Annotated in this window: 43 protein-coding genes, 1 tRNA gene, 1 pseudogene and 1 riboswitch (1 of these 46 running past the window's edge); of the genes and pseudogenes, 24 read left to right on the forward strand and 21 right to left on the reverse strand. The window is 71.8% G+C overall.

The annotated features are described in order from the left end of the window. Nucleotides 1–114 precede the first annotated feature (114 nt). From ACGFWI_RS22375 to ACGFWI_RS22385, 3 genes are all read right to left on the reverse strand, one after another. Nucleotides 115–1,062: a YihY/virulence factor BrkB family protein gene (locus ACGFWI_RS22375; protein ID WP_393907742.1), complete on the reverse strand. Its 948-nt coding sequence runs from the start codon at nucleotides 1,060–1,062 to the stop codon at nucleotides 115–117. Nucleotides 1,063–1,149: 87 nt separating this feature from the next. Continuing rightward, nucleotides 1,150–2,529 carry a cryptochrome/photolyase family protein gene (locus ACGFWI_RS22380; RefSeq protein ID WP_393907743.1) on the reverse strand — a complete coding sequence of 460 codons (1,380 nt, stop codon included), beginning with the start codon at nucleotides 2,527–2,529 and terminating at the stop codon, nucleotides 1,150–1,152. Between the two features lie 58 nt (nucleotides 2,530–2,587). Further along, entirely contained in the window at nucleotides 2,588–3,694 is a 1,107-nt protein-coding gene (locus ACGFWI_RS22385; protein WP_393907744.1) for a DUF1266 domain-containing protein, read from the reverse strand. Nucleotides 3,695–3,795: 101 nt separating this feature from the next. Between ACGFWI_RS22385 and ACGFWI_RS22390 the strand changes: the two genes are divergently transcribed. Then, on the forward strand, nucleotides 3,796–4,710 hold the full coding sequence (locus ACGFWI_RS22390; RefSeq protein WP_393907745.1) for a class I SAM-dependent methyltransferase: 915 nt from the start codon (nucleotides 3,796–3,798) through the stop codon (nucleotides 4,708–4,710). 155 nt (nucleotides 4,711–4,865) lie between these two features. On the opposite strand, the gene ACGFWI_RS22395 is transcribed toward ACGFWI_RS22390, so the two are convergent. The 4 genes from ACGFWI_RS22395 to ACGFWI_RS22410 form a co-directional block, all read right to left on the reverse strand. Continuing rightward, entirely contained in the window at nucleotides 4,866–5,657 is a 792-nt protein-coding gene (locus tag ACGFWI_RS22395) for a VOC family protein (protein WP_393907746.1), read from the reverse strand. 203 nt (nucleotides 5,658–5,860) lie between these two features. Then, nucleotides 5,861–6,694: an aldo/keto reductase gene (locus ACGFWI_RS22400; protein WP_393907747.1), complete on the reverse strand. Its 834-nt coding sequence runs from the start codon at nucleotides 6,692–6,694 to the stop codon at nucleotides 5,861–5,863. Between the two features lie 291 nt (nucleotides 6,695–6,985). Further along, nucleotides 6,986–8,812, reverse strand: a complete 1,827-nt coding sequence (locus ACGFWI_RS22405) for an AMP-dependent synthetase/ligase (protein WP_393907748.1) — start codon at nucleotides 8,810–8,812, stop codon at nucleotides 6,986–6,988. Nucleotides 8,813–9,100: 288 nt separating this feature from the next. Beyond that, entirely contained in the window at nucleotides 9,101–9,964 is an 864-nt protein-coding gene (locus ACGFWI_RS22410) for a LysR family transcriptional regulator (RefSeq protein ID WP_393907749.1), read from the reverse strand. Nucleotides 9,965–10,171: 207 nt separating this feature from the next. On the opposite strand from ACGFWI_RS22410, the gene ACGFWI_RS22415 reads away from it, so the two are divergent. After that, the gene (locus tag ACGFWI_RS22415; RefSeq protein WP_393907750.1) at nucleotides 10,172–11,224 is read left to right on the forward strand and encodes a bile acid:sodium symporter family protein; all 1,053 of its coding nucleotides are present in this window, start codon (nucleotides 10,172–10,174) and stop codon (nucleotides 11,222–11,224) included. 54 nt (nucleotides 11,225–11,278) lie between these two features. On the opposite strand, the gene ACGFWI_RS22420 is transcribed toward ACGFWI_RS22415, so the two are convergent. Next, nucleotides 11,279–13,255: an exo-alpha-sialidase gene (locus ACGFWI_RS22420; protein WP_393907751.1), complete on the reverse strand. Its 1,977-nt coding sequence runs from the start codon at nucleotides 13,253–13,255 to the stop codon at nucleotides 11,279–11,281. A 247-nt stretch (nucleotides 13,256–13,502) separates the two neighbouring features. Continuing rightward, on the reverse strand, nucleotides 13,503–14,444 hold the full coding sequence (locus tag ACGFWI_RS22425) for a zinc-binding alcohol dehydrogenase family protein (RefSeq protein WP_393907752.1): 942 nt from the start codon (nucleotides 14,442–14,444) through the stop codon (nucleotides 13,503–13,505). Between the two features lie 215 nt (nucleotides 14,445–14,659). Between ACGFWI_RS22425 and ACGFWI_RS22430 the strand changes: the two genes are divergently transcribed. Continuing rightward, nucleotides 14,660–15,103: a MarR family winged helix-turn-helix transcriptional regulator gene (locus tag ACGFWI_RS22430; protein ID WP_393907753.1), complete on the forward strand. Its 444-nt coding sequence runs from the start codon at nucleotides 14,660–14,662 to the stop codon at nucleotides 15,101–15,103. Between the two features lie 69 nt (nucleotides 15,104–15,172). Here ACGFWI_RS22430 and fdhD read toward each other — a convergent pair whose 3' ends face one another. After that, complete coding sequence (fdhD, locus tag ACGFWI_RS22435; protein WP_393907754.1) at nucleotides 15,173–16,033, reverse strand: formate dehydrogenase accessory sulfurtransferase FdhD; 861 nt, start codon at nucleotides 16,031–16,033, stop codon at nucleotides 15,173–15,175. Between the two features lie 229 nt (nucleotides 16,034–16,262). Next, nucleotides 16,263–17,585, reverse strand: coding sequence for an FAD-dependent monooxygenase (locus tag ACGFWI_RS22440; RefSeq protein WP_393907755.1), 1,323 nt, complete (start codon nucleotides 17,583–17,585; stop codon nucleotides 16,263–16,265). A gap of 424 nt (nucleotides 17,586–18,009) precedes the next feature. On the opposite strand from ACGFWI_RS22440, the gene ACGFWI_RS22445 reads away from it, so the two are divergent. The 18 genes and pseudogenes from ACGFWI_RS22445 to ACGFWI_RS22530 all read left to right on the forward strand — a co-directional run bounded on the left by ACGFWI_RS22445 (nucleotide 18,010) and on the right by ACGFWI_RS22530 (nucleotide 41,364). Next, nucleotides 18,010–19,191, forward strand: a complete 1,182-nt coding sequence (locus ACGFWI_RS22445; RefSeq protein ID WP_393907756.1) for an ROK family protein — start codon at nucleotides 18,010–18,012, stop codon at nucleotides 19,189–19,191. A 289-nt stretch (nucleotides 19,192–19,480) separates the two neighbouring features. Further along, nucleotides 19,481–21,058, forward strand: a complete 1,578-nt coding sequence (locus ACGFWI_RS22450; RefSeq protein WP_393907757.1) for a sugar ABC transporter ATP-binding protein — start codon at nucleotides 19,481–19,483, stop codon at nucleotides 21,056–21,058. Nucleotides 21,059–21,261: 203 nt separating this feature from the next. Beyond that, nucleotides 21,262–22,287: an ABC transporter permease gene (locus tag ACGFWI_RS22455; protein WP_393907758.1), complete on the forward strand. Its 1,026-nt coding sequence runs from the start codon at nucleotides 21,262–21,264 to the stop codon at nucleotides 22,285–22,287. Continuing rightward, on the forward strand, nucleotides 22,284–23,447 hold the full coding sequence (locus tag ACGFWI_RS22460) for a substrate-binding domain-containing protein (protein WP_393907759.1): 1,164 nt from the start codon (nucleotides 22,284–22,286) through the stop codon (nucleotides 23,445–23,447). The genes ACGFWI_RS22455 and ACGFWI_RS22460 overlap by 4 nt, the downstream gene beginning before the upstream one ends. A gap of 155 nt (nucleotides 23,448–23,602) precedes the next feature. Beyond that, nucleotides 23,603–24,718, forward strand: a complete 1,116-nt coding sequence (locus ACGFWI_RS22465; RefSeq protein ID WP_393907880.1) for a Gfo/Idh/MocA family protein — start codon at nucleotides 23,603–23,605, stop codon at nucleotides 24,716–24,718. A gap of 12 nt (nucleotides 24,719–24,730) precedes the next feature. Then, nucleotides 24,731–25,726, forward strand: a pseudogene (locus tag ACGFWI_RS22470) (sugar phosphate isomerase/epimerase family protein); the annotation flags it as partial. 164 nt (nucleotides 25,727–25,890) lie between these two features. Beyond that, complete coding sequence (locus tag ACGFWI_RS22475; protein ID WP_393907760.1) at nucleotides 25,891–28,359, forward strand: PQQ-dependent sugar dehydrogenase; 2,469 nt, start codon at nucleotides 25,891–25,893, stop codon at nucleotides 28,357–28,359. A gap of 85 nt (nucleotides 28,360–28,444) precedes the next feature. Next, a complete protein-coding gene (locus tag ACGFWI_RS22480; protein WP_393907761.1) occupies nucleotides 28,445–29,821 on the forward strand; it encodes a ThuA domain-containing protein in 1,377 nt (458 codons plus the stop codon). Further along, on the forward strand, nucleotides 29,821–30,996 hold the full coding sequence (locus ACGFWI_RS22485; RefSeq protein ID WP_393907762.1) for an inositol-3-phosphate synthase: 1,176 nt from the start codon (nucleotides 29,821–29,823) through the stop codon (nucleotides 30,994–30,996). The genes ACGFWI_RS22480 and ACGFWI_RS22485 overlap by 1 nt, the downstream gene beginning before the upstream one ends. 155 nt (nucleotides 30,997–31,151) lie before the next feature. Then, nucleotides 31,152–32,363: an SCO3242 family prenyltransferase gene (locus ACGFWI_RS22490; RefSeq protein WP_393907763.1), complete on the forward strand. Its 1,212-nt coding sequence runs from the start codon at nucleotides 31,152–31,154 to the stop codon at nucleotides 32,361–32,363. Next, nucleotides 32,360–33,421: a sugar phosphate isomerase/epimerase family protein gene (locus tag ACGFWI_RS22495; RefSeq protein WP_393907764.1), complete on the forward strand. Its 1,062-nt coding sequence runs from the start codon at nucleotides 32,360–32,362 to the stop codon at nucleotides 33,419–33,421. The genes ACGFWI_RS22490 and ACGFWI_RS22495 overlap by 4 nt, the downstream gene beginning before the upstream one ends. Further along, a complete protein-coding gene (locus ACGFWI_RS22500; RefSeq protein WP_393907765.1) occupies nucleotides 33,415–34,110 on the forward strand; it encodes an EboA domain-containing protein in 696 nt (231 codons plus the stop codon). The genes ACGFWI_RS22495 and ACGFWI_RS22500 overlap by 7 nt, the downstream gene beginning before the upstream one ends. 147 nt (nucleotides 34,111–34,257) lie before the next feature. Beyond that, nucleotides 34,258–35,109 (forward strand): TatD family hydrolase, encoded by an 852-nt coding sequence (locus ACGFWI_RS22505; RefSeq protein WP_393907766.1) that lies wholly within the window; start codon nucleotides 34,258–34,260, stop codon nucleotides 35,107–35,109. Between the two features lie 12 nt (nucleotides 35,110–35,121). Beyond that, nucleotides 35,122–36,333: a metabolite traffic protein EboE gene (gene eboE / locus ACGFWI_RS22510; RefSeq protein WP_393907767.1), complete on the forward strand. Its 1,212-nt coding sequence runs from the start codon at nucleotides 35,122–35,124 to the stop codon at nucleotides 36,331–36,333. After that, nucleotides 36,330–37,739: an alkaline phosphatase family protein gene (locus ACGFWI_RS22515; protein ID WP_393907768.1), complete on the forward strand. Its 1,410-nt coding sequence runs from the start codon at nucleotides 36,330–36,332 to the stop codon at nucleotides 37,737–37,739. The genes eboE and ACGFWI_RS22515 overlap by 4 nt, the downstream gene beginning before the upstream one ends. 59 nt (nucleotides 37,740–37,798) lie before the next feature. Then, entirely contained in the window at nucleotides 37,799–38,848 is a 1,050-nt protein-coding gene (locus ACGFWI_RS22520) for a sugar phosphate isomerase/epimerase family protein (RefSeq protein WP_393907769.1), read from the forward strand. A 212-nt stretch (nucleotides 38,849–39,060) separates the two neighbouring features. Continuing rightward, on the forward strand, nucleotides 39,061–39,429 hold the full coding sequence (locus ACGFWI_RS22525; protein ID WP_393907770.1) for a chorismate mutase: 369 nt from the start codon (nucleotides 39,061–39,063) through the stop codon (nucleotides 39,427–39,429). Between the two features lie 339 nt (nucleotides 39,430–39,768). Further along, nucleotides 39,769–41,364, forward strand: coding sequence for an aldehyde dehydrogenase family protein (locus ACGFWI_RS22530; RefSeq protein WP_393907771.1), 1,596 nt, complete (start codon nucleotides 39,769–39,771; stop codon nucleotides 41,362–41,364). Nucleotides 41,365–41,463: 99 nt separating this feature from the next. On the opposite strand, the gene ACGFWI_RS22535 is transcribed toward ACGFWI_RS22530, so the two are convergent. Continuing rightward, entirely contained in the window at nucleotides 41,464–41,628 is a 165-nt protein-coding gene (locus tag ACGFWI_RS22535) for a hypothetical protein (protein ID WP_393907772.1), read from the reverse strand. Nucleotides 41,629–41,825: 197 nt separating this feature from the next. On the opposite strand from ACGFWI_RS22535, the gene ACGFWI_RS22540 reads away from it, so the two are divergent. Beyond that, nucleotides 41,826–41,910, forward strand: a tRNA-Leu gene (locus ACGFWI_RS22540). Nucleotides 41,911–42,056: 146 nt separating this feature from the next. On the opposite strand, the gene ACGFWI_RS22545 is transcribed toward ACGFWI_RS22540, so the two are convergent. The 5 genes from ACGFWI_RS22545 to ACGFWI_RS22565 form a co-directional block, all read right to left on the reverse strand. Beyond that, nucleotides 42,057–43,988 carry a collagenase gene (locus ACGFWI_RS22545; RefSeq protein WP_393907773.1) on the reverse strand — a complete coding sequence of 644 codons (1,932 nt, stop codon included), beginning with the start codon at nucleotides 43,986–43,988 and terminating at the stop codon, nucleotides 42,057–42,059. A 139-nt stretch (nucleotides 43,989–44,127) separates the two neighbouring features. Then, nucleotides 44,128–45,162: a LysR family transcriptional regulator gene (locus ACGFWI_RS22550; protein ID WP_393907774.1), complete on the reverse strand. Its 1,035-nt coding sequence runs from the start codon at nucleotides 45,160–45,162 to the stop codon at nucleotides 44,128–44,130. 595 nt (nucleotides 45,163–45,757) lie between these two features. Then, nucleotides 45,758–45,927, forward strand: a riboswitch (TPP riboswitch). Between the two features lie 30 nt (nucleotides 45,928–45,957). Further along, entirely contained in the window at nucleotides 45,958–47,520 is a 1,563-nt protein-coding gene (locus ACGFWI_RS22555) for a GMC family oxidoreductase (RefSeq protein ID WP_393907775.1), read from the reverse strand. A 15-nt stretch (nucleotides 47,521–47,535) separates the two neighbouring features. Continuing rightward, on the reverse strand, nucleotides 47,536–49,107 hold the full coding sequence (locus tag ACGFWI_RS22560) for an APC family permease (protein WP_393907776.1): 1,572 nt from the start codon (nucleotides 49,105–49,107) through the stop codon (nucleotides 47,536–47,538). Then, nucleotides 49,104–50,573, reverse strand: coding sequence for an aldehyde dehydrogenase family protein (locus ACGFWI_RS22565; RefSeq protein ID WP_393907777.1), 1,470 nt, complete (start codon nucleotides 50,571–50,573; stop codon nucleotides 49,104–49,106). Before ACGFWI_RS22565 ends, ACGFWI_RS22560 begins: the two co-directional genes overlap by 4 nt. 232 nt (nucleotides 50,574–50,805) lie before the next feature. Here ACGFWI_RS22565 and ACGFWI_RS22570 point away from each other — a divergent pair, with 232 nt between their 5' ends. Beyond that, on the forward strand, nucleotides 50,806–51,306 hold the full coding sequence (locus ACGFWI_RS22570; protein WP_393907778.1) for a DUF6314 family protein: 501 nt from the start codon (nucleotides 50,806–50,808) through the stop codon (nucleotides 51,304–51,306). A 109-nt stretch (nucleotides 51,307–51,415) separates the two neighbouring features. Here ACGFWI_RS22570 and ACGFWI_RS22575 read toward each other — a convergent pair whose 3' ends face one another. Then, nucleotides 51,416–52,957: a hypothetical protein gene (locus ACGFWI_RS22575; protein WP_393907779.1), complete on the reverse strand. Its 1,542-nt coding sequence runs from the start codon at nucleotides 52,955–52,957 to the stop codon at nucleotides 51,416–51,418. Between the two features lie 194 nt (nucleotides 52,958–53,151). On the opposite strand from ACGFWI_RS22575, the gene ACGFWI_RS22580 reads away from it, so the two are divergent. Beyond that, nucleotides 53,152–54,489, forward strand: a complete 1,338-nt coding sequence (locus tag ACGFWI_RS22580) for a PucR family transcriptional regulator (RefSeq protein WP_393907780.1) — start codon at nucleotides 53,152–53,154, stop codon at nucleotides 54,487–54,489. 64 nt (nucleotides 54,490–54,553) lie between these two features. On the opposite strand, the gene ACGFWI_RS22585 is transcribed toward ACGFWI_RS22580, so the two are convergent. From ACGFWI_RS22585 to ACGFWI_RS22595, 3 genes are all read right to left on the reverse strand, one after another. Beyond that, a complete protein-coding gene (locus ACGFWI_RS22585; protein ID WP_393907781.1) occupies nucleotides 54,554–55,423 on the reverse strand; it encodes a class I SAM-dependent methyltransferase in 870 nt (289 codons plus the stop codon). Between the two features lie 64 nt (nucleotides 55,424–55,487). Continuing rightward, the gene (locus ACGFWI_RS22590) at nucleotides 55,488–56,135 is read right to left on the reverse strand and encodes a TetR/AcrR family transcriptional regulator (protein ID WP_393907782.1); all 648 of its coding nucleotides are present in this window, start codon (nucleotides 56,133–56,135) and stop codon (nucleotides 55,488–55,490) included. A gap of 328 nt (nucleotides 56,136–56,463) precedes the next feature. Then, nucleotides 56,464–57,671, reverse strand: the 3' portion of a protein-coding gene (locus tag ACGFWI_RS22595) for an OmpL47-type beta-barrel domain-containing protein (protein ID WP_393907881.1). 718 nt of this gene lie beyond the right edge of the window; only the last 1,208 of its 1,926 coding nucleotides appear in the window; its start codon lies beyond the right edge, outside the window — the gene reads right to left on this strand; the stop codon is at nucleotides 56,464–56,466.

Below are 57,671 nucleotides of genomic sequence, written 5' to 3' on the forward strand. Positions count from 1 at the left end.
CCAGCCCCGGGGGGCCGGGGCCCCGTGCCCGGGGCCCACGTTTGTGGCGGGGGGCGGCCCCCCCCGGGGGCCCGGCCCCGGGGGGGGGGGGGCCCCCCCCCCCCCACGCCGGTCTCAGCTCCCGGACCGCGGCCGCACCACCACCCGCCCCGCGCGTGCCAGCTCGACGTTGAACTGGGCGCCGGACAGCAGCGACAGGTGGGAGAACCACAGCCAGATCAGAAACACCACCGGCCCCGCGACCGATCCGTAGAGCCGGTTGAAGGTGCCGACGTACGAGGTGTAGAGCGCGAAGCCGGCGGACGAGACCAGCCAGAGGAGCACGGCGACGACCCCGCCGGGGGCGGCTCTGCGCATGCCACGGGAACTGGGCGGTCCGGAGCGGAAGAGCACCATTGCCAGCACCGTGGCCAGGAGCAGCAGCAGCGGCCACTTCAGCAGATTCCAGGTCGCCTCGCCCGCCTCGCCGAGCCCGACGGCCCGGCCCAGCGCGGTCGCGATCGGCCCGCTCACCAGCAGCGCCACCGCACTGCTGATCAGCAGGGCCATCAGCAGCAGCGCCGTCATGAGAATCCGCGGTGCCTTGCGCCACGGCGGGCGGTCGTCCTTGGTGCGGTTCATGGCGTGCAGCGCACGGCGGAAGACCGCCAGATAGCTGCAGGACGACCACAGCGCGCTGATCAGGGCGCCGCCCAGCACCACCCAGGCGGCGGTGCGCTGATGCGCCATGCTCACCAGCGCGCGGTGGACGGTCGGGCCCGACTGGGCCGGGGCGATCGAACTGATCTGGTTGATGAGCTGCTCGGTGGCCGCCGGATCGGCGAGACCGATCAGCGACACCGTGACGATGAGCGACGGCAGCAGCGCCAGCACCGAGTAGTACGTCAGGCTCGCGGCCCAGTCCGTCACATCGTCGTGCCACACCGACAGCGGTGTATGGCGCAGTGCGGTACGGCACTGGGCCCAGGTCGGCAGCGCGGCCGGCTGCCGCGGCCCCGCCGCCCCGAGTGCACGGTCCAGCAGCGTCCGGTCCAGCCCGCGGCGCATACCACTCCCGCCCATGTCGTATCCGTCCTCTCCGTCGATCCGTCCTGCATCATCTCCCGGCACGGGGACCGCCCACGACACGGCGACCGTCCACGGACCCGCCTACTCCAGCCCGCGTGCCCGCCTGAACCGCACCAGCCCGTCCGCCAGGTCCACCACGGGATCCGGATAGTCGTACGCCGTGCGCTCCGGCCCGGTCAGCTTCCACGGCTGGTGCACCGCGGCACCGGGGAGACCCGCCAGTTCCGGCACCCAGCGCCGTACGTACTCGCCCTGCGGGTCGAACCGCTTGGCCTGCACGAGCGGATTGAGCACCCGGTTGGGGCGGGTGTCGGTGCCGGTCCCGGCCATCCACTGCCAGTTGAGCTGGTTGTTCGCCATATCGCCGTCCACCAGGAGATCCAGGAAGTGCCGTGCGCCCACCCGCCAGTCCACATACAGCGTCTTGGTCAGAAAGCTCGCCACCAGCATCCGGGCCCGGTTGTGCAGCCACCCCTCGTGCAGCAGCTGCCGCATCCCCGCATCGACCACCGGATAGCCGGTGCGGCCCGCCTTCCACGCCGTCACCTCGGCGTCGCCGTGCCGCCAGCGGTCGCCCCGGGTGCGGTAGTCGGCGTGCGCCGCTTCGGGACGGGCCGCCAGTACCTGATGGTGGAAGTCCCGCCAGGCCAGCTGCCGTACGAACGCCGCGGCGCCGGCGTCCGGCCGGCCCGCCGCCTTGTGCACCAGCTCCACCGGCGAAAGGCACCCGAAGTGCAGATACGGCGAGAGCCGCGAGGTGGCATCGCCCGGCAGATCGTCCTGCCGGTCCTGGTAGTCGGCCATGCCCGAGCGCTGCCAGGCCCCGAACCGGCGGCGCCCCGCCCGCTCGCCGCCCTCCGGCAGCGCGGGCGACGGCGTCCCGTCCGGGCACAGATCCGCCGCCGACGGTACGTCCTCGGAGCTCACCCCGGCCGGGACCCGTACGGACCGCGGGGCGGGCAGCACCGACCGCAGCCCCGCGGCCTGCCACCGACGGAGGTACGGCGTGAACACCTCGAAGTGGTCCTTTCCCGGGCCGGCGGGCAGTACCGCGCCGGGCGGCAGCGCCGTGATGACCGCGTCATGCACCACCAGCGCACGCCCCGCCGCCGCCAGTTCCGCGCCCAACCGCCGCTCCCTGCGCAGCGCATAGCAGCTCACCCCGGCCGCGAGATGCACCTCCCCGGCTCCGGTCTCCGCCGCCACCCGGCAGGTCTCGGCGACGACATCCCCCGTACGGATGACCAGCCGACCCCCGCCACCGCGCAGCCCGGCATCGAGATCGGCCAGCGCATCGGCCAGGAACGCCGCCCGATTGGGCACCATGAACCCGGCGTCAACGACCCCCGCATCGACGACGAACAGCGGTACCACCTGCGCCGCTGAGCGCAGCGCGGCATGCAGCACCGGCTGATCGTGCAGCCGAAGGTCGGAGCTGAACAGGCAAACCGCGACATCCATGCCCTACGTCTACACCGAACCCGCGCCCCGCGAGCCGCCCGCCGGGGGCGTACACGGCTCAGGCGAAGGGCAGGCCGCGCCATGGTGAGGAAGGGGCCTGGGTGAGGACACGGTGGAGGTGCACGGCCTCCGCGTACTGCGGTCCGAACCAGCCGTTGTCGAACGCCAGCATCCGGCCCAGCGCATAGCCCGCGGCGAACTCCTCCCACGAGCCGTACACCTCCCTGGCCTTCGCACCGGCCTGCGTCACTGCCTGCTCGGCCTGCTGCGGTGCGCACAGCCGGGCGCCCAGGCCCCAGCGGACGAGATTGACGGCATGCGCATGGTCCAGCGCGGCGAGGGACACGACCTGGCCGTCCGCCGGCAGCAGCCCGTCCGTGCGGAACCGCTCCTCGTACTTGGTCACGAGCTCGGGGACGGCGGGCGCGTCCGCGGCGTCCTGGGCGCCCGTGGTCTCCTGGCCCGCTGTGCTCTCGGCGGCCTCGGCGGCCTCGGCGCCGCGGGCGCCGGCCCGTGCCCGCAGTGCCGCCTCCGTCTCCGCCGGTACGAACTGCCCGCCGAGCAGCTGGTCCAGGCGCTGCTGCCAACTGGCGGGGTCGGTCACCGACCACTGCTCGCGCAGCGTCTGCGCGTCCGCGGCATGGTCGAGGAAGGCCGTACCGAGTTCGTTCCACGGCACGCTGTGGTGCACCGCGATCGGCGCACCGCACGCCAGCCCCTGGGCCACGGGGCCGTGCAGCGGACCGCCGAAGTGCGTGACGAGCAGCCCGCCGGGGCGCGGCCCGACCTGGGCGCGCCGCTGCATCCAGCCTGCGCGGTGTGCCGGGGAGGCGGGCAGATATGCGGCGCACGGCGTCCCGGGGTTGACCGCGAGCCGCCACTTGTCGTTCGGCCAGTCCTGCGCCAGCTCCTCCATCGAGACCCGGTCGAAGAACTGCTGCGGCTGCCACGGCGGCAGCATGCCGCGGGTCAGGACGGGAATGCACTTACCACCCGTCGCCGGGTCGTCGTAGACGGGCAGCGGGTCCTGGCCCTGCTGCGGTGCCGCCAGATACAGATCCTCACCGGCGATCGCCGCGATCTGACCGTCCCAGTCACCACGCGCCGTCGCTTCGCACAGCCGCCGCTCGGTATCCGTCGGCGGCATCCATCCCGGAGTAGCCACGGGCCAGACCCTACGGTTACGCCGTCCTCCGCCGGAATCCGGGGTTGCCCGAACGGCAAGGAGGATTGCACCGGTACGACCCGTAACGGAGGCTCGATGTCATGAGCAACGACGAACGGCCCGGACCCGGGCACGGCCACGGTCCCCATGACGGTGCGCACATCGACTGGGGGGTACTCGGCCCGCACCTCGAACGGGGCGCCGAGCTGCACCTGCCGCTCTACGAGCGGGCCGCGGCCTGGCTGCGTGAGCTGCTCACCGAAGACGCCGCGGCCGGCGACGAGGGGGTGTTCCGGGTGCTCGACATCGGCAGCGGACCGGGCGTCGTCAGCTGTCTGCTGGCTCGCGCCTTCCCGGCCGCCGAAGTGGTCGCGGTGGATGCGAGCGAGGCACTGCTGGAGCGGGCGCGCGACCGGGCCGGGTCCCTGGGCCTCGGCGACCGGCTCCGCACCCATCGCGCCGAACTCCCGGACGGGCTCGACGCCCTCGGTGGCGCCGACCTCATCTGGTCCGGCAAGGCGCTGCACCACGTCGGGGACCAGCGGGCCGCGGTCGCCGCCCTCGCCGGTCATCTGCGGCCCGGCGGACTGCTCGCCGTCGCCGAGGGCGGCCTCGCGCCGCGCTTCCTGCCGCGCGACATCGGCATCGGGCGCCCGGGGCTGCAGTCCCGGCTCGATGCGGCCGGCGAGGACTGGTTCACCGAGATGCGGACGGCGCTGCCCGACGCCGCCGACGAGATCGAGGACTGGCCCGCCTTCCTCGCCGACGCCGGCCTGCGCACCCCGTGCACCCGCAGCTTCCTGCTGGATCTGCCGGCCCCGCTGTCCGCCGATGCGCGCGCCTACGTCCAGGAGACCCTGGCCCACGGTCTCGACATGTACGGCGACCACCTCGACGACGGCGACCTCACCACCCTCGCCCGCCTCACCGACCCCGATGACGCGGTCGGCATCACCCGCCGTCCCGACGCCTTCCTGCTGTCCGCGCAGACGGTCCATACGGCCCGCGCCCAGTAGGGCGTGCCTTTGGATTTCGCATCATCCCGGAGCCGGACAGCGCACCCGGCCGGTGGACCTGGCCCACGGCGCGGTGGGACCGCCGCCCATGCGATGCGTCGGGCGGCGGCCTCTGTGACGCCATGTCAGATCCGGCCGGCCCGGATCAGCCCGGATCAGCCCTGGTCCATCGGCTTCGGGTTGATCACGGCGAAGGTCGCGCCCTGCGGATCGGTCACCACGGCCATCCGGCCGGCGACCATGTCGAAGGGCCGCTGAAGCGCCGCACCGCCGGCCGCGGTGATCTTGTCGACCGTGGCGTCGGTGTCCGCCACGGCGAGGTACACCAGCCAGTGCGAGGGAGTGTCGGCCGGCATCTGTTCGGACATCGGCTGCATGCCGCCCACCGGCCGGTCGTTCACCGCGAGGGCGTAGTAGTTGTCGGCGCCTTCCATGGGGGCGCTCTCGATACCGAGGGCCGCCTTGTAGAACGCGGCGGCGGCGGACGGCTCGGTGGTGTTGAGCTCGTTCCAGATCAGTGCGCCGGGCTCGTTGACGATGCCGGAGCCGGGGAAGTCGCCGGGCTGCCAGATACCGAACACCGCGCCGGTGGGGTCGGCCGCGATGCACATCCGGCCGAGCGTCATCACGTCCATGACGGGCATCAGGAGCGTGCCGCCGGCCTGGCTCACCGCTTGGGAGGTGGCGTCCGCGTCGGCGGCCGACAGATAGGTGGTCCACACGGTCGGCGGCGCGGGCTGGCCGCCCATCGGGACCGCGGCCATGATTCCGGCCACCGGCTTGCCGTTCAGCATGCAGACGGCGTAGCCCCCGTTCTCCGGGGGCCCGATCTCTCCGGTCCACCCGAAGACGTCGGAGTAGAAGTCGATGGCGGCTTGCTGGTCAGGAGCCGCGAGATCGATCCAGCAGGGCGTCCCGGACTGGTAGGGAGAGGTGACTTCAGGCATCGTGGCCTCCTCGATGGGGGCACCTCCCATGCCTGGCATGGGGGAGGAGCAGGGCGGAGCGAAGGGATAGTGGCCCCTTCGGCACACCGCCGGAGCCGCCCCACACTCACCCTCCACACTTCCTGCCGTCCGCCGGGCCCGCCACTCGGATACGCCGCGGGCGCCGCCCGGACGAGCCGGGCGGCGCCGATACGGAGCGTCGGTCAGCCCATGTCGAAGGTGGCCGGGTCCGGGCCGAGGCGGTTGCCGGTGTCCAGGCGGGCGAGGGTGGCGAGGTCCTCGTCGTCCAGCTCGAAGTCGAAGACGTCGATGTTCTCGGCGATGCGCGAGGGGGTCACGGACTTCGGGATGACGACATTGCCGAGCTGGAGGTGCCAGCGCAGCACCACCTGGGCGGGGGTCTTGCCGTGCTTGGCGGCGAGCTCGGCGATCGTCGCGTTCTCCAGGAGGCCCTTGCCCTGGCCGAGCGGCGACCAGGCCTCGGTCGCGATGTGGTGCCGGGCGTGGAAGGCGCGGGACTCGGCCTGCTGGAGCTGGGGGTGCAGCTCGATCTGGTTGACGGCCGGGACGACGGACGTCTCGCCGAGCAGCCGCTCCAGGTGCTCGGGAAGGAAGTTCGAGACGCCGATGGCCTTGGCGCGGCCCTCCGCGTAGATCTTCTCGAAGGCCTTGTACGTCTCGACGTAGCGGTCCTTCGACGGCAGCGGCCAGTGGATCAGGTAGAGATCCACGTACTCCAGGCCGAGCTTGGCGAGGGAGGTGTCGAAGGCGCGCAGTGTGGAGTCGTGGCCCTGGTCGGTATTCCAGAGCTTGGTCGTGACGAACAGCTCGTCACGGGGGATTCCGGAAGCGGCGAGCGCCTTGCCCGTGCCCTCTTCGTTGCCGTAGATCGCCGCGGTGTCGATGCTGCGGTAACCGGCATCGAGGGCATGGCCCACGGCGGCGGACGCCTGGTCGTCCTCGACCTGCCAGACGCCGAAGCCGAGCTGCGGCATCGCGACGCCGTTGTTGAGCGTGATGGAGGGAACCTTGCTCACGGGGGAATCGATCCTTACGTCGGCTTTCTCGTTCATGGGTGTCAACGATCATCCGCCGGTGCGCATTCCCGCGGAGGCCGACACGATGCGGAGAAAACGGAGCGCTGTGGTGTGCGCGCCATGGGCGGGGCCGGGCCCTCGCGCTCCGCGGCGGGTGCGGGGCGGGCCGCGGCGGTGAGTGCCGGTGCGGTGGACATCCGACCCAGGGGCGATCCCGGTCCGCCGCACGGGCGAGCGCGGGGCGCCGGCGGCGTCGGGCGGGGGCGGCCGCACCGGCGACCGCCCCGTCCGTCACGTCTGGTACAGCGCGTCCACCTCGGCCCCGTAAGCCGTCTCGATCGCCTTGCGCTTGAGCTTCAGCGACGGCGTCAGCAGTCCGTGTTCCTCGCTGAACTGGTTGGCCAGTATCCGGAACGTACGGATCGACTCGGCCTGCGAGACCAGCGTGTTGGCGGCGACCACGGCGCGCCGGATCTCGGTCTCCAGATCCGGGTCGCGCACCAGGTCGGTCGCCGGCATCTCCGGCTTCTCCCGCATGGTCAGCCAGTGCGCGACCGCCTCCGGGTCCAGGGTCACCAGCGCCGCGATGAACGGCCGGTCGTTGCCGACGACGATGCACTGGGCGACCAGTGGATGCGCCCGCACCCGCTCCTCCAGGCCCACCGGCGACACGGTCTTGCCGCCGGAGGTGACCAGGATCTCCTTCTTGCGCCCGGTGATCGTCAGATAGCCGTCCTCGTCCAGGGCGCCCAGGTCGCCGGTGGAGAACCAGCCGTCGTGCAGCACGGCATCGGTCGCCTTGGGGTCGTTGTGGTAGCCGTGGAAGATCTGCCCGCCGTACAGCCAGATCTCGCCGTCCTCCGCGATGTGCACGGTGGTGCCGGGTACGGGGGTGCCGACGGAGCCGAAGCGGGTGCGCTCGGGCGGGTTGGCGGTGGCGGCCGCGGTGCTCTCCGTCAGGCCGTAGCCCTCGAAGATCCGTACGCCGGCGCCGGCGAAGAACAGCCCGAGGCGGCGCTCCATCGCCGAGCCGCCCGACATCGCGTGCCGCACCCGGCCGCCCATCGCCGTCCTGACCTTGCTGTAGACCAGCTTGTCGAAGAGCTGGTGCTGCATCCGCAGCGAGGCGCTGGGGCCGGACCCGGTGCCGAAGGCCTTGTTCTCCTGCGCCTCGGCATAGCGGACCGCGATCTCGACGGCCTTGTCGAACGGTGCGACCTTGCCGTCCGCCTCCGCCCGCCGCCGGGCCGCGGCGAAGACCTTCTCGAAGATGTACGGCACCGCGAGGATGAAGGTCGGCTGGAGGGACTGCAGATCGGGCAGCAGGGCACGGGCCGCCAGCTCGGGCTGGTGGCCCAGCTTGACCCGGCCGCGGATCGCGGCGACCTGCACCATCCGGCCGAAGACGTGCGCCAGCGGCAGAAAGAGCAGGGTGGACGCCTCGTCGCCCGGCTTGGAGTGGAAGACCTTCTCGTAGCGGAGCACCATGTTGTCGGACTCGGCCATGAAGTTGGCGTGGGTGATCACACAGCCCTTGGGGCGTCCGGTGGTGCCGGAGGTGTAGATGATCGTCGCCGTGGCGTCCGGGGTGACGGCCATGCGGTGGCGGTGCACCACGTCGTCGTCGATATGCGCACCGGCCGCGGTGAGTTCGGCCACCGGGTCGCCGTCCAGCTGCCACAGCTTGCGCAGATGGGGCAGCCGGTCGATGACCGAGCCGATGGTCATCGCATGGTCCTCGTGCTCGACCAGACAGGCCGTGACGCCCGCGTCGTGCAGCATCCAGAAGACCTGCTCGGCCGAGGACGTCGGATACAGCGGTACGGTCTGGACGCCGATCGACCACAGCGCGAAGTCGAACAGGGTCCACTCGTAACGCGTACGGGACATGATGCCGATCCGGTCGCCGAACCGGACGCCCTGCGCGAGCAGGCCCTTGGCCAGAGCGATGACCTCGTCCCGGAATTCTCCGGCGGTGACGTTCTGCCAGTTTCCCTCGTCGTCCTTACGCGCCAGGGTGACGCGTTCGGGATCGTCTTCGGCATGTTCGTAGACGACATCCGCCAGCCCGCCGACCCGGGGCGCGGTCGCCAGTGGTGGGACGGTGAACTCGCGCAATGACCCAGCTCCTCGTGGTGTTGCTCACAAGGCCGCGACCGTACCCCAACGTGACGGCATCCGGCAGAGCCGTACCACGTCGTGAATCCGGCGGCATGGGATCTGGCCAACCGTCGAAATCGGGCTACTTCGGAGAAGCCTGGACAGGATCAAGCTAGTTCAACGCCGGACGATCACGACGCCGGGACCATATCTGCACCAAATCTCTGCACCTGGCACCGGATCAGTCGGCCGACTCGGGCGCGGAGCCCGTGACCAGGGCTTGTCCGGCGGATCGGGCCGGGCGGCCTAGGGAAGCTGCAGCCGGTCGCCGCCCGCCAGAATCGCGTCGGCCAGCGCCTCCGCCGGGCCCCGTGTCGCGCGATTGCGCTGCCCGTACAGAAGAACGAACTCCACTTCGCCGAGTTCCGGCAGCCCGGCGCGTGGCGGAATCCGGACCAGACCTGGCGGGATCATGCCCCTCGTATGTGCCATAACGCCCAGACCTGCCCGAGTTGCGGCGATCAATCCGTTCAGGCTTCCGCTGGTGCAGGCGATCCGCCATTCCCGGCCCGCGCGCTCCAGTGCCTCCAGTGCCCGGGCGCGGGTCAGCGCGGGCGGCGGGTAGACGACGAGCGGGACCGGGCGCTGCGGATCGAGGCGCAGCCGTTCGGCCCCCACCCACACCAGCCGGTCGCGCCACACCAGCCGTCCGCCGGCCTCCTCCGGCCGCCGCTTGGCGAGGACGAGGTCGAGCCGCCCGGCCGCCAGCAGCTCGTGCAGGGTCCCCGACAGCTCGACGGTCAGCTCCAGATCGACCTCGGGGTGGTCGCGCCGGAACCCTTCGAGGACCTCCGGCATCCGGGTCAGCACAAAGTCCTCCGAGGCGCCGAAGCGGAGCCTGCCGCGCAGCCGGGTCCCCGCGAAGAAGCTCGCGGCCCGCTCGTTCGCCTCCAGGATCGTGCGGGCGAAGCCGAGCATCGCCTCGCCGTCCTCGGTCAGCTCCACGGCATGGGTGTCCCGGGTGAACAGCCGGCGCCCGGCGGCCTCCTCCAGCTTCCGTACGTGCTGGCTCACGGTCGACTGCCGCAGCCCGAGCCGGTGCGCGGCCTGGGTGAAGCTCAGCGTCTGCGCCACGGCGAGAAAGGTGCGCAACTGCGCGGGTTCGAACACGGGCCCTCCGCCTCTGTCGTCCGCCTCTGCCGTCCGCCGCGGTGGCTTCTCGCGAAGGGTGCCCTCCCCGTGCGCGTGAGCCATCGCAAAGCATAATAACAGTGACCACGGTAAGAGGGTTTCCCGATCGCCGCAGGTCACGGCACCCTGGAGGGGCCGTGGCCGGACCACCGTGTCCGCGAGCCGCCGAACGACCGAAGAGAGACCATGCGCCGCCCTTTGCCGAAGCTCCCCTCCTGGCTGCCCGTGGACGGATACATCCTGGCGCTGATGGGCACGGTCGCCCTGGCCGCCCTGCTGCCCGCCAGCGGACCGGCCGCCACCGTCGCCGAGGGCACCTCCACCGGCGCCGTCACACTGCTCTTCTTCCTGTACGGCGCCCGGCTCTCCACCCGCGAGGCGATGGCCGGACTGCGCCACTGGCGGCTCCATCTCACCGTCCTGGCCGCTACCTTCGTGCTCTTCCCGGTGCTCGGACTGGCCGCGCGCGGACTGGTCCCCCACGTCCTGCCGCCCGCCCTCTACACCGGGCTGCTGTTCCTGTGCCTGGTGCCGTCGACGGTCCAGTCCTCGATCGCCTTCACCTCCCTCGCCCGCGGCAATGTCGCGGCGGCGATCTGTGCGGGGTCGTTCTCCAGCCTCGTCGGCATTGTCGTCACGCCGCTGCTGGCGGGTCTCGTCCTGCACGGGGACGCCGGGGGATTCTCGGCCGGCTCGCTACTGTCGGTCGTCTGCCGGCTGCTGCTCCCGTTCGTGGCCGGGCAGTTGCTGCGGCGGTGGATCAGCGGCTTTCTCACCCGCCACAAGAAGGTCCTCGGTTATGTGGACCGCGGCTCGATACTGCTCGTCGTCTACACCGCCTTCAGCGCCGGCATGGTCGAGGGCATCTGGCACCAGGTCTCCACCCTGCGGCTGCTCTGTCTGCTGGGCGTGGAGGCCGTGCTGCTCGCGGTGATGCTGACCGCCACCGCGTACGGCTCGAAGCGGCTCGGCTTCCCCCGCGAGGACCGGATCGCGATCACCTTTGCCGGCTCCAAGAAGAGCCTGGCGGCGGGTCTGCCGATGGCCAGCGTGCTCTTCGGCGCGCAGGCCGGGCTCGCGGTGCTGCCGCTGATGCTGTTCCACCAGATGCAGTTGATGGTGTGCGCGGTCCTGGCGAAGCGGTTCGCGGCACACGCGGCGGCGACGGACACCGCCGCGGGGAGCGTGGCCGAGACGGGGAGTGCGGCCGAGGTGGTCGTGAGCGGAGCGCGGGGCTGAGGCCTGCCCGGGGCGGTGGCGGCCGGGCAGGCCTGGGCATCGCGCCCGGTTTGCTCAGTTCCGCGCGCCTGCGCGCACCCGGTCCAGCGGCAGCCCCAGGACCAGCGGACCGTTCACCGGGGCGTTGTCACCGCGTACGCCGGACAGTTCGGCGTCGGTCAGGGCCCGCCGGTAGACGCGTACCTCGTCCAGCGCGCCGGTGAACTGGACGCGGCTGTCGGGCTTCTGGCCGAGGTGGACGCCGAAGACCGAGCCGCGGCTGACCGACCCCGGGACATCGGGGACGACGGTGGTCTCCCCGCCGTCCACGGTCAGCAGCAGCCGGCCGCCCGTGCGGCGCAGCGCCAGATGGTGCCAGCTGCCGTCGTTGTACCCGCCGTCGGTCACGGCCTGGGCGGTGGTGGGCGGGGTGGGGCCGTTGACGGCGGTGAGGCGGGCGACGATCCGGTGGTGGCCGGGGTCGCCTTCCACCGCGACCTGCGGGGCCCTGGAGCCCACTCCGCCCATCCACAGCAGCGGCTGTTCGCCGGTGGTGGCGTCATAGCGGAACCACAGGCTGCAGGTGAAGTCGTGGGTGCCCAGCGGGAGGGAGCCGCGGTAGGGGAGGCGTACCGCATCGTCCGTGCCGTCGAAGGACAGCGCCTGGCCGAAGCGGCCGCCGGTGGTCCGGGCGCCGCCCAGGACGAGGGCCGGGCGGGCGCCCGGGGCGGTGTCGCGAGTCGTGGGGTCCGGGCCCCGGCGCGGGCCGAGCCAGTCCTCGGTGAAGCGGGCGAAGCGGATCTCGTCCCGGGCGTCGACCGCGCCGCCCTCGTACATCAGGCCGGTGACGTCGGCGGAGACGGCGACCAGGTCGGAGTAGCCGGACCAGTCGGCGGTGACCCGGGCGCCCCGGTCGACACCCTCCCAGGTGCGGCCCTCGTCCCAGGAGGAGCGGATGGTCATGGTCCGGCGCCGGTCGGGGTCGGCGGGCGCCGCGAACAGGGTGCGGCTGCGGCCGGCCTGCGGGTGCGGCAGGCGCAGCGCCGAGCCCTGCACCATCGGGGCGTAGAGATCGGGGAGGGCGCGGAACGGCGCGGTGAAGGAGTTGCCGCCGTCACGGCTGACCGCCGCGGTGCGATGGCCCAGATCGGTGCCGTCCTGTTCCCGCCCGTTGACGTAGACGGAGCCGTCGGAGCGTTCCAGGAGGGTCATTTCCGAGGGCTTTTGACGGAACGTGCCGTCCTCGGCGAGGGGCCAGGTGTCCAGCGCGCCGACCTTCCAGGTGGCGCCGCCGTCGTCGCTGTGGACCAGCGCGGCGTGGTTGGCGGTGACCCGGTTGCCCGCGTAGCTCTCGGAGTTGATGCCGAACACCAGCCGTCCCGCGTGCCGTCCGCGGGTGAGCTGGATGCCGTGTACGGGCCCGGTGGCGTACCAGGAATTCCACTGCGGGGGGCGGATGCCGGCGGTCAGGTCCCGGGGCGCGGACCAGGTCGCGCCGTCGTCGTCGCTGTACTGGAGGTGCGGCGTGCGATCGCAGGGGATGTCGCAGCTGAGGCCGTCGGCGCGCCCCTTGTTGTAGGTCTCGGCCAGGACGATCCGGCCGGTGCGGCGGTCCACGATGGGCGCCGGGTTGCCGTGCGTGTCGCCGTTGCCGTGGTTGATGACCTGCAGCGGGCCCCAGGTCCGGCCGCCGTCGGTGGAACGCTTGAGGACGAGGTCGATATCGCCCGCGTCACCGCAGTCGTGCCGCCGGCCCTCGGCGAACGCGAGGAGGGTGCCGCGCACGGACTTCACGACGGCCGGTATACGGAAGCAGTAGTAGCCCTGTTCCTGGGACGCTTTGAAGAGGATCTGCTGGTCGAAGCCGCCGGCCGGGGACGGCGCAGCCGCAGCGGCACGGGTGCCGCCCGACGCTCCGTCAGGCGCGGCGTGTGCGGGGGCGGTCGGCAGCAGGGCGAGGGCTGTGGCGGTCAGCGCGGCGAGCAGGGCCGGGGCGCGGCGGCGCCGGGGTCTGCTGCGGGGGCTGGGGTGTGCGCGGAGAACTGACGTCATGGTCCGGCCTGCCCTTCGAGGCATCGGCGTCGGGTCATCAGGACATCCCACGTCCTATGTGCATCGCGACGGAAGCTACTGCCGCGTGCGGACCGCGACAAGGAGCGTGCGCCGGTTCTCCGTGCCGCAGCCGTAATTCACTCTCCCGGCCCGCAGATGCTGCGCCGGGTGCGCCCGGTGCGGTGCGAGGGCCGGGAGCGCCGGGTGGGCCGGGTGCTCCGCAAGTGCTGCCTGCGGCCGTCGCGCTTCAGGGCCGTAGTACGACCTTTCCGAGGTTGGCCCTGGCCTCGATGATCTCGTGTGCCTTTGCGGCCTGGTCCAGGGGTAGTTCGGCATGGACCGCGGCCCGCAGCCGGCCGGATCCGGCCAGCTCCCACAGCTGTGCCCGGTGCCGTTCGTACAGCTCCCGGTGAACCGTGGAGAAGTGGCGCATCGTCAGCCCGGTGATGGTCTTGGCGCCCGCCAGCAGCTCGTACGCCGGGACCGTCCCGCCACCGGAGTTGAAGAAGATCAGCCGGCCACCCGGAGCCAGCGCGGCCAGCGCGCGCGGCAGCAGCTCGCCGCCGACACCGTCCAGGACGATATCGGCCGGCTCGCCCCAGGACTCCTGGTCGTAGGTCACCACCTCATCGGCCCCCAGCCCGTACAGGAACTCCGCCTTGGCGGCCGAGCTGACGGCGGCCACCACCCGCGGCACGCCCTGGAGCTTGGCCAGTTGGACGGCGAGATGACCGGTGCCACTCGCCGCGCCGGTGATCAGTACGGACTCGGCGCCCTGCGGTGCCGCGGTGCTGAGCGCGGCGAGTGCGACATGCCCGCTGCGCACCAGCGCCACCGCCTCCACGGCGCCGGCGCCGTCCGGTATCCGGCTCGCCAGGAAGGCGGGCGCCAGGGCGAGTTCGGTGTAGGAGCCGGTGAGGGTGAGCGAGGTGACGCGGTCACCGGGGGTGAAGCCGGTGACGTCCGGGCCGAGCGCGACGACCGTACCGGCGATCTCGCCGCCGGGCATGGCGGGCAGCGGATCGCCGCCGCCCTTGCCGTCCCCGCGCACCCGTCGTACGGACGGCAACGTGACCCCGATCGCCTCCGTACGCACCAGCAGTTCACCGGGGCCGGGCACCGGTGCCTCGGCCTCCTCGACACGCAGGGCCTCGGGGCCGCCGTAGGTATGGAATCGGACGCGGCGCATGGGCGGATACCTCCAGGATCGGTGACGGGCAGTCGGCAGTCGGCAGTCGGCGCACGGTGGCCGGCGGGCGGCGGGCGGCGGGGCAGCCGTGCGGTCGCCGGAGCGGCGCACACCGACCGGCTTTCATTGGTGCCCCCAACGATATCCATAAGTCATTGGACCCGCCAATGATTTTTCGTTGGGCGCTCCAATGGATTTCTCGGTACGGTGGCCCCATGGCCGACACCCCCTACGCCCCCAGCCGTATCCGCGCGCTCCCCAGCTGGCTGCTGGGCCGCGCCGCCGCCCGTGGCCACCGCCTGGTCGCCGACGCCCTGGCCGCCGAAGGGATGCGGATGATGCACCACGCCGTGCTGTCGGCGGTCGCGGAACTCGGCCCGGTCTCGCAGGCCGAACTCGGCCGGACGCTGCGGATCGACCCCAAGGACATGGTCGCGATCGTCAACGATCTGCAGAAGGACGGGCTGGTGACCCGCTCCCCCGACCCCCAGGACCGGCGGAAGAACGCCGTCGGGATCTCCGACGACGGCCGGCGGCGGCTGGGCCGCACCCAGCAGCTCGGCGACGAGGCCAACGCGGAGCTGACCGCGGACCTGACCCCGGCCGAACGCGAGCAGCTGATCGCGCTGCTGACCCGGATCGCGCTGCCGGGGGAGTGAACCACGGGCCGGCCGGCACCGGCGGCCGCCCCGCCGACCGGCCCGGCTCCCGTGCGGCGGCGTGCGGCCTCAGTCCGTATCCGTGGCGGCCGCTGCGGGCAGGGCGAGGCGGTGCTCACCCGCGTACACGTTCATGGAGGAGCCGCGCAGAAACCCGATCAGGGTCAGCCCCGTCTCGGCGGCCAGATCGACGGCGAGCGAGGAGGGCGCCGAGACCGCGGCCAGCACGGGAATGCCCGCCATCACGGCCTTCTGTGCCAGCTCGAACGACGCCCGGCCGGAGACCATCAGCACACACGACGACAGCGGCAGCCGCCCCTGCTGCAGCGCCCGCCCGACGATCTTGTCGACGGCGTTGTGCCGCCCCACGTCCTCCCGGATGTCGAGCAGTTCACCGTCCGCCGTGAACAGCGCCGCGGCATGCAGGCCCCCGGTCCGCTCGAACACGCGCTGGGCGGCCCGCAGCCGGTCTGGGAGGGCGGCGAGCGTCGCCGGTTCGATACGGAACGGGGTGGCGGGGGCGGGATCCAGGGGCCAGTGGGTGGTGGTGCGGACCGCGTCCAGGCTGGCCTTGCCGCACAGTCCGCATGACGACGTCGTATAGACGTTGCGCTCCAGGGTGATGTCCGGGACCGGGACCCCGTCCGCGAGCCGGACGTCCACGACGTTGTAGGTGTTCTCGCCGTCCGCCGTCGCCCCCGCGCAGTAGACGATGTTCGCCAGCTCCTCGGCGCTCGCCAGGACGCCCTCGCTGACGAGGAAGCCGGCGGCGAGCGCGAAGTCGTCACCCGGGGTGCGCATCGTGATCGCCAGGGGCTTGCCGCCGAGCCGTATCTCCAGCGGCTCCTCGGCGACGAGGGTGTCCGGGCGGGTGCTCACGGCACCGTCGCGGATGCGGATGACGCGGCGTCGCTCGGTGACCCGTCCCATGTCTGATCAGTCCCGTCCCCACCGGGCCGGCTCGGTTCCGGCGGTGTCTGTGTGGCGGCCGAAGCGGCCCTTGCTGCAGAGGTTGCCGCCGTGGTCACCGGGCGGTCCTGCGGCGAGGTGACCTCGGCGTTCCCATTCTCCTGCACCACCGGGTGCGCGGGTGCAGCCGGTGCCGCACCGCGCGCCGGGTGAGCCTCGGCGCCGTGGGGCGCGCCGTGTCCGGGGGGTGTCAGCTCCTCAGCTCACGGCCGCCGAACGCACCCGAGCCGTCGGCCGCGGCCCAGGCGGCCTCCAGCCCGGCCTGGTCCAGCGTCCGCCAGTCGGGGGTGTCCTGCACCAGGGTCCGGCCCAGGCGGCGTCCGAGCTCGACCATCGTCCGGCCGGTCGCGCCGCGCTCGATGCCGTACGCCGTCAGCGCGCCGGGTCGCTCCGGTGCGGCGCGCAGCGCGGTTTCCAGGGCGGCGGCGTCCTGGAGGGCCTTGACCGCGCCGGCGCCGGTGTGCGGGCGGGCGACGGTGGCCGCATCGCCGGCGAGCAGCAGCCGGCCGGCGGTGTAGCGCGCTGCGGTGAAGTCGTACATCGGCTGGATGAACACTTCTTGACGCGGCGTCAGGCGCATCAGTGCGCCCCAGTAGGGCGGCAGCAACGCGTCGGTGACGTGGGTGAGATGGGCGTGCAGGGCGTCGGTGAGGGTGCCGGGCGGCAGGCTGGTGGGGGTGTCGAGTCCCAGGTCGAGGCCGGCGGGCGGGGCGGTGTACAGGACCCAGTTCGCACGGTGGCCCCCGCGGCCGTCCGGGATGCGGTAGATGATGACGTGGCCGCCGGGGAAGACGCCGTAGATGCAGTCCTCTTCCGCCCAGGGGTCGGCCGGCAGGCCGGGGAAGCTGAGCGCCGTCAGCCGGTCGGCCGGGACCGCGCCGCGCCAGGCGAGATAGCCGGCGTAGTCGGGCCGCACGTCGGGAAACGCGGTGTCGCGGACCACCGAGCGATAGCCGTCCGCGCCGATGACCAGGTCGAAGCGCTCCGTACGGCGGCCGCCGCCGGCGTGCTGCCGTTCGCCGCTGTCCCCGTGCCCTGCCCGGCCCGCACCGTCCTCGCCTGCTGCGCCGCCGTCGAGGTGGAGGGTGGCGCCGTCCGTCCCGTCGCTGACCGCGTCCACCCGTACGCCCGACCGGAACACGGTGTCCCGCGGCAGTCGCCGCCGTAACTCCTGCCAGAGCGGTCCCCAGCAGTACGAACGGAACGGGAAGGGCAGCACACCGATCTGGCGGCCGAGCGGAGCGGCGCCGTCGCGTACGTACCAGCGACGGGTGGTCAGCTGCACCCATGGCACGGCGCTGTCCAGATACCCGGCGGCCGCGAGCTCGGCGTACCGGGCGTTGTGCACCGCGAGGCCGACACCGCGGTCCGCGAGGCGGCCGGTGGTGCGTTCGTAGACGGTGACCCGGCCGGCGCCGGCCCGGTGTGCGGCCAAGGCCGTGGCGCAGCCGGCGATACTGCCGCCCACGACGGCGACATCGGCCCCGGTGATCCGGATGTGATCCGTGCTCATACGCGGTACCCCCTGCGTTGTCCGGCGCCGATGGTCGGTCGGCTGCCTGGTGGGACCTGGTTGGACCTGGTTGGACCTGGTGGGACCTGGTGGGACCTGGTTCGACCGGGCACATCTTCGCAGGATGTGCCCCTCCTGGGGTCCCGGTCCGGGCGGCGGGCCATGTGGCGTGGTCGGCAGGACGCCGGCCTGCGGTGGAGGCGCGGGGCACCCCGAGGCTCCTGCCTCGCCCTCGCTCCCGGCAGCCCGCGCCACGCTTTGTCCTCACTCAGGAGAAAGTCGGCAGGGATTCTGTCCGTAGTTCTTCCCCGTGCGGACAAGCGCTGCTACGTTCCCCTCGAAAGCCCGGTGGTGACGCCGTACGGGGTCACCGCAACACCGGTCGGTCGATGCCGAGTACGGCTGGAGGGGCGGCGTGAGGCGCATGACGGCCAGGCCCGCGAACGCGCATCAGGCGCGACTCCTGCGCCTGTTGCGCGACGACGGGCCCAACTCCCGTGCCCAGCTGGGCGATCAGGTCGAACTCTCCCGCTCCAAGCTCGCGGTGGAGGTCGACCGGCTGCTGGAGACCGGGCTCGTGGTCGCCGACGGACTCGCCGCCTCGCGCGGCGGACGCCGCTCCCACAACATCCGGCTCGCCCCCGCGCTGCGCTTTCTCGGCGTGGACATCGGCGCCACCTCCGTCGATGTGGCGGTCACCAACGCCGAGCTGGAGGTGCTCGGCCATCTGACCCAGCCCATGGACGTCCGCGAGGGACCGGTCGCGGTCTTCGAGCAAGTCCTGGCACTGGCCGCGAAGTTGAAGGCGAGCGGGGTCGCGGAGGGGTTCGACGGCGCCGGTATCGGCGTCCCCGGGCCGGTCCGTTTCCCCGAAGGCGTACCGGTCGCACCACCGATCATGCCCGGCTGGGACGGCTTTCCGGTGCGCGAGGCGCTCAGCCAGGAACTGGGCTGCCCCGTCATGGTCGACAACGATGTGAATCTGATGGCGATGGGGGAGCAGCACGCGGGCGTCGCCCGCACCTCGCAGGACTTCCTCTTCATCAAGATCGGTACCGGTATCGGCTGCGGCATCGTCGTCGGCGGTGAGGTCTACCGCGGTACGACGGGCAGCGCCGGCGACATCGGCCATATCCAGGTCGAGCCGGACGGCCGGGCGTGCGCCTGCGGCAACCACGGTTGTCTGGAGGCCTACTTCGGCGGTGCCGCGCTCGCCCGGGACGCGGCGGACGCGGCCCGGGACGGCACCTCACCCGAACTCGCCGTCCGGTTGGCGGCGGGCGCTCCGCTGACCGCCGCCGACGTGGCCGGCGCGGCGGCCTCCGGCGATGCCGCCGCACTGGAGCTGATCCGGACCGGCGGTACCCGTACCGGCCAGGTCATCGCCGGCCTGGTCAGCTTCTTCAACCCCGGGCTGGTGGTGATCGGCGGCGGGGTGACCGGCCTCGGCCACACCCTGCTCGCCGCGATCCGCACCCAGGTCTACCGCCAGTCGCTTCCGCTGGCGACCGGCAATCTCCCCATTGTTCTCGGGGAGTTGGGCCAGGTGGCCGGGGTGACCGGCGCGGCCCGCCTGATCAGCGACCATCTGTTCTCGCCCGCCTGATCCGTCCGCTCGATCCGCCCGCCTGTTCCGTCCGTCCGACCCGCCGAATGAACTGCGCGCCTGATCCGCCCGCCCTTACGCACGCGTGAGCCGCACCACCGGGCTCGCGCAGGCGCCGCACCGCCGGGCCCGTACGAGCCGCACCACCCGCACCGCCGTGGTCCGGTCCGCCGCACCGCGTCGCACCGACGGCTGAACTGCCCGTCGTTCCCCGCCCGTTCCCTCTGCCCGTGTGCCCAGCCCGCGTTTGCCCTGCCCGCTCACCGGCGTCACGCCGAGGAGGCCCGCCATGGCACCAGAGCACCGCCCCCGGCCGCCCGCCGGATCCGAGGTTGCGTCCGCACCCCTGCTCACCATGCGGGGCATCACCAAATCCTTCCCCGGCGTCCGTGCGCTGGACGGCGTCGACCTCGACGTCACCGCGGGTGAAGTGCACTGCCTGCTCGGGCAGAACGGTGCCGGGAAGTCCACCCTGATCAAGGTGCTGGCCGGTGCCCACCAGCCCGATGCCGGCGAGATCCGCTGGCAGGGCACCCCCGTCACCCTCCCCTCGCCGATCGCCGCGATGCGCCTCGGCGTCGCCACCATCTACCAGGAACTCGACCTGGTGGAACATCTCTCCGTCGCCGAGAACGTCTTCCTCGGCCATGAGGTCGCCACCGGCGGCTTCGTCCGCTCCGGCGAGGCAGCGGACCGAACCGCCGCACTGCTCGCCCGGCTGGGGCACCCGGAGATCTCCCCCGGCGCGCTCGTCGGGAGCCTGTCCGCCGCCGGAGCGCAGATCGTGTCGATGGCCCGAGCGCTCTCCCACGACGTCCGGCTGATCGTGATGGACGAACCGTCCGCCGCCCTCGACCCGGACGAGGTCGACAACCTCTTCCGTATCGTCGCCGGCCTGACCGCCGACGGCGTCGCCGTCATCCATATCTCGCACCGTCTGGAGGAGATCCGCCGCATCGGCGACCGGGTCACCGTGCTCAAGGACGGCCGCGCCGCCGCCCACGGCCTGGACGCACGGGCCACCGCCACCCGCGACATCGTCGCCCTGATGACCGGCCGCACCGTCGAGCACCCGTTCCCTCCGCGCCCCGCAGCCGCCGGTGCGCCCGCCACCGCCCCCGTACTGACCGTCGAAGGCCTCGCCAGGGACGGCGAGTTCGCCCCCCTCGACTTCGTCCTGCACCCCGGAGAGATCCTCGGCCTCGCCGGGCTCGTCGGATCCGGGCGCTCGGAAATCCTGGAAACCGTCTTCGGCGCCCGCAAGCCCACCGCCGGACGGATCCTCGTCGACGGGCGGCCGCTGCGGCCCGGCAGCGTTCCCGCCGCCGTACGCGCCGGCCTCGGCCTCGCCCCCGAGGAGCGCAAGTCGCAGGCGCTGCTGCTCCTGGAATCCGTCAGCCGCAATGTCTCCGTCTCCTCCCTCGCGCGGTTCGCCCGCGCGGGCTGGCTGGACCGTGCGGCGGAGCGGTCCGCGACCCGGTCCGCCACCCGGGGCCTCAGCCTGCGCCCCGACGAACCGGACCGGCCGGTGCGCACCCTCTCCGGCGGCAATCAGCAAAAGGTCGTACTGGCCCGCTGGCTGCTGCGCGGCTGCCGGGTACTGCTCCTGGACGAGCCGACCCGCGGGGTGGACGTGGGCGCCCGCGCCGAGCTGTACGCGGTGATCCGCCAACTGGCCGACGACGGCCTGGCCGTCCTTCTGGTCTCCAGCGAACTCCCCGAGGTCCTCGGCCTCGCCGACCGTGTCCTCGTCCTCCGCGAGGGCCGCGTCGTGCACGAGGCGACGTCCGGTTCGCTGGACGAACACCGGGTGCTCGACCTGGTGATGGCGGAGGGGCCGCCCACCACCGGACCGCCCGGCGTCTGAGGGCCGGCTCAGCCCCGTACGGCCCGTCCGGTGGCCTGCGCACAACCGCAGCCGCATTCCGTCCCCGCCGCAGGAGGACAAGCCCGGCCGTACCGCCGTTCATGGCCCTCCGGCGCCTCAGGACGAACCCGTCCAGCGGCCGAGGACCCCACCGCACACCCGCACTCGCCGCCGCCCCGCCGACCTCCGCGAGGAGCAGTCCTGTGAACACCTCAGAAGGGCACGCCCCGGCCGCTGCCCTGGCCAAGGGCCCCGCAGCGGGCTCGCCCCGGCAGCACGCCGGAGGGCGGCCACGCATACGCCTCGACCTCCGCAACCTCTCCCTCGTCATCGTCCTCGCCGCCCTCGTCCTCGTCGGCGCCCTCACCACCCCCGAGCAGTTCCTCAGTCTCCAGAACCTCCAACTCGTCCTCACCCAGGCGTCCGTGATCGGCGTCGTCACCGTCGGTGTCACCTTCGTCATCATCGGCGGCGGCATCGACCTCTCCGTGGGCGCGATCGTCGCCCTCGCCACCGTCTGGGCGACGACGCTGGCCACCCAGCAGTACGGACTCGGCGGGATCCTGCTCTCCGCCCTGCTCGTGGGCCTGGGCTGCGGGCTGGTCAACGGACTGCTGGTCTCCTTCGGCAGCATGGTGCCGTTCATCGCCACCCTCGCCATGCTCGCCTCGGCCCGCGGTCTGGCCCTCCAGATCAGCGAGGGCCGCACCCAGATCGTCGACGTCGAACCCGTCCTGGAGCTCGGCCAGCGCGACTCCTACGTCCTGGGTATCCCGCCGATCGTGCTGGTCTTCGCGGCCGTCACCGCCCTCGGCTGGCTGGTTCTCCACCGCACCACCTTCGGCCGCCGCACCGTCGCCGTCGGCGGCAACCCGGAAGCCGCCCGGCTGGCCGGCATCGATGTCCGCCGGCAGCGCCTGCTGCTCTATCTGCTCTCCGGCCTGTGCTGCGGTATCGCCGCGTTCCTGCTCATCGTCCTCACCGGCTCCGGCCAGAACACCAACGGCAATCTCTACGAACTCGACGCCATCGCCGCCGCCATCATCGGCGGCACCCTGCTCAGCGGCGGCCGCGGCACCATCACCGGCTCCGTGCTCGGCGTCCTCGTCTTCACCACCATCACCAACCTGTTCGCGCTGAACAACCTGGAGACCGCAGTCCAGCAGATCGCCAAGGGCGCGATCATCGTCGCCGCCGTACTGATCCAGAGGAAGGGCCGTACGTCATGAGGGAACACCGGCACCACGCGGAACGGAACGAGCACGCGGAACGGAACGAGTGGGCGGCGCGGAACCAGCACGCGGCGCGGAACAAGCACCCGGAGCCCGCAGCGGGCGACGGGCCGGACCCCCGCACCTCCCGCCGAGGCGTCCTCTTCGGCGCCGCCGCCGTCTCCGCCGGCGCCCTCCTCACCGCCTGCACCAGCAACGAGAGCAACGACCGCGCGGCGGCGAACAGCGACCGGCAGGCGGGCGGCATCGACGACAAGCCCGGCAAGAAGGTGACCATCGGCTTCGCCGGGCCACAGGCCGACCACGGCTGGCTCAACGCCATCAACGAGAACGCCAAGTCCCGTGCCCGGCGCTACAAGGACGTCACCCTCGAAATCACCGAGGGCTCCAACGACACCGCCCAGCAGATCGGCCAGATCGAAACCCTGATCAACAAGAAGGTCGATGTGCTGGTGATCCTGCCGGCCGACGGCAAGGCGCTGACCCAGGTCGGCCTCAAGGCCATGCGGGCCGGCATCCCCGTCGTCAACCTCGACCGGGTCTTCGCCTCTCCACAGGCCTACCGCTGCTGGATCGGCGGCGACAACTACGGAATGGGCCTGAACGCCGGGCACTACATCGGCGAACAGCTCAAGGACAAGAAGCACGCCACCGTCGTCGAACTGGCCGGTATGGACAACCTGGAGCTGACCCGGCAGCGCACCAAGGGCTTCGACGACGCGCTGAAGAACTACCCCCACATCGAGAAGATCGGCAGACAGGCCGCCGAATTCACCGTGGAATCCGGCCAGTCGAAGATGGCGGGGCTGCTCCAGGCCCACCGCTCCTTCGACGCGCTGTGGAACCACGACGACGACCAGGGCGTGGGTGCCGAACGTGCCATCAAGCAGGCCGGCCGGGACGGCTTCCTCATGGTCGGCGGTGCCGGGTCCCGCAAGGTCATGGACACCATCAAGGCCGGCGACTCCGTACTGAAGGCCACCGTCCTCTACCCGCCGACGATGTCCGCCTCCGCCATCGACCTCGCCCGTGCGCTCGCCCAGGGCAAGGGCATCGGCGGGATGGCGGAGCTGGAGATCCCGGCCTCGCTCACCCTCTACTCCGCCGTCGTCACCAAGGACAACGTCGACGACTACCTCCCCACCGGCTTCCACTGATCCGCCGTACGGCGCCGGGCCGGGTGCCCGCCGGGCCGGCCGCGGGCCGTACGCCGCCGGAGAGGCCTCCCCACCGTCGACAGACGAGGTGATTCATGGACGACCACGCGCAGGACCACAGCCACCCCGACGGCGCCCCCGCCCTGGGCATCGGCATGGTCGGTTACGCCTTCATGGGCGCCGCCCACTCCCAGGGCTGGCGCACCGCGGGACGCGTCTTCGACCTGCCGCTGCGCCCGGCGATGAACGCCGTGTGCGGGCGCGACGCCACCGCCGTACGGGCCGCCGCCCGCAAACTCGGCTGGGCCGCCGCCGAGACCGACTGGCGGCAGCTGATCGCCCGCGACGATGTCCAGCTGGTCGACATCTGCACCCCGGGCGACAGCCACGCCGAGATCGCCGTCGCCGCGCTGGAAGCCGGCAAGCATGTGCTGTGCGAGAAGCCGCTCGCCAACTCCGTCGCCGAGGCGGAGGCGATGGCGCGGGCCGCCGAGGCCGCCCGGTCCCGCGGCCAGATCGCCATGGTCGGCTTCAACTACCGCCGGACGCCCGCGCTGGCGCTCGCCCGGCGGATGGTGGCGGCGGGCAGGATCGGGACCCTGCGCCACGTCCGGGCGACCTACCTCCAGGACTGGCTGGTCGACCCCACGGCGCCCATGGGCTGGCGGCTGCGCCGCGAACACGCCGGGTCCGGGGCGCTCGGCGACCTCGGCGCCCATATCGTCGACCTCGCCCAACACCTCGCGGGGGAGCGGCTGACCGGGGTGTCCGCGGTCACCGAGACCTTCGTCGTCGAGCGGCCGCTGTCCGATGGCGGCCGCGGCCGGGTCACCGTGGACGACGCCGCACTGTTCACCGGGCGGTTCGCCTCGGGCGCCCTGGCCTGCTTCGAGACCAGCCGGGCCGCGGCCGGCCGCAAGAACGCGCTGCGTATCGAACTCAACGGTGAGCGCGGCTCGTTGGCCTTCGACCTGGAGCGCCTCAACGAGCTGTCCTTCCACGACCAGACCGAACCGGCCGACGCCGCCGGCTTCCGCCGCATCCTGGTCACCGAGCCCGATCACCCGTATCTGAAGGCCTGGTGGCCGCCCGGCCACGGCCTCGGCTACGAGCACACCTTCGTCCACCAGGCGCGCGACCTGGTGGAGGCGATCGCCACCGGACAGCCCCCCGAGCCCTCCTTCGCCGACGGTCTCCAGGTGCAGCGCGTGCTTTCGGCCGTCGAGGAGAGCGCGGCCAAGAACTCCGTCCACACATCCGTCCCGGCCTAGGGAGGCCCGGTCATGCCCCGCTCCTTCACCCTCTTCACCGGCCAGTGGGCCGACCTGCCCCTGGAAGAGGTCTGCCGGCTCGCCCGCGACTTCGGCTACGACGGCCTGGAACTCGCCTGTTGGGGCGACCACTTCGAGGTCGACAGGGCACTCACCGAACCCGGGTATCTCGACTCCCGCCACGCCCTGCTCGACAAGTACGGCCTCACCTGCTGGGCGATCTCTAACCACCTCGTCGGCCAGGCCGTCTGCGACGCGATCATCGACGAACGTCACCGGGCGATCCTCCCGGCCCGGATCTGGGGCGACGGCGAGCCCGAGGGCGTACGGCTGCGGGCAGCGGCGGAGATCAAGGACACCGCCCGCGCGGCCGCCGCCTTCGGCGTCGACACCGTCATCGGCTTCACCGGTTCGTCGATCTGGCATCTGGTCGCGATGTTCCCGCCCGCCCCCGAAGCCATGATCGAGCGCGGCTACGCGGACTTCGCCGCGCGCTGGAATCCGATCCTCGACGTCTTCGACGAGCAGGGCGTGCGGTTCGCCCACGAGGTGCACCCGTCCGAGATCGCCTACGACTACTGGACCACCCACCGCGCCCTCGAAGCCATCGGCCACCGCCCGGCCTTCGGCCTCAACTTCGACCCCAGCCACTTCGTCTGGCAGGACCTCGACCCGCTCGGCTTCCTCTACGACTTCCGCGACCGCATCTACCACGTCGACTGCAAGGAGGCCCGCAAGCGCCTCGACGGCCGCAACGGACGGCTCGGTTCCCATCTGCCCTGGGGCGATCCGCGCCGCGGCTGGGACTTCGTCTCCGCCGGGCACGGCGACGTCCCCTGGGAGGACGTCTTCCGGATGCTGCGCTCCATCGCGTACCACGGGCCCATCTCGGTCGAGTGGGAGGACGCCGGCATGGACCGGCTGCAGGGCGCCCCGGAGGCGCTGGCCCGGCTGCGCGCCTATGACTTCGAACCGCCGACGGCGACGTTCGATGCGGCATTCAGCAGCGCCGACCCGTCCGGCTCCGCCCCTCCGAGGCCGTCGGGCTCCAGCCCATCCAGCCCATCCAGCCCGTCCGGCACCCCCGCGATCCCGTCCGGCGACTGAGGACGAGCCAGGCCGGAGGCCGCGCGACAAGGACTCCACCACCCACCCGCACGGAAGGCACCGCAATGCCCCGAAGAAGGCCCCGCATACGGACGGCACTGGCACTCCTCGCGAGTACCGCACTGGCCACCGCCTCACTGGCGCTCGGCACCGCCCCCGCCGTCTCCGCCGCCTCGCCGCCCGCCAAGGGCCCGGCCGCGCAGGCCTCGGCCGAGGACTTCCAGCAGGTCACCCTCGCCAAGGGCGCCGAAGAGGTCGGCGAGCCGATGTCGCTGGCCGTCCTCCCCGACCGCAAGGTCCTGCACACCTCCCGCGACGGTGTCCTGCGCCTCACGGACGAGAACGGCACGACGCAGCAGGCGGGCAAGCTGGCGGTCTACAACCACGACGAAGAGGGCCTCCAAGGCGTCGGCGTGGACCCGGACTTCGCGCAGAACCGCGCCATCTACCTCTACTACGCACCGCCGCTGGACACCCCCGCCGGCGACGCCCCGAACGACGGCACGGCCGCCGACTTCACACCGTTCGACGGGGTGAACCGCCTCTCCCGCTTCACCCTCAACGCCGACGGCACCCTCGACAACGCCTCCGAGAAGAAGATCCTCGACGTCCCCGCCTCCCGCGGCATCTGCTGCCACGTCGGCGGCGACATCGACTTCGACAAGGCCGGCAACCTCTACCTGTCGACCGGTGACGACTCCAACCCGTTCGCGTCCGACGGCTTCACGCCCATCGACGAGCGCGACACCCGCAACCCCGCCTACGACGCCCAGCGTTCCGCGGGCAACACCAATGACCTGCGCGGCAAGATCCTGCGCATCAAGGTCGCCGATGACGGCTCGTACACCGTCCCGTCGGGCAACCTCTTCGCCCCCGGCACGGACAAGACCCGCCCCGAGATCTACGCGATGGGCTTCCGCAACCCGTTCCGGATGAGCGTCGACAAGCCGACCGGCATCGTCTACGTCGGCGACTACGGCCCCGACGCGGGCGCCGCCGACCCGAAGCGCGGCCCGGCGGGCCAGGTCGAGTTCGCCCGTGTCACCAAGCCGGGCAACTTCGGCTGGCCGTACTGCACCGGCAACAACGACGCCTACGTCGACTACGACTTCGCGACCAAGGCCTCCGGCGCATCCTTCGACTGCCACGCACCGAAGAACAACTCGCCGCACAACACCGGCCTCGTCGACCTGCCGCCCGCGCAGCCCGCGTGGATCCCGTACGACGGCGGCTCCGTGCCCGAGTTCGGCTCCGGCTCCGAGTCCCCGATGGGCGGCCCCGTCTACCGCTACGACGCCGCGAACGCGTCCCCGGTGAAGTTCCCCGAGGCCTACGACGGCGACTTCTTCGCCGGCGAGTTCGGCCGCCGCTGGATCAAGCGGATCGAGCAGGACGCCGACGGCAAGGTGACATCCATCAACCCGTTCCCGTGGACCGGCACCCAGATCATGGACATGGCCTTCGGCCCGGACGGCGCCCTGTACGTCCTGGACTACGGCACCGCCTGGTTCGGCGGCGACGAGAACTCCGGCCTGTACCGCATCGAGAACGCCACCGACGGCCACTCGCCGGTCGTCGACGCCAAGGCCGACAAGACCTCGGGCCAGGCGCCGATGCGGGTGAAGCTCTCCGCCACCGCGACCGACGCCGACGGCGGCACCCTCACCTACGCGTGGAACTTCGGCGACGGCACCACCGGCACGGGCGCCGCCCCAGGCCACACGTACAAGAAGAACGGCACCTACACCGCGACCGTCACCACCAAGGACCCGACCGGCCGCACCGGCAGCGCCGACGTGCACCTCGTCGTCGGCAACACCGCACCCAAGGTGACCCTCGAACTCCCCGGTAACGGCGAGCTGTTCACCTTCGGCGACGAGGTGCCCTTCAAGGTGAAGGTGACCGACCCGGAGGACGGGACCATCGACTGCACCAAGGTCAAGGTCACCCACATCCTCGGCCACGACAGCCACGGCCACCCCGTGACGTCCGCCAACGGCTGCTCGGGCGTCATCAAGACCAGCGCCGACAGCGAGCACGACCCGAACGCCAACGTCTTCGGTGTCTTCGACGCCGAGTACACCGACAAGGGCGCCAACGGACAGCCCGCGCTCACCACGCACGACCAGCACGTCACCCAGCCCAAGCACCGCCAGGCCGAGCACTTCGGCGACTCCAAGGGCGTCTCGGTCGTGAACCACACGCCCGCCAACGGCGGCAAGACGGTCGGCGACATCAACAACGGCGACTGGATCTCCTTCAAGCCGTACCTGATCTCCCAGGCCACGTCCCTCACCGCCCGCGTCGCCTCGGCGGGCAGCGGCGGCACCCTGGAGATCCGCAGCGGCTCGCCCACCGGCCGGCTGGTCGGCAGCGCGAAGGTCGAGCCGACCGGGTCCTGGGAGACGTACCAGGACGTGAGCACGGCCATCAACCGTCCGCCCACCACGACCACCACGCTCTACCTGGTCTTCAAGGGCAGGGACGGCGCGGCCCTCTACGACGTGGACGACTTCACCTTCACCACTGGCTGAGCCACCCGGCTGACCCCCTCGCCGACCGGGACGTACGGGCCGAGCAGACCTTGGCCCGTACGCCCCGCCGGAGCAAGGACACCCCATGCACCCCTCCGCACGCCGCCTGGGCATCACCGCCGTCACGGCCGCCGCCCTGCTCGCCACCATGGCGCTGCCCGGCGCCGCCGCACCCGCCCACCACCGCGACACCGGCCGCGTCCTGGTCTTCTCCAAGACCGCCGGCTTCCGGCACGACTCCATCCCCGACGGCATCGCCGCCCTCAAGGAATTGGGCAGCGCCGGCTCCCTCACGGTCGACGCCACCGAGTCCGCGGACGCCTTCACGCCCGGCAACCTCGCCCGCTACGACGCCGTCGTCTTCCTGTCGACCACCGGCGATGTCCTCGACGACACCCAGCAGCAGGCGTTCGAGGACTACGTCGCCCACGGCGGCGGATACCTCGGCATCCACGCGGCCGCCGACACCGAGTACGACTGGCCCTTCTACGGCGGGCTCGTCGGTGCCTACTTCCAGTCGCATCCGGCCATTCAGCCCGCCACGGTCCGGGTCGAGGACCGCAGCAACCCGGCGACCGCGCATCTGCCGGCCGCTTGGGAGCGCACCGACGAGTGGTACAACTACCGCACCAACCCCCGCGCGCAGGCCCATGTCCTCGCCTCCCTCGACGAGACGACGTACACGGGCGGCACCATGAAGGGCGACCATCCGATCGCCTGGTGCCAGAGCTACGGCGGCGGGCGCGCCTTGTACACCGGAGGCGGTCACACCAAGGAGTCCTACGCGGACCCGGCGTTCCGCGCCCATCTGCTCGGCGGGCTGACGTACGCCGCGGGGAAGGCCGAGGCCGACTGCCGGCCGGACACCGGCTACCGCCCGATCTTCAACGGCCGGACCCTCGACGGATGGAAGCAGGCCGGACCCGGAGGGTTCACCGTCGAGAACGGCACCCTCAACTCCTACGGCGGCATGGGCCTGCTCTGGTACCAGGCCAAGGAGCTGACGGCGTACTCCCTCAAGCTCGACTGGAAGATGCAGGGCGACGACAACTCTGGTGTCTTCGTGGGCTTCCCGGCCTCCGACGACCCCTGGTCCGCCGTCAACAAGGGCTATGAGATCCAGATCGACGCCACGGACGCGCCGGACCGCACCACGGGCGCCGTCTACTCCTTCCAGTCCGCCGACCTCACGGCCCGCGACCGGGCCCTGCGACCGCCCGGACAGTGGAACGCGTACGAGATCAAGGTCCAGGGAGAGCGCCTGCGGGTGTACCTCAACGGAGTCAAGATCAATGACTTCACCAACAAGGACCCCGAGCGGAGCCTGACCGACGGCTACCTCGGTCTGCAGAACCACGGCGCCGACGACCACGTGGCCTTCCGCAACATCCGGATCAAGGAACTGGCGGACCCACAGGCGGCGGCAGCGGACGCGGAGCACGGAGAGGCGCGGGGTAAGTGATGGCTGACCCGACCCGAGAAGCGGCCCGCGAGGAGGGCCGCCCCGAGCGCACCGGCCGCACCGGTGTCTGGCTCGTCGGCGCCCGCGGCTCCGTCGCCACCACCGTGATCGCCGGCTGCGCCGCCCTCACCGCCGGTCTGCACCGGCCCGTCGGCATGGTCACCGAAACCGCCCCCTTCACCGACACCTCCGTCCCCTCCCTCCCGCCCCTCTCCGCCCTCGTCTTCGGCGGCCACGACACCGCCTGCTGCCCGCTGCCCAAACGCGCCGAGGAACTCGCCGCCGGCGGCGTCCTGCCGTACGGCCTGCCGCCCGCCGTACACGCCGAACTCGCCGCCGCCGACGCCGCGATCCGGCCCGGCGGACCGCAGCAGGGCGACACCCGCAGCGACGCCGAACTCATCAGCGCCTTCGCCGCCGACCTGCGCGACTTCGGCCGCGACCACGACCTCGACCGCACCGTCGTCATCAATGTCGCCAGCACGGAACCGGCCCCCGCCGACCCGCACACCGACCGGCTCCCGGCCAGCTCCCTCTACGCCTACGCCGCCCTGCGGGCCGGCTGCCCGTACCTCAACTTCACCCCCTCCACCGGGCTGCACCACCCCCTCCTCCAGGAGATGGCAGCGGTCAGCGGACTGCCGTATGCGGGCCGCGACGGCAAGACGGGGCAGACCCTGCTGCGCTCCGTCCTCGCCCCGATGTTCGCCCAGCGCGCGCTTGCCGTACGCGCCTGGTCCGGTACCAATCTCCTCGGCGGCGGAGATGGCGCGGCCCTCGCCGACCCGGGCGCCGCGGCCGCCAAGAACGCCGGCAAGGCCCGGGTCCTGGCCGACACACTCGGCGCACTCCCCGCCGGCGACCTGCACATCGACAACGTTCCGGCGCTCGGCGACTGGAAGACCGCCTGGGACCACATCGCCTTCGACGGCTTCCTCGGCAGCCGGATGACCTTGCAGACCACCTGGCAGGGCTGCGACTCCGCGCTCGCCGCACCCCTCGTCCTCGATCTGGCCCGGCTCCTGGCCGCCGCACACACCGTCGGCCTGTCCGGCCCGCAACCCGCCCTCGGCTTCTACTTCAAGGACCCGGACGGCGGCCCCGCCGCCCTCGCCGACCAGTACACCGCCCTCCTCGCGTACGCCGGACTGCTGCGGACCGGGACGCGGTCATGAGCCCGGACGGCGGGCCGGGCCGGTCACCGGAGGGCGAGGGAGGGATGGCCGGGCGGCAGCCTGGGTATGTGCCTGAGCCGGGGCCGGGGCCGCGCCCTGGACCCGGGGCCGGCCGCGCGCCGCGCCCCACGAGGAACGGCCCGGTGGTGGGTTCTGTGGGGGAACCTGCCACCGGGCGTGGGCCGGCGGGCGGTACCGGGCCTGCCGGCGCCGACGGGCATACGGGCGGCGGGGGAGCCGCCGACACCGGCGGCGCGGGCCGGGCCTGGGCCGAACTCCTCCGCGTCTCGGCCCTCTTCAGCGTCCCGGGCGATCTGCTCGCGGGCGCCACCGCCGCCGGTCACCGGCCGAACCACCGCACCGCGCTCGCGGCCTGCGCCTCCCTCTGTCTCTACGAGGCCGGTATGGCGCTCAACGACTGGGCCGACCGCGATATCGACGCCATCGAACGCCCGAGCCGCCCGATCCCGTCCGGCCGGATCGCACCGTCCGCCGCCCTCGCCGCGGCCGGTGGCCTGACCGTCGCCGGGCTCGCCCTCGCCGCCGCGGCCAGCCGCCCCGCCCTGCTCACCGCCACCGCCCTCGCGGCCACGGTCTGGGCCTACGACCTGCACCTCAAGAACACCCCCGCGGGCCCGGCCGCCATGGCCTGCGCCCGCACCCTGGACCTGCTCCAGGGAGCCGTCGCAACCGCTCCTCCCGGCACCGCGCGACAGCGACGGCCGGAAGACACCGGCCGTGCGGACACCCGGCATCCCTCCGGGGCCGCCCGGTCCGCCCGCGCGGCGCTGCCCTCCGCGGTGCTGCTCGGCGCTCACACCCTCGCCGTCACCACCGTCTCGCGGCGCGAGGCCCAGGGCAGCTCGTCCGCCCTTCCGCTGGCCGGACTGGCGGCGGTTGCGGCCGTGGCAGGCGCAGCCATGGGCGGCCGGGGCCGGGATCGGGGGCGGGCTCACGGCCGAAGCCGAGGTCGACCGGCGGGGTACCGCTCGGCGGCTCGTCGCCCGGCTGCGTACGGCTTGGCCGCGGGCCGCCCGGCTGCGTACGGCTTGGCCGCGTCGGCCAACTCCGCGACCGATTCCCCGACCAATTCCCCGACCGATTCCGCGGCTCACTCCGCGACCCCCTCACCGTTCACCGCCGCGCTCGTCGCCGGGTACGGCGTCACCGCGGCCCGTCCGCTCCTCCAGGCGGTCCTCAACCCCTCGCCGTACTTCCTTCAGCGCGCCGTCGGCGGCGGAATCCGCGCCATGATCCCGCTCCAGGCGGCGCTCACCGCCCGCGCGGGCGCGCCCCGTACCGCGGCCGCCCTGCTCGCGCTGATCCCCGCCGCCCGGCGCCTGTCCCGGAAGGTCAGCCCGACATGACCCCGACGACGACCACGCCCTTGCGGCTGGCCTACGGCACCAACGGCCTCACCGACCTCCGCCTCACCGACGCCCTCGCGCTGCTCGCCGACCTCGGCTACGACGGGGTGTCGCTGACCCTCGACCATATGCACCTCGACCCGCTCGCCCCCGGACTGGCGGCCCGCACCGCCGATATCGCCCGCCGCCTGGGCGAGTTGGGGCTCTCCGTGGCTATCGAGACCGGCGCACGGTACGTCCTGGACCCCCGCCGCAAACACCACCCCACGCTTCTCGACCCGGACCCGGAAGCCCGCGCGGCCCGTACCGGACTGCTGTGCACCGCCGTTCGCGTCGCCGCCGACCTGGGCGCGACCGCCGTCCACTGCTTCAGCGGCGTCCGCCCGGACGGCACCTCCGAGGACACCGCCTGGGACCGCCTCGCCGGCTCCCTCGGCCCGGTCCTCGAAGCCGCGGCGGACGCCCGGCTGCCGCTCGCCCTGGAGCCCGAGCCCGGCCACCTCGTCCCCGACCTCGCCGGTTTCCACTACCTCCGCGCCGTACTCGGCAGCCCGGAGGCCACGCTGTTCGGCCTCACCCTGGACATCGGCCACTGCCGGTGCCTGGAGCCCGATCCACCCGCCACCTGTGTACGGGCCGCGGCCCCATGGCTGTGGCATGTGCAGATCGAGGACATGCGGCGGGGCGTCCACGAACATCTGCCGTTCGGCACCGGTGAGATCGACTTCCCACCGGTCCTGGACGCCCTGAAGGACGTCGGCTACCGGGGCCTGGTGAGCGTCGAACTACCCCGCCACTCGCACGCGGGCCCCCAACTCGCCGCCTCCTCCCTGCACTTCCTCCGGACCGCCGAACAGCGGAGCACCGAGCAGCGGAGCGCCGAGCAGGACACCGCCGTAGCGCGCTCCGCCGTCCCGAGCCCCGCCGTCCCGAGCCCCGCCGGGCAGCGCACTGCCGGACAGCCCGTCGACGGACAGCCCGCCGCCGGACAACGCCCGGCGCCCGTACCGGAGCACCCCACCCACACCGCCGCTCGCCGGGGAGACACCCCATGCTGACCCCCGAACAGCGCCTCACCCGCCTCCACGACTCGCTGCGCGCCCGTCTCAGCACCCCCGCCCGAACCTGGCTCACCAGCGCCCTGGCGGAGGCCGCGCAGGGCGACAGGCCCACCCCGGCGGCCGACTCACCAACCCCCTGGGAGATGCGGTTCGCCTCGGCCGGGCGGTACTGCACCCGGCCCGATCCGCCGTATGAGCCGGACCCCGAAGCAGCCGAGGCGGCTCGGGTGCTCCTGCTGTGCACGGCCCGCGCCGACGCCCCGACCGTCACCCGGCTCTCTCTGCACGGCACCGCCGCCGAACGCTGCGCCGTACTCCTGGCCCTGCCCCACCTGGCGCTCGGTCCGGCAGCCAAGCACCTGGTCGAGGATGCGCTGCGGACGAACGACACCCGGCTGGTCGCGGCCGCCGTCGGGCCGTACGCCGCACGTCACCTGGACGCCCACGCCTGGCGGCACGCCATCTTGAAGTGCCTTTTCACGGGCGTCCCCGTGGCAGCCGTGGCCGGCCTCGCGCAGCGCGCCCGGGGCGACACCGAACTCGCCCGGATGCTCGGCGACTACGCCCGCGAGCGCACCGCCGCCGGCCGCGCCCTTCCCGACGATCTCCACCGCGTCCTGGCCCTCACCGCACTCACCCCCGCTCACCACCTCCCCAACGGACCTCAGGCCTCCACGGAGCCCTAGGGCGTGTCCGCAACGTCCCGCCTGGCCTCCGGGCGAACGACGGGACTTCGCGGACATGCCCCTGCAACTCCGCAGCCCCGCAGAGCCGAAGCCCTTCAGAGCCCTGGCCGTTCAGAGTCCTGGCTCCCACCCCGCGAGGAGTCCCCGATGCGCATCTTCGACCCGCACATCCATATGACCTCCCGCACCACCGACGACTACGAGGCACTGCACGCCGCCGGCGTCCGAGCCGTCGTCGAGCCCTCCTTCTGGCTGGGGCAGCCCCGTACTTCGCCCGCCAGCTTCTTCGACTACTTCGACTCCCTGCTCGGCTGGGAACCCTTCCGCGCCGCCCAGTACGGCATCGCCCACCACTGCACGCTGGCCCTCAACCCGAAGGAAGCCAACGACCCCCGCTGCACCCCCGTCCTCGACGCCCTACCCCGCTACCTCGTAAAGGACTCGGTCGTCGCCGTCGGCGAGATCGGCTACGACTCCATGACCCCCGCCGAGGACACCGCCCTCGCCGCCCAGCTCCAGCTCGCTGCCGACCACGGCCTGCCGGCGCTCGTCCACACCCCCCATCGCGACAAGGCCGCCGGCCTCCGCCGCACCCTGGACGTCCTGCGCGAATCCGCACTGCCCCCCGAGCGCGTCGCCCTCGATCACCTCAATGAGACAACCGTAGGCGAGGCCACTGACAGTGGCTGCTGGCTGGGCTTTTCCCTCTACCCCGACACCAAGATGACCCCCGAGCGCATGGTCCGGATCCTGCGGCTGCACGGCACCGACCGGGTGCTGGTCAACTCCGCGGCGGACTGGGGCCGCAGCGACCCGCTCAAGACGCGCGAGGCGGGTGACGCGATGCTCGCGGCCGGCTTCAGCGAGGACGACGTCGACCAGGTGCTGTGGCGCAACCCCGTCGCCTTCTACGGACAGAGCGGCCGGCTGAACCTGAACAGCCCCCGGCCGCCCGGCGCGCTGCACGAGGGCAACTCCATCCTCCGCGGCGGGGAATGAGGAGGTACGGCCATGCGCTTCCGCCACCCGGACGGGTCCACCGTCCACCTCGCCTACTGCACCAATGTCCACCCCGCGGAAACCCTCGACGGCGTCCTCGCCCAGCTGCGCGACCACTGTGCACCGGTCCGCAAACGCCTGGGCCGGGACCGTCTGGGCATCGGACTCTGGCTCGCCAGGGACGCCGCCCGTGCCCTGACCGCCGACCCGGCCGCACTGCGCCGCCTCCGCCGGGAGCTCGACACCCGTGGCCTGGAGGTCGTCACCCTCAACGGCTTCCCCTACGAAGGGTTCGGCGGCCAGCGGGTCAAGTACCGCGTGTACCGGCCCGATTGGACGGAGGCCGCCCGGCTCGACCACACCACCGACCTGGCGCGGCTGCTGACCGCCCTGCTCCCCGACGACGCCGCCGAGGGCACCATCTCCACCCTTCCGCTCGCCTGGCGCACCGACTTCGACCCGGTCCGCGGCGCCGCCGACCGCCGCGATACCGCCCTCGACGCGCTGCGCACCCTCTCCGGCCGGCTGGACGCCCTCGAAGACCTCACCGGCCGCTCGATCCGCATCGGCCTGGAGCCGGAGCCCGGCTGCCTCATCGAGACCACCGCCGATGCCATCGGTCCCGTCACCGCCCTCCGCCGGCACCCGGCAGCGGGGCGCCACGCCCGGATCGGCCTCTGCCTCGACACCTGCCACCTCGCCACCTCCTTCGAGGACCCCCACGACGCGCTCGCCGCGCTGCACCGCGCCGCCGTGCCGATCGTCAAGTCCCAGCTCTCCGCCGCGCTGCACGCCGAACACCCCGGGCACACCGCCGTACGCACCGCCCTCGGCGCCTTCGCCGAGCCCCGCTTCCTCCACCAGACCCGCACCCGCAGCCCACAGGGCGCGCTCCTGGCCACCGACGACCTCGACGAGGCGCTCGCCGAGGGCAGCGGCCTGCCCACGGCCGGCCCCTGGCGCGCCCATTTCCATGTGCCGCTGCACGCCCCGCCCCAGCCGCCGCTCACCTCCACCATGGCCGTCCTCCAGGACACCCTCGCCCTCCTGGTCGGCGGACCGGTCCCGCGCACCCACCACCTGGAGGTGGAGACCTACACCTGGCAGGCCCTGCCCCCCGAGCTGCGCCCGCGTACCCGCGGCCGGCTCATCGACGGGATCGCCGCCGAACTCTCCCTGGCCCGCGATCTGCTGACCGACCTGGGCCTCAAGGAGCTGCCATGACCGGCCCGAAGCACACCGCCCCGGAGCCCGCCCCCGTGCAGCGCCTTCTGGTCCTCGATGTCGTCGGCCTCACCCCGCGCCTGATGGCCCATATGCCGTATCTCTCCGAGCTCGCCGAAGCCGGTGCGTACCGCCCGCTGAGCACGGTGCTGCCCGCCGTCACCTGCAGCGTCCAGTCGACTTTCCTGACGGGGACGACACCCGCCGGACACGGCATCGTCGGCAACGGCTGGTACTTCCGCGACCTCGGCGAGGTCCACTTCTGGCGGCAGCACAACGCGCTGGTCGGCGGCGACAAGATCTGGGACGCCGCACGCCGTACGCACCCCGGCTACACCGTCGCCAATGTCTGCTGGTGGTACGCGATGGGGGCGGACACCGACTGGACCGTGACGCCCCGCCCGATCTACTACGCCGACGGCCGCAAGGAACCCGACTGCTACACCCGGCCGCCCGACCTGCACGACGAACTCACCGAGTTGTTCGGCCCGTTCCCCCTGTTCACCTACTGGGGGCCCACCGCCTCCCTCGCCTCTTCACAGTGGATCACCGACGCCACCCGCCACCTCCACCGCACCCGCCGCCCCGACCTCACCCTCGCCTACCTCCCGCACCTGGACTACGACCTCCAGCGCTACGGCCCCGACGACCCCCGCTCGCACGCCGCCGCCACCGCACTCGACAGCGTCCTCGCCCCCCTGCTGGACGAGGCCCGCACCGTCGGCACCACCGTCGTCGTGCTGTCCGAGTACGGCATCACCCGGGTGCGCCGGCCCGTCGACATCAACCGGGCGCTGCGCCGCGCCGGGCTGCTGGAGGTGCACACCCAGGACGGGATGGAGTACCTCGACCCGACCGCCTCCCGTGCCTTCGCGGTCGCCGACCACCAGATCGCGCATCTCTACGTCCGGCGGCCCGAGGACCTCGCCGCGACCCGCGAGGCGCTCACCGGCCTCCCCGGGATCGCGCAACTCCTCGACGACAAAGGCAAGAAGGAGTACGGCCTCGATCATCCGCGGTCCGGTGACCTCGTCGCGCTGGCCGACCCCGACGCCTGGTTCACCTACTACTACTGGCTCGACGACGCCCGCGCGCCCGACTTCGCCCGGCTCGTCGAGATCCACCGCAAACCCGGCTACGACCCGGCCGAACTCTTCATGGACCCGCGCGACCCGTACGTACGGCTGCGCGCCGCTGCCGCCCTCGCCCGCAAGAAGACCGGGATGCGCTACCGGATGGCGGTCGTCCCGCTCGACCCCGAGCCGGTCCGCGGCAGTCACGGACTGCTGCCCGCCGATCCCGCCGACGGCCCGGTCCTCATCTGCTCACGGCCGGACGTCCTGCCCGCGGCCCCCGCCGCCACCGAGGTGAAGCCGCTGCTGCTGCAGCTCGCCGGCCTCACCTGAACCGCCCCGGCCCCACAACGCCCCCCTTCACCCCCCAAGTCCTTCACAAGGAGCCCACCATGACCCACGACCCGGAGCACACCCGCGACCTCGCCCGCCGGCTCGCCCGCCGCAGATTCCTCGGCGTCGCCGCCGGCACCACCGCCGCGGCGCTGCTCGGCGCGCAGACCGCCGCCGCCGCGCCCACGGCCGCCCCGGCGGCACCCGGCCGGCGCCGGCTGCTGCCCCCCGGCCGGCTCGGCATCCAGCTCTACACCCTGCGCGACCAGACCGGATCCCTCGGCTTCGCCCGGGTCTTCGAGGAACTCGCCCGCTACCACTACGACGAGGTCGAGTTCGCCGGCTACACGCAGGGCAGCGCGGGCCCCATCAGCCTGGCCCAGCTCAAGCGCCTGATGCGGGACAACGGGCTGCGCGGCGTCGGCAGCCACGTCGGTTACTCCTCCACCGACCCCCAGGCGTACACCTTCGCCACTCGGCTCACCCAGGTCCTCGACGACGCCGAGGCGCTCGCTCTGCCGTATGTCGGCACGCCCTCCAGCCCCGACCGCTACGGCAACACGGTCGACGCCTGGAAGCGCGCCGCCGAGGAATTCAACACCTACGGAGCCGCCGCGAGGGCCCGTGGCCTGCGCTTCTACCACCACAACCACGCCGACGAATTCTCCTTCGCCACCGACAACCCGCGCGTCCGCCTCTATGACGTACTGCTCGCCGAGACCGACCCCGAACTGGTCTTCCTGGAGATGGACATCTACTGGGCGTATGTCGCCCAGTACCGCTTCTCCCGGCGCCCCGACGGCACCCCCGCCCCCTTCGAACCCCTCGACTACGTACTGAAGGCCCCGCACCGCTACCCGCTCTTCCACGTCAAGGACGGTGAGCACGACACCGCCGCCCAGGACGGCTACCACATGACCGATGTGGGGGACGGCGATATCGACTACGGACGATTCCTGGCCACCGTGTACCGCCGTAGGGGCGATCGCCACCGCGACCACCACTGGATCGTCGAGCGCGATGACGCCGTCGACCCGGCCGCCAACCCGGCCGGCTCCCTGTCCACCGCCGACCGCTCGGCCCAACACCTCCGCCGGCTGCGCGGATAGCCGGCGCGGGGCGGGACCACCGCCCGCCGCGTCTCGCGGCCGCTCCGGGCTGCCCGGTTCCCCGCTCCGGCCGGAGCGGGTTGCCCGCGGTCCGATCCGCGAGACCGGCCCGGCCGCCGGCCACCGTCCGGGTAATGTGCACCCGATCACGAAGGAAGCATCAGAAGTACGACACCGCACCAGGCATCCGAACCACGAATGGCGAGACGCACATGAGCGAGGGGACAGCACCGGCGGCCGGCGAAGCGGCCGCCATCGCCGACGAGGCGGCCCGTGAACGGCTGAGCTATCTGCGCAGCAGCATCGACAACCTCGACGCCGCCCTGGTGCATCTGCTCGCCGAGCGCTTCAAGTGCACCCAGCAGGTCGGTGAGCTCAAGGCCCGGCACAGCCTGCCGCCCGCCGACCCGGCCCGCGAGGCCGCACAGATCGAGCGGCTGCGACGGCTGGCCGAGGACGCCAAGCTGGATCCGGCCTTCGCCGAGAAGTTCCTGAACTTCATCATCGGGGAGGTCGTCCGCCACCACCGGGCGATCGCCGACCGTACGCAGGAGGAGACCGGGGAGCCGGCCGCCGGCTGAGCCCGTACGCACGTCGGACGAGGGCGGGCGGTGCCTTCGCGGCACCGCCCGCCCTCGCCGCATACCGTGCACGCGAACTTCGCCTCCACCACGGCGTGTTGGTGCTGGGCGCCGGGAGCGCCCGCGGTCCACGGGCGGACCGCGCCGCCGCCGGGGGCCACGCGGTCGCCTCACCCAGCTGGTCCCGTCGCCCGCGCCGAGTGACACTCGCCATACCTGACGCCGGCCGGTGCCGCAGTGCCGCCCTGCCCACTACTGTCCAGTAACACGGTTCCTCCGGGAGCCGCCGAGCGCCACCACCCTGCCCCTCCGGCCGTGCACCGAGAGCGGAGACACCCGATGGCACCCACCGCCGAACCCCCCTCGAACCCGCAGCGGAACGAGCGCACCACGCCCGCCCCGACGCTCCTCCTCAAGCCGGGAACCTCCTGGCAGGACGCCTGGCAGCGCAGCCTGGCCGCGGCTCCCGAAGCCTTCCGCGACGACCAGGCCCTCAACCTCTGGGCCGCTGCCTGGCATCCGGACGGCGATCCGCTGTCCGCCACCAGCCCCATCGACGGCACCCCCATCGCCGGCCCGCCCCGGCTCGACGCGGACGCCGCGCTGCACGCCGTACGTGCCTCCCTCGACCAGCACCGGGCCTGGCGCCATGTGCCGTTGGCCGAACGCAAGGCCCGGATCTCCGCCACCCTCGACGCGCTGACCGAGCACCGCGAACTGCTGGCGCTGCTGCTCGTGTGGGAGATCGGCAAGCCCTGGAAGCTCGCACAGGCCGATGTCGACCGCGCCATCGACGGCGTCCGCTGGTATGTCGCCGAGATCGACCGGATGGTCGCCGACCGCACGCCGCTGCCCGGTCCGGTCAGCAACATCGCCAGCTGGAACTACCCGATGTCGGTGCTGATCCACGCGATGCTCGTCCAGGCGCTGGCCGGCAATGCGGTGATCGCCAAGACGCCCACGGACGGCGGTCTGGTCTGTCTCACGCTCGCCTGCGCCCTGGCCGCCCGTGAGGGGGTCCCGGCCACCCTCGTCAGCGGCAGCGGCAAAGAGCTCTCGCCCTCGCTCGTCCGCTCGCCGGAAATCGGCTGTGTCTCCTTCGTCGGCGGCCGGGACACCGGCGCCCGCGTCGCCACCGCCGTCGCCGACCTCGGCAAACGCCACATCCTGGAGCAAGAGGGCCTCAACACCTGGGGCATCTGGAACTACACCGACTGGCAGTCCCTGACCCCCCTGGTGCGCAAGACCTTCGACTACGCCAAGCAGCGCTGCACCGCCTACCCCCGCTTCGTCGTCCAGCGCGAGGCCTTCGCCGACTTCCTCGCCGCGTACCTCCCCGCCGTACGCAGTGTCCGGTTCGGCCACCCCCTGGCCGTCGCCGACCCCGCCGACCCGCTGCCCGAACTCGACTTCGGCCCGCTGATCAACGCCGCCAAGGCCAAGGAGCTCGCCGACCTCACCACCGAGGCGATCTCCCGGGGCGCCGTCCCCCTGCACCGCGGCACCCTCGCCGACGGCCACTTCCTGCCCTCCCAGGACACCTCGGCATACTTCCCGCCCACCACCCTCCTGGCCCCGCCCTCCGCTTCCCCGCTCCACCACGCCGAGCCGTTCGGCCCCGTCGACACCCTCGTCCTCGTCGACACCGAGGCCGAACTCCTCGCCGCCATGAACGCCAGCAACGGCGCCCTGGTCGCCAGCCTGTCCTGTGACGACAAGGGCACCTTCGACCGTCTCGCCCCACAGATCCGCGCCTTCAAGGTCGGCCACGGCAAGCCCCGTTCCCGCGGCGACCGCGATGAGCTCTTCGGCGGCTTCGGCAACTCCTGGAGCGGCGCGTTTGTCGGCGGCGAACTCCTGGTCCGCGCGGTGACCGAGGGCCCGGCATCCGAACGGCTGCCCGGCAACTTCCCCGACTACCACCTGATGCCGTAGCCGCACTGCCGCACCGGCGGTCCGGCGGTCCGCCCGGAGCCGGCCGTACGGATCATGGTGGGCCCGCCGACGGCGCCGGGGTGATCCGCAGGACGTGCCCTACCCGATTCCCTGCCGGCCGGGCAACGAGGCGGACCGCCGGTCCGCGGCCGCCGGCACCGCACGCTCCACCACTTGCAACAGCAGCGTGCGGTGCCGCAGCGGCGGCTCCTGCCGTCCCTCCGACGCGAGCAGCAGCAGATCACCGACGGCGGCAGGGGGCATCCCGCGGCTACCCGCAGACGCTCCCGCAGCGACGAAAGCCCCCGTGGCCTGCGTGGACCACTGAGATGCGCAATTTATCCATCATTGCCCATAAATCGAGGTTATGTGGCGGACGGATATGCAGGTGAAAGGCACTCCGAAACCTTGGTATTGTTGTCCATGTCGCCGCGGGGAACGCCCCGTGAAGATCGCACCTAGTCCGGGTGGCGGAATGGCAGACGCGCTAGCTTGAGGTGCTAGTGCCCTTTATCGGGCGTGGGGGTTCAAGTCCCCCCTCGGACACTCAAATACGCACATGTCAGCGGGTTGTGACCGTACGGTCACAACCCGCTGATCTGCGTGGTACTCCAGCCCAAGGCAGAAGTCGGCGTAGAGCGGGACCTTGTCGCCTTGTGCTTCATGCCTCGTGCGGTGCGGTACTCAGTACGTCACCGGGCCTTGGCGGCGCAGGCGCCGGCCGCGCACGCGGTGAGCCAGGTGTCGAAGTCGGCGTCGTAGCTGGCACCGATGCCGGTGTTGTAGACGGCGTAGCCGCCTTCGTAGTCGCCCGTCCGGAAGTGCGTGAGCATGGTGGCGATGTCCGCCGGGTGCTTCTCGAACATGTAGCGGACCGCGAGGTAGCCCCAGGGATAGGTGCGGGTCACATCGCTGTTGTCGTAGGTGCTCTGGAACAACGTGCTCAGCTTGTAGGTGTGCTTTCCGGCCTCGGAGACCGCCTCGTCATCGGTGATCTTGCGGTAGCCGTACGAGACGTACTCGGCGAGTCCCTCGATCCACCAGACGTCCGGGACCGACGTCTGCTTGCCGAAGTCGCCCTTCATGTCGTCGCGGGCGTCGAGGTAGTGCGTGTATTCGTGGTTGAGGTTCCAGATCCGGGCCGGGAAGCCGTTGTCGTCGCTCCTCTGGTACATGATGGACAGGGGCTTGTTGTCGGGTTTGGCGGGGTCGCCGATCATGGTGATGCCGCCGTTGTTCGTGTCGACGCCGTAGATCGCCCCGGCGTAGGTCTGGTAGTCGTTGCGACTGCCGAACACGGAGAACTGGATGGTCGACTCGTACTGGCCGGGGATCGGGCCGTCGTCCTTCACGAGGCTGTGGACGTACGAGTCCTCTTTCAGGACGCTTTCGCATGCGGCGTCGAGTTCGGCGGCGGTCAGCGCCTGCGCCTTGATGGTGTGTGTCGTGTCGCAGGTGTGGGAGACCGGGAGGGCCGCCTTCGTGAGTTGCCCGGCCAGGTCGCAGACGGCGTAGTACGAGCAGTTGTCCTTGTCGTAGGAGTCGGCCTGTGAGGCGACCGTGACCCACAGGGGGGCAGTCGGGCCGGTGATCTTCGAGGCGTCCAGCAGGCTCTTCATCAGCGGCCGGACCTTGTCCCGGAGGGCCGCATGCTCGACGTAACGCGCCACGTTCATACCGGCGTTGGAGTCCAGGTAGGACTTGTCGGTGCCCAGCAGGTCCTTGTGGTCCAGCGCGAACGAGTTGACCGTGTCGACGATGCTCGGGTCGGCCGTCACCGCCTTCACATACTCCGGATTCCAGTTTCCGCGCCAGAGCGGGGTGTAGACGTCGTTGACGGCCGCCAGCATGCTGGGGATGTCGTCGTAGGAGCTGTTGTACCCGGTGAGCACCTTCTTGTAGACGTCCAGATAGCGGGGCTGCTCGTTGGCGCTGTCGGTGAGGATCATGACCTCGCCGAGGACATCGCCGTTCTTCGAAGTGACGTCCTTGGAATGGGAGTTGGCGAAGAAGCCGTCCAGGCCGCCCTCGACGGCCGTCGCCAGGGTCTTGCCGTATTCGCCGACATCGTCCGAGTGGTTGGACTGCACGTAGTAGCCGGCGCGCAGGAAGAGCACGAGCTGCCACGTGTTCGCCGAGTTGTCCCCGGGATAGGCCGCCGCCGCGTCCTTGAAGGCGCTGGCTATGGTGACCATCTGGTCCTCGCGGAACACGTTGTACGCGTCTTTTCCGGTGACCGAGAAGAGGCTGTTGATGCACTCCATGGTCGCGGCTTTGACGGCCGTGACCAGTTCGGGTCCGGTCCGGCTGCCGAAGTCGCCGGGGCTGCAGGAGGCCGCCGCAGTCGGTGAAGTGGGGGGTTTTGTCGCGCTGAGTGGGGGGCGCTGGGCGGGGGAGAGCGGCCGGCGCTGCACATCCGGCCGTTCGCCCGTGCCGACGGTCGAGCCGATGGGCGGCGGTGTGGGGTGGGGTGTGAGATGGGGTGCGGTGCGGGGTCCGGTCACGGGTTTGGCGACGGCTGTCGGATGGGGCGTGGCCGCCGCCGGCGTCGCCAGGCAGGCGATCGTCGCGAAGACGGCCACGCCGTCGACCACACATCTGGGCCAGGTGAAGCGGTAGCGCATCCCTGCTCCTTCGTGGGGGGAAGGTGCGCCTCGGGAACCGCGTGAGGCGCGTGTGGCACCTTCTCAGCGCACACCACCCGCCGACAATGATGTGTGACATAGCACCTTGGGCTGACCCGCCATAACGTCCCACGAGGCGTCAACGCCCCGACGTGTCCTCGTCGGTGGCCGGTCCTCGGTGCTGCCGCACATCCCGGTCGGAGCGGATCACGCCCTGCGGCCCGGCCACGCTCCAGGTCCGCGACGCCCACCTCCGCAGATGCGGCGACTGCGCGATGAGCGCGCGGTACGCCGCGGTGGCGGAGCTGACGAGCGTATCCGCAATCTCGTCGGCGAGGCTCTCACGCCGCCAGGCCAGCACGTAACGGCACCACAGCGGTGTGCCGGTCAGCGGTTTGATGAGGACGCCGGGGACCGGACGGAGCGTCGCCTGCACGATGGAGACCCCGAGACCCTCTGCGATCATGTTCTGCAACTGCATCTGGTCGCCGAGGAATTCGTGCACCGTCGCCGGGGTGAAACCGGCCGACTCGCAGGCCGCGTAGAACACCCCCGGCCAGCCGGCCCCGTCGTCCGGAGTGACGAACCAGGCGTCGTCGGCCAGATCTGCGAGCCCGGCCTCCAGGCAGTGTTTGAGCCGGTGATTCGCCGACAGGGCAACGAAGGACGGCTCGGTGACGATCCCGCGATGCGCGACGGCGGCCGAATGCCATAGCTCCAGCCCGGGATAGTCGGCGGCGATCGCCGCGTCCACCTCGCCGTCCTCCAGGAGTTGGACGATTTCCGAGGACGGATACACACTGCTCACCGTGAGCGCGAGGTCGGGCAGCCGGCTCCGGAGCCGGACGACCATGCCGGACAGGACCGGGGAGTTGGTCGCGGCGAGACGGAGGGGCCGACGCGCTCGCGCCACGCTCTCGGCCGGGCGGTGCCCTATGGCATCCGCGCGGGCCAGGACGTCACGGGCCTGCGCCAGGACCCCCGCGCCGTACGGTGTCAGCTCGACACCCGATATGTTCCGCTCGAACAGCGGCTTGCTGAAATAGCGCTCGATGCGCCTGAGTTGTGTGCTCATCGCCGGCTGCGAGTAGCCCAGCTCCGATGCGGCCCGTCCCACACTCCCGGCATCGGCGATCGCACACAGCACTCTCAGGTGCCGAAGCTCCAGCTCCATGTGCCCACCCCTCCCATCGGGTCAGTGCATCATCGGCATGACTCGTCCTTGATGCCCTGCGTCCCAGCGTCGGTCCTTCCAGGCAGTGTCCGGTGGGTCAATTCCAGGCAGGTCGTGCGCACGCCTCCACACTGCGTGGCGGCGTCCGCACGTTGATTCGCTCCGATTCCCCGCCCGACGCCGCTGAGTATGCCCATGCAGACAGGGCGCCCGCCGAGTCTCGACGCATCTTCCCCGCCGGTGCGTGTCCGCTCAACGAGGGCGGTTCCACAGCAGCGATCGGGGACAAGCGACGCCGAACGCCCTCGTTCGCGCTTGAGGTACGGCCTGGTCGGCTTCCTCATGGCGTCCGGACGCGTCGGCAGCCTCCTCGGCGCCACGCTCACCCCGCGACTACGGCAGCCGCAGCTCACCCCGCATCACCGGCGTGTACATAGGGTTACCGGCGTGTGCGTACGGTGCGCGCTCGTCCCGTCGGACGACAGTGGAAACCCCTGCTGAGCAGGGGTTTTTTGTGTTTCCGGGCAACGCCGGAAAAAAGTCTGAATTGCCTGTTCCATCCCCTTTAGTGGGGAGTATGCTAAATGAAGGCCTGCGGGGCGAGCGAGGGAGTCCGACCGACTGGCCTCGGGGAAGGCAGCTCTGGTTGCCGCCGAGGACATGAAGGAAGGCCGGGCTGAGAGGTCGAAAGGTCGTAAGACCGGACGGCGACCCCTAGCACCTGATCCGGACAATGCCGGCGAAGGGAGCCCACCTCGTAGGTCGTTAGTGTGCGTCGATCCGTCGATCCGTCGGTCAGTCGCTGCGCATCAGATCCGCACACTTCTCCCCGATCATCATCGTGGTGATGCAGGGGTTCACCGCGGGCAGGAACGGCATCACCGAAGCGTCCGCCACCCGCAGGCCGGTCACGCCCTTGACGCGCAAGTGGGGGTCGAGTGGCGTCGCCTGATCATCAGCGGGGCCCATCTGGACGGTACATGCGGGGTGGTAGACCGTGTTGTGCGTGGTGCGGATGTAGTCGAACAGATCGGCGTCGGAGTGGGTGGACGGGCCGGGGGCGAGTTCGGTGCCGGCCCAATCGACCATCGGCTTCTGGGAGATGATCTCGCGGGCGAGGCGCAGGCCGTGGGTCATGACGCGGATGTCGTGTTCGTGGGTGAAGTAGCGCGGGTCGACCTTGGGCTTGTCGCGGAAGTCGCGGGTGCGCAGCCGGACCGTGCCCACCGAGCGGGCCCGGGTGACGTTCGGGGTGAGGCAGAAGGCGTTCTCCGAGGTGGGGTAGCCGTGGCGGTAGGTGTTCATGTCGAAGGGCACCTGGCCGTAGTGGAACATCAGGTCCGGGCGGTCGAGGCCGGGCTCGGTGTTCGCGAAGATGCCGATCTCCCACCACTGGGTGGACGAGTTGACCATGGGCTGTTTGGCGTCCCACATGATCACGCCCTCCGGGTGGTCCTGGAGGGAGGAGCCGACGCCGGGGGAGTCGACGATCGGCTCGATACCGGTGGCCCGCAGATGGGTGGCCGGGCCCACACCCGAGAGCATGAGGAGTTTCGGGGAATCGATTGCGCCGCAGGAAACGACGGTCTCGCGGCGGGCGTTGACGGTGCGCGTGTGGATCAGGTCGGGGGCGAGATAGTCCACGCCGGTGCAGTGCCGGGCGGAATCGAAGTTCAGGTGCTTGGCCTGGAGCCCGGTGCGTACCTCAAGGTTCTTGCGGGTGCCCATGACGGGGTGGAGATAGGACACCGAGGCGGAGGAACGGGTGCCGTCCGGGCGGCAGTTGATCTGGAACCAGTTCGCGCCCCGGACGACGGTATGGCCGGTGTTGAACGGCGTGTTCGGGATGCCGGCCGCCACACAGGCCTCCAGAAGCGCCACCCCGCACGGGTCGTGCGGCGGGATGGTGCGCAGGGTGACCGGGCCGTTGCGGCCGTGGTGGTCACCGGGGGCGTCATTGTTCTCCAGCCGCTGGTAGAGCGGGAAGCAGTCGGCCGCGCTCCAGCCCGTACAGCCCATCGCGGCCCACTCGTCGAGGTCCTCGGACGGGGCCCAGAAGGCGATACAGGAGTTGTGCGAGGAGCAGCCGCCGAGCACCTTGGCGCGGGCGTGCCGCATGAAGCTGTTGCCGTTCTCCTGCGGTTCGACCGGGTAGTCCCAGTCGTAGCCGGACTCCAGCAGCCCCATCCAGCGGTCCAGGCGGAGCACGTTCTCGTCCCCGACGTCGGAGGGTCCGGCCTCCAGTAGGCAGACGGTGGCCGTCGGGTCCTCGCTGAGCCGGGCCGCCACGACCGCGCCGGCCGTTCCGCCGCCGACCACGACATAGTCGAACTCGTCCACAGGGGCCTCTTGGGACATCGCGCCGTCTCCAGATCAGGGGGTGGGGGTGCTGCTGCCCGGCCCGCCGTTGCCGGGGGCGACGGCGGCGTGCATGGCCAGGACGCCCGTGCGCTTGCGCTGGACGAACCAGTAGTAGGTGAACCCGCCGATCGCCACGACACCGATGAACAGGAAGGCGCCCCAGCGCAGATACCAGTGCTGCGGGCCGGTCGCGTTGTACACCGCGGCGCGCGGCCAGGCGAGGTTGAGGGACATCCCGAAGCCCCAGAGCACGGCGAGGGCGTTCACCGGAAGGCCGAACCTGCCCAGGGAGAACTTGCCCTTGGCCGGAGTCCAGTTGCCGCGCAGCCGCTGGACCAGCATCGGCAGGGTCACCGCCAGATAGGCCAGATAGATCATGATGATCGCGATGCTGGTGATCACCGAGAAGATCTGCGGCTGGTTGACGTTGATGAGGAGGATGCCGATCGCCACCAGGCCGATGACGACGGCCGGCAGCACCGGCGTCTGGAAGCGCGGACTGACCTTGGCGAGCAGGGAGGCGGCCGGGAGGTTGTTGTCCCGGGCCATCGCGAACGCCAGCCGGATGCCGGCGGTGTGCACCGCAAGCTCGCACACGGTGATCGCGATGACCACACACCAGAGGACGATCTGCCCGATGGTCGAGCCGAGCGTGGAGAGCACCACGTACTGCAGACCGTCCACGGACAGCTGCTTGGCGTGCAGATCGGGCACCGAGAGCAGGGCGAAGAGGAGGATCAGGCCGCCGATGAGGAAGGACGCGATCAGCGCCCGCAGGATCGCGCGGGGCGCGTTGCGGCCGGGGTCCTTGGACTCCTCACCGAGCGACGAGGCGGTGTCGAAGCCGTACATGACGTACGCCGAGGCCAGTGCCGCGGTCAGGAACGCGCCGAAGTAGCCGAGGCTCTCGCCTTGGCCGAGACCGAAGGTGTCGAGCACCACGCCGGGGCCGCGGGTGACATGCGCGGCAAGGAGAATGATCAGGATGACGGCGGCGATCAGCTCGATCGCCACGCCCGCCGAGTTGATCCGCGCCATCAGCTTGACGCCGAAGGCGTTGACCAGGGTGGTGAACGTGATGAGGATCGTGCCGAGCACCACGGCATTCTCGGCCGCGGACTTGCCGGTGCCGTCGCCGATGAACTGGAACCACGACGAGATCTGCGGCAGCGTCACCTGGTACGCCAGCGCCACCGCGGACAGCGACACCATGGTGGCGGTCACCATCATCCAGCCGCCCAGCCAGCCGATGTGCGGCCCGCCGAGCTTCTTGGACCAGTTGTAGACCGACCCCGCCACCGGATAGCGGGCGGCCAGCTCGCAGAAGCACAGCGCCACCATGAGCTGGCCGACGAAGACCATCGGCCAGGACCACCAGTACGCCGGGCCGCCGTGGGCGATGCCGAAGTAGAACAGCTGGAAGGTGCCGGTGAGGATCGAGATATAGCTGATCCCGGCGGCGAAGGTGTGGAAGTTGCCCAGGGTGCGCTTGAGTTCCGGCTTGTAGCCGAGCTCGGCGAGCGAATCGTCGTCGTGCGATCCGTCGGCCCGGGTGCCGGGGCGCGGGGACTCGGAGCCGGTCACTCGAACCACCTCTGCGGACGTGGCGCCGTATTGCGCCAGACGTGCTTGGCCTCCTGGTACTCGGCCAGCCCCGCGGGCCCCAGCTCACGTCCGATGCCCGACTGCTTCATTCCGCCCCACTCCGCCTGCGGCACATAGGGATGGAAGTCGTTGATCCACACCGTTCCCGCGCGCAGCCGGGCGGCGACCCGGTGGGCACGTCCGCTGTCCTGCGTCCACACCGCCCCGGCCAGCCCGTACACCGTGTCGTTGGCGAGCGAGACCGCCTCCTCCTCGTCCCGGAACCGCTCGACGGTCAGCACCGGGCCGAAGCTCTCGTCGCGGACGACGGACATGTCCGGGGTGCACTCGTCCAGCACGGTCGGCAGATAGTAGAAGCCGTTCGCCAGCGACGGATCGTCGGGCCGCGAGCCGCCGCAGAGCAGTACGGCGCCCTCGTCGAGCCCGGCCGCCACATACGCCTCGATCTTCGCGCGGTGCGCGGCCGAGATCAGCGGACCGGTCCTGGCATGCTCGTCGAACGGCCCGCCGAGCCGGATCCGCTGGGCACGGGAGACCAGCTCGTCGACGAACGCATCGTGCAGCTCCTCCTGGACGAGCAGCCGGGCGCCCGCCGAGCAGACCTGCCCGGAGTGCAGAAAGACCGCCATCAGGGCGTAGTCGACGGCGGTGTCGAAATCGGCGTCCGCAAAGACGATGTTCGGGTTCTTGCCGCCCAGCTCCAGCGCGATCTTCTTCACCGTGGGCGCCGCCGCGGCCATGATGCGCCGGCCGGTGACCAGGCCTCCGGTGAACGACACCATGTCCACCCGCGGGTCCTCGGTCAGCGGCGCACCCACGTCCTGGCCGGTGCCCAGCACCAGATTGGCCGCGCCGTCCGGCAGCCCGGCCTCGGCCAGCAGCCGCATGAGGTGGATGGCGGTGTGCGGGGTGAGCTCACTGGGCTTCAGGACGAAGGTGTTGCCGGTGACCAGGGCGGGTGCGACCTTCCAGGCGGTCTGCAGCAGCGGGTAGTTCCACGGGGTGATCAGCGCACAGACGCCGACCGGCTGATGCCGCACCGTACTGTCGATCTCCAGGGCGCCGGCGTCCACCACCCGGTCGGTACCCCCGGCCGCGCCGAGGTTGCCGAAGTAGCGGAAGCAGTTGGCGATGTCATCCATGTCGTATGCGCTCTCGACCAGCCGCTTGCCGGTGTCCAGCGACTCGGCCCTGGCCAGCGCGTCCTTGTCGCGCTCCAGCAGCTCGGCGACGCGCAGCACCAGCCGGCCGCGCTCGGCCGCCGGCGTCCGAGGCCAGGCTCCGTCGTCGAAGGCCGTACGGGCAGCGCCGATCGCCGCCGCCGCGTCCTTCGGCCCGCCCTCGTCCACGGTCGCGACCAGCGTGCCGTCCGCCGGGCAGCGGATCTCCCGCACCTGCCCGTCGGCCGCTGCGGTCCACTGACCGTCGATGAACAGCTCCGGCATGGTGGTGCCTCCGGTCTCCGGGCTCGTACGAGGCGGCAGCGGCAGGCCCGGCGCCCCGGCCGACGGCGTCGGGCCGACGGGCGGCCCGCCGTGCGGACCTCGGTGACGATCACTGCACCGAGAGTAAGGCGGGCGGTGCGGCTCCGCACGGTACGAGGGGCCGGGGGAGAGGGGAGCGGAGGTGGTCGGGGCCGACGGAGTGACGCGAGCGGGCGCACGGGAGAATGGGGGGATGGGCAGTGAGCTGGACCGAGGGCGCGGGCCGGAGCCGGGGCAGGCCCCGGTCGCCGGGCCGACGCCGCACCCCGTCCCCGATGCCGCGGCGTACCTTTCCGGCCGCTGGAGCATCGAGCGCACCGTGTACGACCTGCGGGCCGGTACCGAGGGCGGCTTCCGCGGCACCGCCGAGTTCCGACCCGACCCGGCGGGCGAGACGCTGCTGCACCTCGAGGAGGGGCGGCTGACGTGGGGCGGACAGGTGAACCCGGCGAGCCGCACCCTGCGGCTGCGGCCCCGGCCGGACGGCACCGCCGAGGTCGACTTCGCCGACGGCCGCCCCTTCCACGACCTTGACCTGAGGACCGGCAACTGGAGTGCCGTCCACCCCTGTGCCGAGGACCGTTACGAGGGAACCTTCACCGCCCTCGGGGCGGACACCTGGCGTCTGGAGTGGCGGGTCGGCGGGCCGGCGAAGGACCAGCTGCTGCGCTCGGAGTACCGGCGGCTGGGGTGAGAGCGGCGGGGCCGGTAGGCGCACCTCCGCCGGGCCGGTACGCGGACGCACGGACGGCGCCCCCGAGAGGTCCCCGGGGGCGCCGTCCGTGCGGGTGGCGAGCGAGGGCTCAGGCGGCGGGGAGCTTGCCCCGCCCGAAGAGCTTGCGCTCGTCGTGCAGCGCGAACGGTGTGGTCCTGAGATCGGCGATCTGAATGCCGAAGATCTTCAGTTGCAGCATCAGTTCGGTCTTGAGGTCGTAGCCCGCGCTGAGCGCCCATGCCGGGGCGCCGCCGCGGGATGCTGCGGCCCGTCCGGTGAGGTGGACGGAGAGATCAGCACCGACGCCCGCGGTGTCGTAGAGGAAGACCTGGGCGTGCGCCCCGACGCGGGCCGTCGCGGCGGCCGCACCCTCGACCCGGGGAGCTGCTCCCTTGGTCTGCTGGTGCGCCTCGCGCAGCGGCTGCCATCCGTTCCCGCGGTCGTACTTCGCGCCGACGGCGAACGAGCCGGAGGTGCGCTGGTCGGCATCGAGCACGATGCGGCCGCCCGCGGTGAAGCGGTAGGTGAAGGTGACCTCGGTGCTGACCACGACGGGGACCGGGCCCACCCAGAAGACGTGCCGCCCGGTGACCGCCGCCAGCGGCACCGCGACCTGCCCGGTATCGGCGGTCCCGCGCACCTTGCCGTGCACCTGCCAGCCGTAGGCGTACGAGCCGCCGAGGCCGATGGCCGCGCGCTGCGGCAGCAGGTTCAGCCCGCCGCGCTTCTCGTACTGAAAGATCAGCTCGGGCCGGAACGTCACCTCGCCGGCCAGCCGTGCCGGAGACTTACCGGTCGCCTCCACGCCCTTGGGCAGCGGCACATTGACGCCCAGCCGCAGGGTGGTGAGCGCCTGGGCCGCACCGGGCGGCAGCGCGCCGCGGGGGGAGGCGTGGGCCGCGCGGGTACCGGAGGGGGCGAGCCGGGAGCGCAGGGCCGAGGACGCGGACGAGGCGACGGCCGAGGGGCTCGGAGAGGCCGTGGCCGGGGCGTCCGGGCCACTGCCGGAGGGGGCACTCGCCTCGCCGGACGGTGCGCTCGGACCGTCGGACGGCGCCGTCGGGCCCGCGCCGGAGGAGGCGGGCTTCTGCACGGTGACGCCGGAGGAGAGCGGCTTGACCGTGAGCTCACCGGCTCGCAACGCCGTGCGCCGGTCCACCTTCTGATTGCCGAGCAGCTCGGAGAGCGTCGCGGGGGCGGTGGTCACCCGGACCTCGCCGCCGTGGGACCCGGTGACCTTGCCGACCTTGAACAGCGCGCCGGCGGGGGCGTGCCGGCTGGGCGCGGCGGCGATGACATCGCCGGTCCGCACGCTCTTGCCGGCGGCCGGCTTGACCACCGCCTGCTTGCGGGGCGCGTCGTACGAAGCAAGCTGCACGGCGACCGAACGGCCGGAACTGCCGGGCGCGTCGGACGGCTTGGCGGCCACGGCGCCGCCCTCGGGGCCGGCGGCTCCGTCGCTGCCGTCCGTCAACCCGTCCGGGCCCGCGGACCCGGTGGCCCGTATGGCGGCCGGGGAGGTGCCGGGCTCCTCGGAGTGCGAGAGCAGCGCATGGGTGCCGAGGGCGGCGGGGACGAGTACGCCGACCGCAGCGGCGGGCACCGCGATACGGCGCCAGGAAACAGCCATGGGATTCCTTGATGATGCGGGGGGTGATGGGGGAGGAAAGCGGGGCCGGGCGCCGGACGCCGGGACGGATCCGGACGGCTGGGGAAAAGTCGTCCAAGATCGAACATCTGTAGGGGTTCGGGCGGCTTCCTCGTAGCATGGCGACGAATGATCGCTTTCGCCATGGGGAAAGACACCGAGTCGGGAGGGGACGGGTGGAGACTTCCACAACGGTGCCGGAGGCCGTCGCCGCGCTGCACGCCGGAATCGACGCCCTCGCCGACGAGGTCATCGGCGGTCTCCGCGCCCAACTCCCCTCCTATGCGGCGGTGTCGGTGGACCAGCTCCGGCCACGGGTGCTGGCGTCCCTGCGGAACGGACTGTCAGTGGTGCAGCGCTGGTCCGCGGAGCGGCGGAGCCTCCAGGGCTCCGGGCACGGCGACGGGCGGTCGTACGGCATCCCGGAGACACACCTCGACGCGGTGACGGCCCTGGCCCGGGCACTGCCCGCCGAGGACATCATCTCGGCCTACCGGATCGGAACGGACGTCGTCTGGCGGCGGTTCGGCGAGGAGATGGCGGCCCGGCGCGGCACCGCCGAGGACCTGTTGCCGATCGCCGAGACGCTGCGTGCCTGGGCCGACGCCAACACCCTGCGCATCGTCCGCAGCTGCCGGGTCGGTTTCCCCGGCGACTCGATGACGGACCGCCGGCGCGCGGCGCTGGTCCGCGTCCTGCTGCTCGGCGAGGAGCGATGGTCCAAGTCCCCCTCCGGGGGCGGCGCGTGGGGCGCCGGGCCCGCCGATGACGGCCCGGCCGACGAGTACCGGGCCGACGGATACCCCGACGACGGGGGCGCCGTGGACGGCTGGTACGACCGGAGCGCGCTCCGCCTCCCTTTCCGCGCGTGCCTGCCCGACGCTCCCCCGGACCGCGCCCCCGAGCCGGGTCGCATCCCGCAAGCGACCGGCCATCCCGGCCCCGGCGACCGCGTCTTCGACCGGATCGTCGCCCTGCTGCGCCCCTGGCTCGCCCTGGACGGGACGGGGAAGGCTCTCGTCACGACCGTGGACGGGGAGGTGGCGGGGCTGCTGGCCGGGCGGCCGGGCGGGTTGTGCCGCGGCCTGATCCTGGGGCTGGGCGCCCCGGCCCCCGCGTCCGGACTCGCCGCGGAATTCACCCGGGCCACCCAGGCGCTCCGGGCCGCCGTCGGCTTCGGACTCGTCGGGGTGTTCACCCGTGAGGAACTGGGGCTGCGGGCCACGGTCGTGGCGCTCCCGGCCGTAGGGGAGCAGCTGGTGGGGCTGCGCCTGGCGCCGCTGGCCGAACGGGGCGAGGACGGGGCCCAGTTGGAGGAGGCGGCAGCCGCCTATCTGCAGCAGGGGCTGCGCCTGGAAGCCGCCGCGCGGACCCTTTACGTCCACCCCAACACCCTGCGCAACCGTCTGCGGCGCTTCGAGGAGATCACCGGCACCAGCCTTCGTGACCCGGCCGATCTGGCGGAGGTCTGGTGGGCGCTGACACACCGCCGGATCCACGGGCCGGCGAGCTGAGGCGCCCGCCGGTCCCGGTGGCCGGCGGACAACGAGGCCGTCGGAGCCCGTGCCGACAGGCGGCTCAGGCCTTCACCGCCCGTAGCGCATACAGCAGCGGAATGATCGGCTCCGACGGCGGGAGACGCCACCAGCCGTTCTCGGACGGGACCATCGCCTCGAACCGTTTCCAGGGCAACAGCTCGGTTTCCCGGACCAGTTGGACGGTCAGCCCCGCGCCGATCACGGCGGAGATGACCTCCCCGAGGCCGTGCCGCCACTCGTAACTCGTCGTGGCGCCCCGCACCGGTGGACCGTCGGTGTACGTGGAGGGTGTATCGCTCCTGAGCGGACCGCGGCCGCCCAAGTAGTCGTGGTGCAGCTCCAGTTGCTGCCGGTCCGGGCTCGGCGTCGGCCCCAGGGAGTCGAGCAGGGGATGGAACTCGACGAGGTAGAACGTCCCGCCGGGCCGGAGCAGCGCGCTGACGATCCCGGCCCAGGCGGTCAGATCGGGCAGGTAGCACAGCGCGCCCTTGCCCGTGTAGATCACATCGAACCGGCGCTCACCCAGCGCCTCGACGGCCCGGTGCACATCGGACCGGATGAACTCCACACTCCGGCCGCCCTCCTCGGCGAGCCGCCGCGCCTCGGCGACCGCCGCCGCGGAGAAGTCGAGCCCCACCGTGCGCGCGCCCCGTTCGGCGAACGCGGCCGTCTCGGTGCCCAGATGGCACTGCAGATGCAGGACATCGCGCCCGGCCAGATCGCCCAGATCGGTCCACTCGAACGGCGCGAACCAGTCCTCGGCGGTCCGGGAACCGTCCAGGCCGTAGAACTGGCTGGCCACATGGACCGGGGTACGGGCGTCCCAGTTGGCCTGGTTGGCACGCACCATCTCCTCAGTGGTGGGCGAGGCCCCCGGTACGGTCGACAGATCACTCTGCTCTGTGGTCATCCCCCTCTTGTACCGGCCGGGCCGGGGATCCGGCCAGTACGGCGAGCGCGACGGCGGGCACCAACTAAGACTCCCGCACCGGCGTTGTCCACACCTCGCCGTCGAGAACATTGCGCATCCCCACCCACACCATGTTCATCAGCCGCAGGGTGATCCGCTCCGGGGGCTCGTCGGGGTGGAGGGCCATCCAGTCGGTGAGCGAGTCCGCCGCACCGACCAGCGTGTACGTCACGAAGTCGGCCTCGTCGTCGGGGCAGGGGGTTCCGGCGCGCTCCGCGTCCCCGGCCCGGACCAGCCCGGAGACCTCCGTCATCACCGCCCGCCGGGTCCGGGCCAGCTCCGCCGCGATCGCCGGGCTCAGCTCCGACGCCTGGCGGTGCAGCACCACCCAGCTGTCGCGGTGTTCGGTGACAAAGGTGAAGAACGCGAGCAGCCCTGCCCGCAGCCGTAGCTCGGGCGGGTGCACGGGGGCCGCGGCAGCCCGTAACGCGGCCACCAGACGCTCGGCCTCGCGCCGCAGACAGGCGAGGAACAGCCCCTCCTTGGAGTCGAGATAGAGATAGACCATCGGTTTGGAGATTCCGGCGAGTTCGGCGATCTCGTCGACCGAGGCGGCGTGATAGCCGCGCTTCGCGAAGACCCTGATCGCCGCGTCGATGATCTGCTGCTCCCGGACCGGGCGGGGGACGCGTCGCCTGCGTGTGTCAGTCATTCGGGCCAGCCTACCTCAACCTTACTGGCGAGTAATTTTACTGAAAAGTAAGGCAGTGGGGGGTGCGGGGTGAGCCCCGGCGGTGCTGTCGCCGGGTGTAAAGCGGGCCGATGGTGGTAGGCGTCCTCACACAACGCTCCATTCCGCAACGGCTGTTGCTCGGGTGTCTGCCGAGGCGGAACCGGATGCGGCCCCGGGCCCAGGTGTGCTCCTCGGCCGGGCCGGACCGCGCGGGGGGCGTGCCCGGCGTCGGGTGTCGCCGGGGGGAGAGGAACGGGCCGCCGCCTGTGAGTGGCGTGGTGGCGGCCCGTACCCCCGCTCCCGGGCCCTACAGCTCCTGGATGCGGATGTTGCGGTACGAGATCACATCCGTCTCGCTGTGAACCTGCAGGCCGACATAGCCGGAGGCGAAGCGGCGGCCGTCCGTGCCGGGGTCGTCCGCGCGGGGCGGGGAGAACTCCTGGCCGCCGGTGTTGTCGAACTCGTTGAGCAGGACGCCGTTGCGGTAGACGGAGTAGTGCTGGTCGATGACGCGGATCTCGTAGTCGTTCCAGGTGCCCTTGGGGGTGACGCCCGCGCCCCCGAGGCCCACCCGGTCGAAGCCGTAGACGGATCCGGTCTTGTACATGTCGCCGTCGGGGCGGTCGAGGATCTGGATCTCGTGCCCGTATTTGATGGCGACCCACTCGGGGCGGGACTCCTCGGGATGGTCGTGGACGTCGGGGAAACGGACGAAGACACCGCTGTTGGCGTTGCCGGTGCCGGGGGCGTCATCGCGGAACTGGAGCTTGAGGGAGAAGTTGTCGTAGGTGCGCCGGGGGTACCAGAGCATGCCCATCCCGGGGACGGCGGAGCTGCTGGTCATGATGCCGTCGGGGGTGCGGCTGAAGGCGCCGCCGCCGACCTGTTCCCACGCGGCGAAAGACTTCTGTGTCCCGTCGAAGAGGTCGCGGTAGCCGGTGTGCTGTCCCGGGGTGCCGATGCCGGACTGCCGGGCGGCCTTGTTGATGGTCCGGTACTCGCGGTCGTCGACGACGCCGTCCTTGCGGAGGCCGTCGGTGACGCCGCGGACGTGCTTGAGGAAGAGGGCCTGGGAGGACCAGTCCTTCTCGTCCTCGATCAGCTCGTTGATGGTGCAGCGGCTGCGCGTGATGCGGTTGGGGATGCCGGTGTTGACGGTGCCGACGATGACGGTCAGCCGTTCGTCCCATTCGGCGCAGTGGGGTGCGGGGACCCCGCCGCCCTCGGCGATAGCGAAGGAGACGGTACGCGCCTGCGAGGTGTTGCCGGCTTTGTCGGTGGCGCGATGGGCGACGGTGTGGCGGCCTACCCGGTCCACGATGACCGGTGCGGTGTAGGCGAGGTAGGGGCCGCCGTCCAGGGCGTACTCGGTCTTCTCGACGCCCGATCCGGCATCGGTGGCGGTGAGGGTCACCGTGGCCCGGTTGAGGTAGTCGCCGTCGGAGTTCTTCGCGCCGGTCAGCTCGGCGGTGGTCTCGGGGGGTGTGGTGTCGCCGGTGGGCGGGGCGACGACGG

Source organism: Streptomyces sp. NPDC048434 (assembly GCF_043200375.1).
Lineage (GTDB): Bacteria > Actinomycetota > Actinomycetes > Streptomycetales > Streptomycetaceae > Streptomyces.

What these genes read in the sequence shown, in the direction of transcription:
- ACGFWI_RS22525 (WP_393907770.1), top strand. Translation starts at nt 39,061, where the DNA reads ATGAGCGAGGGGACAGCACCGGCGGCCGGCGAAGCGGCCGCCATCGCC.
- ACGFWI_RS22390 (WP_393907745.1), top strand. Translation starts at nt 3,796, where the DNA reads ATGAGCAACGACGAACGGCCCGGACCCGGGCACGGCCACGGTCCCCAT.
- ACGFWI_RS22585 (WP_393907781.1), bottom strand. Translation starts at nt 55,423, where the DNA reads ATGACCACAGAGCAGAGTGATCTGTCGACCGTACCGGGGGCCTCGCCC.
- ACGFWI_RS22550 (WP_393907774.1), bottom strand. Translation starts at nt 45,162, where the DNA reads ATGGAGCTGGAGCTTCGGCACCTGAGAGTGCTGTGTGCGATCGCCGAT.
- ACGFWI_RS22375 (WP_393907742.1), bottom strand. Translation starts at nt 1,062, where the DNA reads ATGGGCGGGAGTGGTATGCGCCGCGGGCTGGACCGGACGCTGCTGGAC.
- ACGFWI_RS22570 (WP_393907778.1), top strand. Translation starts at nt 50,806, where the DNA reads ATGGGCAGTGAGCTGGACCGAGGGCGCGGGCCGGAGCCGGGGCAGGCC.
- ACGFWI_RS22590 (WP_393907782.1), bottom strand. Translation starts at nt 56,135, where the DNA reads ATGACTGACACACGCAGGCGACGCGTCCCCCGCCCGGTCCGGGAGCAG.
- ACGFWI_RS22565 (WP_393907777.1), bottom strand. Translation starts at nt 50,573, where the DNA reads ATGCCGGAGCTGTTCATCGACGGTCAGTGGACCGCAGCGGCCGACGGG.
- ACGFWI_RS22475 (WP_393907760.1), top strand. Translation starts at nt 25,891, where the DNA reads ATGCCCCGAAGAAGGCCCCGCATACGGACGGCACTGGCACTCCTCGCG.
- ACGFWI_RS22465 (WP_393907880.1), top strand. Translation starts at nt 23,603, where the DNA reads ATGGTCGGTTACGCCTTCATGGGCGCCGCCCACTCCCAGGGCTGGCGC.
- eboE (WP_393907767.1), top strand. Translation starts at nt 35,122, where the DNA reads ATGCGCTTCCGCCACCCGGACGGGTCCACCGTCCACCTCGCCTACTGC.
- ACGFWI_RS22395 (WP_393907746.1), bottom strand. Translation starts at nt 5,657, where the DNA reads ATGCCTGAAGTCACCTCTCCCTACCAGTCCGGGACGCCCTGCTGGATC.
- ACGFWI_RS22530 (WP_393907771.1), top strand. Translation starts at nt 39,769, where the DNA reads ATGGCACCCACCGCCGAACCCCCCTCGAACCCGCAGCGGAACGAGCGC.
- ACGFWI_RS22485 (WP_393907762.1), top strand. Translation starts at nt 29,821, where the DNA reads ATGGCTGACCCGACCCGAGAAGCGGCCCGCGAGGAGGGCCGCCCCGAG.
- ACGFWI_RS22575 (WP_393907779.1), bottom strand. Translation starts at nt 52,957, where the DNA reads ATGGCTGTTTCCTGGCGCCGTATCGCGGTGCCCGCCGCTGCGGTCGGC.
- ACGFWI_RS22425 (WP_393907752.1), bottom strand. Translation starts at nt 14,444, where the DNA reads ATGCGCCGCGTCCGATTCCATACCTACGGCGGCCCCGAGGCCCTGCGT.
- ACGFWI_RS22460 (WP_393907759.1), top strand. Translation starts at nt 22,284, where the DNA reads ATGAGGGAACACCGGCACCACGCGGAACGGAACGAGCACGCGGAACGG.
- ACGFWI_RS22430 (WP_393907753.1), top strand. Translation starts at nt 14,660, where the DNA reads ATGGCCGACACCCCCTACGCCCCCAGCCGTATCCGCGCGCTCCCCAGC.
- ACGFWI_RS22380 (WP_393907743.1), bottom strand. Translation starts at nt 2,529, where the DNA reads ATGGATGTCGCGGTTTGCCTGTTCAGCTCCGACCTTCGGCTGCACGAT.
- ACGFWI_RS22535 (WP_393907772.1), bottom strand. Translation starts at nt 41,628, where the DNA reads ATGCCCCCTGCCGCCGTCGGTGATCTGCTGCTGCTCGCGTCGGAGGGA.
- ACGFWI_RS22500 (WP_393907765.1), top strand. Translation starts at nt 33,415, where the DNA reads ATGCTGACCCCCGAACAGCGCCTCACCCGCCTCCACGACTCGCTGCGC.
- ACGFWI_RS22440 (WP_393907755.1), bottom strand. Translation starts at nt 17,585, where the DNA reads ATGAGCACGGATCACATCCGGATCACCGGGGCCGATGTCGCCGTCGTG.
- ACGFWI_RS22545 (WP_393907773.1), bottom strand. Translation starts at nt 43,988, where the DNA reads ATGCGCTACCGCTTCACCTGGCCCAGATGTGTGGTCGACGGCGTGGCC.
- ACGFWI_RS22515 (WP_393907768.1), top strand. Translation starts at nt 36,330, where the DNA reads ATGACCGGCCCGAAGCACACCGCCCCGGAGCCCGCCCCCGTGCAGCGC.
- ACGFWI_RS22480 (WP_393907761.1), top strand. Translation starts at nt 28,445, where the DNA reads ATGCACCCCTCCGCACGCCGCCTGGGCATCACCGCCGTCACGGCCGCC.
- ACGFWI_RS22420 (WP_393907751.1), bottom strand. Translation starts at nt 13,255, where the DNA reads ATGACGTCAGTTCTCCGCGCACACCCCAGCCCCCGCAGCAGACCCCGG.
- ACGFWI_RS22520 (WP_393907769.1), top strand. Translation starts at nt 37,799, where the DNA reads ATGACCCACGACCCGGAGCACACCCGCGACCTCGCCCGCCGGCTCGCC.
- ACGFWI_RS22505 (WP_393907766.1), top strand. Translation starts at nt 34,258, where the DNA reads ATGCGCATCTTCGACCCGCACATCCATATGACCTCCCGCACCACCGAC.
- ACGFWI_RS22415 (WP_393907750.1), top strand. Translation starts at nt 10,172, where the DNA reads ATGCGCCGCCCTTTGCCGAAGCTCCCCTCCTGGCTGCCCGTGGACGGA.
- ACGFWI_RS22445 (WP_393907756.1), top strand. Translation starts at nt 18,010, where the DNA reads ATGACGGCCAGGCCCGCGAACGCGCATCAGGCGCGACTCCTGCGCCTG.
- ACGFWI_RS22555 (WP_393907775.1), bottom strand. Translation starts at nt 47,520, where the DNA reads ATGTCCCAAGAGGCCCCTGTGGACGAGTTCGACTATGTCGTGGTCGGC.
- ACGFWI_RS22495 (WP_393907764.1), top strand. Translation starts at nt 32,360, where the DNA reads ATGACCCCGACGACGACCACGCCCTTGCGGCTGGCCTACGGCACCAAC.
- ACGFWI_RS22450 (WP_393907757.1), top strand. Translation starts at nt 19,481, where the DNA reads ATGGCACCAGAGCACCGCCCCCGGCCGCCCGCCGGATCCGAGGTTGCG.
- fdhD (WP_393907754.1), bottom strand. Translation starts at nt 16,033, where the DNA reads ATGGGACGGGTCACCGAGCGACGCCGCGTCATCCGCATCCGCGACGGT.